Consider the following 54062-nt stretch of genomic DNA (forward strand, 5'->3'; position numbering starts at 1 on the left):
TGGCGATGTTCGGGCCGAGCTTTTTCACAGGACGACTGATGGTGCGCTACGGCAAGGAGCGCGTGACCGCCGTCGGCATGGTGCTGCTCGCCGCCTCCGGGGTGGTGGCCCTGGGCGGGCTCGGCCTGTCCCACTTCTGGGGCTCGCTGGCGCTGCTGGGCATCGGCTGGAACTTCAGCTTCATCGGCGCGACGGCGATGGTCACCGATTGCCACACCCCGGCCGAGCGCAGCAAGGCGCAGGGCATGAACGATTTCTTCGTCTTCGCCGCCACGGCGGCCGTGTCGTTCCTCGCGGGATCGATCCTGCACAGCTCGGGCTGGCAGGCGGTCAACTGGATGATCTTCCCGGCCCTGGCGCTGATCCTGGTGCCGCTGCTGTGGCAGGCCGCGCGAAAGCCGGCGCTGCCAGCTCCGGTCTGATCGGAGCGGTGCAAGAGGCGCTCCGCGCAGTGGGTCGCCTCGGCCGCTACAGCACCTGCTTCCACTGGCGCAGCCTCGACAGCGCGTCGTCGTAGGCGGTGGAGGTGAAGAACTGGATCTTGCGCCCGAGGGTCTTCATCGGGCTCAACGCGGGATCGAAAAGCGAGGCGTTCGAATGGTGCGCCACGCAGTCGAGCACCCGGTCCTGTCCCTCCGTGAGCATGGCTTCCAGCTCGCGAAGGTCTCTGCCCGCGAAACGGCGCTGGAAGCCGGCAGAAAGACGCTCGGCCCGCTGCGCCATCGCACTCGGCGAGTAAAAGGACGCCGAAGGTCCAGGCGTCCGATCATGCGCGAACTGCAGGATCATCGTGTTCCAGACGATGACGTCCACCAGGACCATCGCAGCGTTGGTATGCAGGCGCGGCTCCTGCCAGATCATGGCCGTGTGCCGGTAGTGGCTGGCGGGAATGGTGGCAGCTTCTACCCCGAGCTTTCGGTGGCTGGCGCGAACCTTGTCAAGGAGTTCCTGCTTCGTGGTTGGTAGTTTCATTCGGGATTTCTATTTCATCGAGACAAGGCTCGATAACCGGCGTGTCAGATATTCATCAAGTCACCAGCGCAATTACCTTGGATTGAGGAAAAGCGCTTGCCTCACCGCTGCGCTGGCGGCGCCGAGGGCTTGTGCATGATGAAGCGGGACATGTCGGTGATTTCCTGTTTGCGGATTTACGTTACTGCTGAAGCTGCTTCTGCATGGTGTTGTGGTTGTAGTAGTCGCTGGCATAGACAATCTTTCCGTTCGAAACACGGAAGAAGCTCGCGCCGAAATAACTGATGGTCGAACTGGAGGGCGACGTCCCGCCATTGCTGTTCTTGGTGGCGGTGAATTCCCACTCGATCGCCACACCATCGCCGGAGGCAACCGGCTGCGAACGGATTTTCATTTTTCGGTCGGGCAGGATTTTCATCAGAAACTGCGAGACTTCGGTAATGGCTTGAGGCCCAGTGCGGGACGCTTCATTGCTGGTATTGAAATAGACGACGTTGGAATCGAGCACTTTTTCCATCGCGTCGGTTCGCCCGCCATTCCAGGCGTCAAGGTATTGCCGGACCACCTTCACGTTCTCTGGCTCATCTGCCGCCTGCGACGTGACGCTATAGGCGAGTGAAGCCAGCCCGAGGAATATCGCTCCCAAAGCCTGCACCGGACGGCAGCGCAAGCCGTCTGAAGAACGAAGGGGCCTGAATGACAGGGCGTGCTGCATGTTGTTCATGGTCGAAATACTCCAAAAGGTGTTGAAAAAAATCCCGCTCGCACGGGCGTGGTGGAAAATCGCATGTCGCGCGCAACGAAGCACAGGCCGTCGGCAATTGCTCTTTTGTCAAATACATAGAATCATCCTATGTATAAGGCCTGAGTTGCTACAATCGAGGTCCGATGGGCTCCCGTCTCTACGTCATTTGAGAACCGCGATGAATAACCGCTTCACACTCCCACAGGCGCCGCGGCGTTCGCTCGTCGATTCGACGATTGAGCTGATCCGCGGCCAGATCGAGGGAGGCGCCTGGAAGGTCGGCGAGCGCATCCCCAGGGAGCAGGAACTGGCCGAGATGCTGGAGGTTGGCCGCAACACGGTGCGGGAAGCCATTCGCGTGCTCTCGCACGGCCAGGTCCTGGAAGTCCGCCAGGGTGATGGCACCTACGTGCGAACCAATATCGATCCGGCCGAGGTCATGCGCCGTGTCGGGCGTTCCGGCTTGCGAGAGCACTTCGCGTTGCGCTGCATGCTGGAAACCGAGGCGGCCAGGTTGGCCGCGGTGCATCGGTCCAAGGCGGACGTTGGGCTGCTGCGCCGACTGTTGAAGGCCCGCGGCGAGCAGGAGCAACACGCATCGAGCGCGGCCTTTGCCGAGGCCGATACGGCTTTCCACTGCGCGATCGCCGGGATGTGCGGCAACGGCGCGCTGGCTGAGCTGTACCGCTACTTCGCGAACTCGGTCCGCATGAACACGCTGACTGCGCTGAAGGACAAGGAACTGCCCGAGCCGGGTCTCGCGACCCATGAGGCGATCGTGGATGCTATCGAGCGCCAGGATGGAGAAGCAGCTGCGGCGGCTGTGCGGAACGTGGTCGCTCCGCTGATTGCGGCACTTGAGAAATCGGGTTGATCCGAGCGCGACTCCCGCGCTGGCAATGCCGCTTTCCATCGAGCAGCCGGTCGCCGGCCCCGTTGATCGGAACGCGGGTTGTTTCCCGGAGAGCACGCGGTAGCCGGTCCTCATGGATAGGCCCTTGGTGCGCTACAGCGACCGGACGGTGCTGTTCATATCGAATCTTCGACGCGACCACCCGCCAGGACATACCGGGCCAGCGCCTCGGCATCGGCGTGGGTGGCCCGGGTGGACTGCGGTGTACCGAAAGCCTGGACGAGCTTTGGCAGCATGGCCTCCAACTGGGCTCGCTTATCCGAATCCGGTTCGACGTGGATGAGCGCGAGCAATGTGCCGCCAAGCGTCTCCTTGTGAGTCTTCAGCCAGACGCCGCGCTGAGCGCGATCGTCGAGAGTCTCTTCTGGCCCTCCCGCGACGTAGATAAGCACGAAGGGCTTTCCGCAGGCGACGAGTTCATCCATTTCCGCGCACCAGGCGCTGCTGTATCCGTTGTAGATGCTTGCGCCGTCGAAGCGGACGATGGGGAAATCGCTGGTGTCGTGAACTTTCGGTTGCTGGGACATGATCCTGGACTCTCGCTATTAACGTCCTAACATCCTACCTTTGTTGAGAATTACTTGCAACTGAAATGGGCATGGGCACACCGCCGTGCAGCGCCAAGTGACGGGCGAAATAAGGGCTTGACCTTCCAACAATGGGAGGCCCTACAGTGAACCCATCAACCTCATTCAAGGAGTTTTTTCATGAAGGTCAACAAGTTCAGCCTCTTGTTCATTGCGGGCGCCGTCGTGGTCGCCGCCGGCCTGATGGCCGTCCAGAAGAAGGTGGTCGTCCCGTCGGGTGAAGCGATGCAGGCCAGTGCGGGCGGAGGTCACCAAGGGCACGCGATGCCCTCCAGCGCCTCAGCCAATGACAGTCCTTCCACGACCGCGTATCGCGCCGTGAACGACCAGATGCACGCCGGGATGGGAGCGCAGTTCACTGGCAACGCCGACGTCGATTTCATGCGTGGCATGATCCCGCACCACCAGGGCGCGATCGACATGGCCAAGGTGGCGCTGCAGTACGGCAAGGACCCGGAGGTTCACAAGCTGGCCCAGGAGGTCATCACCGTGCAGGAAGGCGAGATCGCCATGATGAACAAGTGGCTGGGCGACAACGGCCAGCAGGCGGCGGCCGGCAGCTCGGGCGATGCCTCGACGGCCGCCTACCGTGCCGGCAACGACCGCATGCATGCGGACATGATGATCGACTTCAGCGGCGACGCCGATGTGGACTTCATGCGCGGCATGATCCCGCACCACCAGGGTGCGATCGACATGGCCAAGGTGGCGCTGCAGTACGGCAAGAACCCGGAGGTCCGCAAGTTGGCTCAGGAGGTCATCTCCGCGCAGGAAGGCGAGATCGCCATGATGAAGAGTTGGCTTGTCGCTCGGGGCAAGTGAAGGCACGACCATGAACCAAGCCAACACCCCGCGCATCCTCATCTATAGCACTCCAACTTGCCCGGACTGCCGGGCACTAAAGGAGTGGTTGTCCCAGCAGGGCATCGCGTTTGAAGAGCGCGACCTGACCGACCCGAAGATTTCCGCGGAGGCCAAGTCACGAACCGGCGTGCGCGTGGCCCCGATCACGATCGTCGGCGACGAGGTCTTCTATGGCACCTTCGCGAGCCAGAAGCCGAGGCTGATGAAGGCGCTCGGTCTTCAGTGAGCCGCTGAAGGAAGACCGTGGTCACGGGCGGAGTCGCCGGTGCGGACCCCGGTCGGACCCTGTAAGCGCTGTTGTGGACGCGTCTGCACGCAAAGCTCAAGACCGTGAGGCATTCTTCGCCGACGACGCTCGGCGCTTTCGCCTGCGGTCGTTGACATCACGAGAGGAATTTTTATGCGATCGACATCATCAGCCACCTCCCTGCACGTCGCCATTTCCGAGGGCATCACAGTCGCCAACGACCTGCCGTTCGTGCTGTTCGGCGGCATCAACGTCATCGAGGATCTCGATACGACCCTGGCTGCGGCTGAGCACTTCGCGGAGGTGACGCGCAAGCTGGGGATACCCTTCGTTTTCAAGGCGTCGTTCGACAAGGCCAATCGCTCGTCGATCCATTCTTTCCGAGGTGTCGGCCTGGAGGAAGGGCTGCGGGTCCTCGATGCGGTCAAGTCGCGGTTCGGATGCCCAGTCTTGACCGACGTGCATGAGGTTGAGCAGGCCATGCAGGTCGCTGCCGTTGCCGACGTACTGCAAGTTCCGGCCTTCCTGGCCCGGCAGACCGATCTGGTGGCCGCCATTGCCCGCACCGGTCGGGTAGTGAATGTCAAGAAGCCGCAGTTCCTCAGCCCGGGCCAGATCAGGCATGTCGTCCACAAACTGCACGAGGCTGGCAACCCGCGCGTCCTGCTGTGCGAGCGTGGCACGCAGTTCGGCTACGACAATCTCGTCGTGGACATGTTGGGCTTCCGCGAAATGAGCGTTGCCAGCAGTGGCCTGCCACTGGTGTTCGACGTAACCCATAGCCTGCAGCGGCGAGAAGCGGATGCGTTGGCTTCGGGTGGGCGTCGCCAACAGTTGCCCGAACTCGCGCGGGCCGGCATGGCGGTCGGCATTGGCGGTTTGTTCCTCGAAGCACACGCCGACCCGGCGCATGCACGTTGTGACGGACCCAGCGCTCTGCCACTGGACACGCTCGAACCGCTGCTGCGGCAGGTCAAGGCGGTGGACCAACTCGTCAAGTCGTTCGAGCCTCTTCGGATCGACTGAAGCTTGCCACCCGTTCAAACAGAACGTGTGGCACTTCCCCTCTTAGTCGGCTATTTGAGCGACAGATAAGGATTGTTCGGTGGAACGGCATCGAATATGTGCGATGGGTCTTCGAGCAAATAGCCATGCACCTGGCGCGTTTTGCGCGGTCCCATGACCTCGCACGTCCTGATGTTCAGACCCGATGGCTGTTTCCTGTGGAGTCCGAGTTTTTCAAAGCGCTTCTGCACCCACTGCCAGTCCTGCAGGGCCGCGTCCTTCGCAAGCGGCCCAATGGTTGGATGCTCTTGTGCGTAGCGCTGGAAAACACCAGGGCTGATCAGGTAAACCGTGTCGGACACGGTATGTACCAGGGCCTTGGCGTCATTGATGATGAGCTTGCGGGTCTGGACGGCCTGTTTCAGCCAGGCCATGAAATGCTCGCCCGATGGCCGCCCGGTAAATGAGGCGAAATCGTGCGGCGCAGGCGCGGCGGTCGGCGCCGAAGGACCTGGGGCCGATGCGGGAGGGTCGAGCGGCACCGCTGCATCGTCGGCACCCTCTGGCGGGGCTTCGACGGACTGCTCCGGCTCAGGCGTTGTCTCGAACATCGCCAGCATGCTTTCCAGTGGGTCGGCCGGATTGCGCTGCGTGCTGGGAGGTATGGCGTGACTTCCGCCCGACTGATCTGGACGGCTGCTTGCTGCGGGCTCCTTCTCCGTTGCCACCGCTGCTCCAGGTAGCAATGCAGCGTCGGGTGCGGACGGGCGCGGCCCGTCCTCGGCCTCGCCGGCGTTGTCCACGGTCACGGTTCCCGCAAATGGGCTGGGTCGCTCCGAGGGCTCCCAGATCAGCGCCGGGGCCAGGCGCAGGAGCGTGAAGGCATGGGACCAGCCACTCTCACTGGTAATAGTTGCGCGCCAGATGGCCTTGCCGGAGGCGGTGGGCTGCAACATGGCATGATCCTGTAGCACGTTGAACACGGCCGTGTTGTTCGCGGGGATGCCATCGACCCCCTGGGACAGCAGGTGCGCGCGCAGCTTGTCCGAGACTGTCTTGCTCACCAGCCACAGCGCGTCCTCGGTGAGCCAGCCATCGGAGGCCTCCGGCTGGTTCAGTTTCAGCTCTTCCTTGAGCAGGTAGCGCAGCCCGTTGACCAGCTTGCGTTGGAGCGAGTGCTTGGGCGCGGCCATGGCGCGCGCGGGATCGCCGCCCAGCTCCTGGGCGACGGAGGCGCGGTCGGCCTGCACGACAAGCTCGCCCAGAACCCCGGCGTGCTCGTACTGCCCAGCCAAGACGTAGAGCAGCGGCGCCCACAAGGATGGATAGCCACTGAGCCAGTCCAGCAGATCGCGATTGAGCAATTGCTGGTACAGCAAGCCTGTCGCGGCGCTATGAAGCCGGTACTCGCGGTCGTCGCGGTAGCGGAAGCGGTACGGTTGGCGCAGCGGGCCGTGCCATGGGTGCCAGGTGCTGCCGTCGGCCAGCTCGACGTGCAGATCGACGGCCACCTTGCCGATGTCATGGAGCAGTGCGGCATAGGCGACGGCCGCAGTCCAGGCTTCGGCCTGCGCCGCCTGGTCTTCGGGGCTGGCCCCGATGGGCAGCAGATGGGACTGCCGCAGCTTTAGGCTGTAGGCGACGATTTCGAGGCCATGGTCGAGCATGCCGCCCGGGTAGGCATGGTGATGCGCTTCGGAAGCCGGGAAGGCCTGGACCAGCTCGGCGTAGCGCTCCAGCGGCGCGCGGTACAGGGAGGCGAACTGCTTGCGCGAAAGCGAGGTGCGCTGCCAGATGTGTTCCAGCAGCTTCTGCCGGCGCGGGGTGGCGAGCAACGATGCGGCCGACTCCGGCCGCATCAACCCTTTCGGGAGGTCGGTGGCGGGTGCTGGCGACGGCGCGGCAGCGACCGGGGGCCGTTTTCGCTGGAACAGGGAGAGCATGTCGGTGTCCTGATGGCGGGCCGGGCGGGAGGCCTTTTGGCCTTTTCAAGGTAGGGCCTTTCCCCTTGCACCCCGTTCCCTTGCCATTTCGGCCCTCTGGCCTTTCACCGTTTCGGTATAGCGGGGCACGGGATGCGATTCCAGCGTCAATGGGGAACTCGGTGGAATGGATTGGACGGCGAGCCGGTGCTGGTCGCGCTCTATGCTGAGTGGACGCCGCTTCCGCCGGGCAGGTTCTCGAAAGGCGACAAAGTTGACAAAAGCGACAATAGAGACTAGAGTGAATCCTGTCTCAAACCTGCCTGGGAGATCACCATGCCCAATGCCATTGAATTCATTGCCGATCGCCTGCCGCGCGTCACGGTGGAGGATGTGCGCCGCTTCGCGGATACCGTCGAAATCCGGGATGCGCCGGCTTTCGCGGCCGAGTTGCAGGCTTTCATTCACGAGCGCGTGGAGGCGGTGAAGCTGCCCGCCAACTTGGACGGAGAGACGGTGGGGCAGGCCCTGGCACGCAAGGCGGCCGCGCTGCGCACCGAAACGCGCTGGGCACCGACTGAAACCGACGTCCAGCGAGGCCGCGCCGTGTTGCTGGAAGCCTTCAACCAGCCGCATAACCTGCCGATCCCCGAGTACGCCAAGCTGGCGGACAAGTCGCGCCAGCAGATCTACAAGGACATCCTCGCCCGTCGGCTGTTGGCGCTGAACGTGGGGCCGCGCGGTCAGAAGCTGCCCGACTGGCAGCTCGACCCGGTAAAGCAGCAGTTGACCCAAACCGTGCTTCAGGAGGTCGAGGGCATCGACCCCTGGACGATCTACCGCGCGCTGTCCGAACCGCTCGAAGGCTTGGGCGGCCGCTCGCCGGTGGATGCGGTGACGCACAGCACGATCGATGACGTGGCCGATGCCGTGTTCAACGTACTGGGCGTTCAGGTGCATTGAAGCGAGATCGCCATGAGCCACGAGCTGCCTTCGTTCCTGATCGATGCCGGTGAACTGCTCCAGCATGTGAGCCGCGTCGTCTATCGGGGCAGCCCGCTGTACTATGGCCGCAGCAGCACCAATCGCTACGATGACCCGGCGCGGGCCTACGGCGTGCTCTACCTGGGGCGCGACCTGCCCACGGCGCTGATGGAGTCGGTGTTTCATAAGCACCAGTGGCTTGCGGACACGAAGCGCTCGATCGCGCTGAAAGAAGTCCAGGCCCGGATGGTGCGCGCAGTAGGCGTGATGGACGATGTGCTCTTGGCCGACCTCACGGCGCCGGGCGTCATGGCGGGCTACTTCGGCCTGAACCTGGAGCAGTTGGCCAGCCGCGACTACACGCACACGCAGCAAGTGTCCGCCCAGGTGCATGCAATTCTCGGAGACGACGGCCAAGCGCTGTTCGACGGGGTGCTCTATCCGTCGCGCAACAACTATCCCGCCAAGAGCATCGCCCTGTTCGAGCGTGCGGCAGCAAAGGTAGGCGTTGTCGATGACATCGACCTGGTGGACCATGTGGACTGGCCGCACTTCGTTGCCACGTATCGCGTCGACGTGGAGCCTGACCCCGGCCCGGTGGAACCGGATGACGAAGCGTCATGAAGCACTTTGAAGCCCGCAGCAGAATGAAATGGACCAAATTGGAATAGGCATCCCTCAGTAGCAGGAGACGACCATGAGCACCACGACCCGCATCAGCACTGCGGAACGCCTCGGCCGCGCCCTTGGCCGCGGGTGGCGCGCCTATGCGCGCAGCGAACGTCGGGCGTCGAACTGGTTGGTGTCCAAGGGTGTGCCGTTGGCTGCCGCCGCCGCGCTGCTGTGGGCCGGCAAACTGGCTGTCCTGGGGCTGCTGCTCTACGTTGCTTTCTGGCTGGCGTTGCTGCTGGTCGCGCTGGTGTTTGTGGCCCGGGGGCACGATACCGTCGAATGGGAGCCGCCCGAACCAGAGTGGCGGCACGGGCACGCCGGTTTTGGCCTCTATACCCACGATGAGTATCGGATAGATTCACATGATCCATCTGATGAGACCTAGCGAAGAAGCAAGGCACTACTTCCTCTTGCTGGGTGTCGATGCCCACTTCATAGCGCCGCCAAAGGCCATGTCGGCGGCTTTGCCGCCGGCCGCTTTGGCGCCTGCCGTACCAGCAGCAAGCCCTTGCAACATGCCCCCCACGGCGTAGCCCGCCCATCCCAAGGCGGTTACCCAGAACAAGGGCAGCACGATGAACATCGTCGCCATGACGAAATTCAACAGCATGTCTCCGAAGGCATTGTTGAGGCCCATGACCGGATCGAAATTCGTATGCGGCCGGTTCCATCCCCAGCCCCATCCGTAGAGCGCGTCCAGAATGGTGCTGTCGATCCAGCGCGCGAGTTGGAACCAGAAATCCACGAAGAACAGCGCAAACTGCACCACGCTGACCGTCACGAGTGTTTTCAGGTTGTAGGTGCTAACCATGAGCACCACCGGAATGCAGACAACCAGCGCCATCTTCAAGAGCGCCAGCACCATCGGAAGAGCCTGGCGCATTGCATCCATGGAGGGGAAGTAGCCCAGCGAGCCTACCGCCAGTCCTACGTCGGCCGCCGCCCGGGTGATGATGTTTGGGTCGGTCATTTCGATCTGGCCACCGTAGTCCGTATAGACGCTGCCTTGGTTCAGCTTCTGCTGTCGCGGTGACGCGATCGCGCGGATCACCGAATCGTCCACCTCGGCACGGCTCAGGAAGCCAGCCCAGCCCGCCAGGCGATTGAGCAGGCTCGGGTCCACCTGACCCAGCAAGCGTGCCCGCAGTCCATTGCTGCCATCGGCCCACCATTGCCTGCAGGTCGGATAGCCGCCGCCGCTGGCCACCTGCGCAAGCCCTGCGTCGCGCGTGCTGTCATAGGGCCAGTCCTCGCGCGGGGTGCTGGAACGGTATGTGTCGTAGTAGCCGTTCGTGTCCGTGAAGAAGCGTGAGCCGATCCAGGTTACGTCGTGCAGCTGCTGCTCATCGAGTTGAGGCCGCTGCATGAACAATTTCGCCCGCGCAGCCCCATAGCAATCCCGCGAGAAATCCGCTACTTCCTGAGCCAACACTGGGTCGTCAATGCGAGTCGCGTCGATCTCCATGCGCATCTGCCGCAGGTCCGTGCCGCACGGGATCGCTGCCACTGAAGCGCCCGTGACGGCGCGCGAGAGCGCGTGCATGAACGCCCACCACACCGGCACCTTCGCCGACTGGTTGTTGATGGTGCTGAAAGATTGCGACCAGCCGGTATTCGAGGGCTGCGGCACACTGACCTGGCATTGCGCCGAGCGCGAGCTGTCGTACTGGATGGTGTTGAGGTCCACGTCGATGAACGGGATGCCCGCGAACATCACCACCACGATGGCGACGAAGACCCGGTTCTCGATGCGGGCGGCGCTCAGCACGCCTTTATTGCCCTCGTCGGCGCCTTCTGCACGGGCCTTCAACCACTCCTGCACGATGATCGCCACGAAAGGCAGCGCGAAGACGCCGCTGGATACCAGCACGGCCCAGATGCCGTTGTTGACGATCCAGGACACCAGCGTAAGGTAATACTCCAGGTAGTCGGTCGTGAACAGAGTCATGGCCCGAATCTCCTCTCAGCCCTGCATCAACAGGCTGGCTTCCAGCGCCACGATGGCGACGACGCCTGCGATCTCGGTGCGCACCAGGCGGTGCCGCGCCTGGGCGTCGTCCTCACGTACCAGCAGCCGGCGGCGCATCCAGATCCACCCGTACACCGTCGCCCCGTATAGACACAGCCGCCACACGAATAAGTAACCCGCAGCGGCGGCGAGCCACCGCTCCCAGCCGGCAACGCTGCCGACCAGGTAGATGCCGGCGATGTTGGCCGCGACCGCGGCGGCAACGATCAGCACCGTCCACAGCAGCGCCTTCGCCGCGCGCCGGCTGAACAGCCAGCGCAAGGGGCGCCAAGTCATGCGCGCCGCGCTCATGGCCTGGCTCCTGGATTGCCCTTCTGCAACTGGTCGAGGCGGTCGGGTACCGGATCACCCTCGTAGATGCCGCGCGAGCCTGCCGCGCGCGTACCGTGCCGCTGGATGATGGCCATCGGTGAGTTGTTTGCCAGCTCGCGCCGAAGCTCCAGCTCCGTCTTCAGGTTGCGGATCTCCCGGTCGAGCGTGTCGCTCTCGTGGTTCACGGCCTTGACCGCGAGTTCGTTGGCTGCGACGTTGGGCTCCTTCTTGCCCGTGAGCAGCGTGCGCTGGAGCAGCAGCGCTTTTTCCAGCACCGACGACAGCGCCACCTCCGACGCGAGGCGCCGCGCCAGAAGGTCCTGGTCCGGCTCGTCGCGCAGCGCCTCGATCACGCCACGCGTGATTGGCAGCGACGTGCTGCCAGCCTCGCGCAGGTTCTCAAAGGTGGTAGTGCGCGTGCCGGAAACCAGCTCCTGAAGGACCTCCAGCTTCGCCTCGTACTCTTCCTGGATCAGCGGCGTCAGCCCGACGCCGGGCACCGTCTCGGTCTTGGTGCAGGAGTCGCAGGTGCGCTGCACCTGCTCTCCGAGGACCCGCGTGGCCCATTCGGTCGCCTGCTGCGGCGACGTCCAGGTCTGGCAGGACAGGCTCGCACAACTGGCGGACGCGATGGAGGATGTGTCCGTCACGCCACGACCGTTGACCAGGTTGTAGCCCGCGCGGGTGACGTCGCCGACCACCCGGATGGCGGACTGGCCTGCGCCACCAGCATTGCTGCCACCCACCCAGGGCACGCCGTCGTTGCCGCGGCGCGTCTCGGCCTGCTCGACGGCCGACACGGCATCGTTGCTGCCAACCGCGTCACGCAAGGCCATGCCTTCGGCCATCTGGCTCCAGCCAAGCTGGCCACCCGCTGTCTCGGCCATCTTCTCCGCCATGGCGCGGCACGTCAGCTTGGAGCGGTCGAAGTCCAGCCGCGCCTGCAGCACGCCGTTGGTCAGCAGGTTGTACAGGCCCGGATCGGCGCGCTGAATGATCAGCGCCGGCAGGGACGCTACCGCGCTGGTGGCGCTCTGGATTACGTTGCTCATGATCTGCTGAAAGCCGTTCGTGATGCCGTTGAGCTGATTGCGCAGCGTGGTCTGGATGCTCATGTCGCCGCAGATCAGGTTGCTGTTCCACCCCACACCGACCCCGATGGAGCGCATGCCGGCCGCGCGGCCCATGGACACCGCGCTGCCGCCGCCGATCGAGTACATGACGTCATCGCCAATGACGGGGCCGCTGTTCTGGTATCCGACCTGTGCCCACGCCAGGCCGCAGACCAGGGCGAGCGTGCCGGCCAGTGCCGTCGGGCGCAGCAGGCGGCACGCCTTGGTGGACAGGTTCTTCGGTTCAGGACGCTTCATCGTGGCACCTCAGAGGAAATCGACGCTGCCGAGGAACACCTGGCCCCGGCGTTCGCAGCACGCATACGGACGCCACAGCGCCCACGCGTAGTCGCCTTGCTGGGCTTGGGTCAGCGTGCCGCTGTGGGGGAACACCACGCAGGTGTTCGACAGGCGCGGCGTCAGTTCCTGCCACTTGCCGGTCGAGGCATCACCTTCCATCAGCGCGCCGGCCGGCCAGTAGCCATCACGCGCGTTGGCGAGCAGCGGCTGGTACACGTGCAACTGCCCGCGCCGCGTGACGACGTCACCGGCGCGCTGAGCCACGACCGCCCCGGATTTGTGGTCGTCGGTCTGGTGCAGGAAGCCGCCGCGCGGATAGACATTGCCCCAGAGGTTCATCGTGGTGCGCGCACCGACCTCGCGCCGGCCCGGGATCAGCGCCTCCGGGTAGGCCATCTCGGGCACGTTGTAGCGCCAGGCCAGCGTGTCCAAGGTGCTGAGCAGATACGGCATGAAGGCCGTTCCCGCGCCTTGGCAAAAATAGCCCGAGGACGAGGCGAACTGGTTGAACACCTCGCCGCCGGGATGGCCGATGACATCGGCGTTCTTGAATTTGGCGAGGTTGTTTTCGTGGTCTTCGTTGGTGGTGCCGTCGCCGCCTGCCTGGGCCGAGGCGTTCGGCATGCTCATCGCTCGCACTTCGACCCAGGGGTTCTCTCCGGTGTTGCTGTAGCTGGAGACGACCGCATCGGGGACGTAGTGCCGGACCTTGGTGGACGTGCGCACCGAGCAGCCGCCATAGGTGCAATACAGCCAGTAGCAGATGCCCACCACCCGGTACTCCAGGCAGTCCGGCGACATGACGGAGGACACGATGGTGACGGTGTTCAGGGCGTAGCTGCCCGTGGCGCTGACCAGCAGCAGCGAGGCCACGGCGACGCGCAGGCGGCGCAGCAGGTCGAATGGGCGATAGGTCACGGTTGCCTCCTCCGGTGCTGCTCGATGCAGGACACGGCCCGGGCCACGTCAGGCTCGCCATAGACCACATAGCGTTGGTCCACCACGACGGCCGGGATGGTCGTGACACCCAAACTCCATGCGTCGGTGATGCCCTGGTAGGCGGTGCCAATGCGGCGCTGAAGGTCGGTGCCGCCTTGGTTCAGGCGTTGCCGGACGATGGCTGCTGCGCGCTCGGGGTCGGCTGGCAGATCTGCGGAAAGCTCTGCTTCGAGCCCGGATGCCCGGTCCAGCTCGATCAGCCGCTCGCCGCCCATGGTCTTGACCGGGTGGGGGCTGTCGGTGACGACCACCACGTCGGCGGCGAACGCGGCCGGGCTGAATGCCGCGAACGACGCCGGCAGCACGATGGCCAGGCCAAGGGTTCGCCAGCCTGGTGCGAACCGGGTAAAAGCTCCTGGCATGTCTTGCACCCCGGAAGTTGATCAGGGCCATAGTCAAACGCCGAACCCCATGCGGCCCCAACAAACAATGCGCATCGCGGCCACCCCGCATACCTGCTTGTGTCGCCGCGCAGAAAAATGCGGAGGCCGAAGCCTCCGCGCTGATCAACGAAGCAGTACAACCCTTACAGCAGGCCGGACTCCGCAAAGGAGAACGGGGCACCCTGGCCGACGATGATGTGGTCCAGTACCCGCACATCGATGAGCGCCAGCGCGGCCTGCAGTTGCTGGGTCAGCATGCGATCCGCGCTCGACGGCTCGGAAATGCCCGAGGGGTGCTGGTGCGCGAAGACCACCGCGGCCGCATTCAACTGCAGAACACGCTGCACAACGACACGCGGATAGACCGAAGTCGCGTTGATCGTGCCCCTGAACAGCGGCTCGTAGGCCAGTACCTGGTGCATGCTGTCCAGGAACACAGCGACGAATATTTCGTTGGGCTCGGCCACCAGCTTCACGCGCAGGTAGTCGCGCACGGCCGTGGGGTCGAGGAGTTTCGGACCCGCTTTGAAAACCCGCTTCTCCAGCAGCGCAATGGCTTGCTGGATGATCCAGTCCTCGTGCTGGGCAGCGATGGCGGAAAGCGACTCCAGGCAGGAGTCATTGACGACGAAAGACATGGCGAACCTCCAAATGGTGAGATCGGAGGGCGCGCGCCCGGGGAGGGCAAGCCCTCCTGGGGAACGAACAAGGTGCATCCATCACCGCGGTGGCGGTGATCGTTCGCGGCCAGGATGCGAGGCGAACGGGTTGCGGTCAGCGCAGCGGACTGCGCCGTAGCCTTGAAGACCGGGGCTACCTGGGCATGTCGCCGACGACGTCGGCAGGCATTTCCGATGTGGGTATGGCGGCGGGATCGCCGGCCGCGAGCATGTCCATGGCCGACAGCAAGGCATCGCCCTCGATCGGGCCCTGCAGCAGGATCGCCTTGCCGGTTTCGCGATCGTGCAGCCGCAGCGATGGCGTGGCGATCACGCCGCTGTTCGTGGCTTCCGCCGTCTGGGCGCGGATCGGTGCATCGGGCCGCTCGCTCGCCAGACACTGCTCGATCGCTGGAGTGAGGTCGGGGTAGCGCAGCCCTTCAGGCAAGCCCTGGCCGTCGCTCCGCGTGTGGGCATAGACCCATTCGACGGCCTGCCAAAAGGCGGCATGGCTGCCGGCTTCGCCCGCGCATTCCGCCAGGCGCGCTTCGGCGGACGCGGCTGGCTCATGCGCGGCCAACGGCAGGTGGTGCCATTGCAAGGTCACGTCCGCATTGCCGGCCACCCAACGCTTGAGCACTGGAAAATAGGACCGGCAGAACGGGCATTCGAGGTCCGCGTAGAGCGTCAGCGTGAAACGCCCTTCCGGATTGCCCATCTGCCACGGAGGCCCAGCCACCTGCGTGTCGCTGACTGGCGCCGAAGTCTGAGGTGTGGACCCGCCTGGCGAACGTGACACGAGCCAGATCAGCAGCAGCGCAACCAGCACCGCGGCCAATGCCCAGGGCCAGCGGAACTGCCAGCGCCGACGACGGAACGCCTGGACCTGCATCGGAATGGATGGGCGTTTCTGTTCCATGGCGTTCTCCGGTGTACGGCAGATTCAGGGCAGGTCCAGGGCCGGCGACTCGATGCCGCGTGCCCGGTCGATCTTCTCGGCCACCTTGAAGGCGGCATCCAACTCGCTGACGCCGTGCTGCTGCATGAGCTGGTAGCGCTCGGCCTTCTCTTCGGGTTCGGTCTGCGCGAGCGCGAGATACAGGCTCGGCGGCACGGCGCGGAAGAGCACCTCCATGCTCTTGGAGAGGATGACGCCCTCGGTGAACTTGCCCGCTTCCTTGCGTGCCGAGAGCATCAGCGCTTTCTGCGCTTGGCTCAGTTCGCGGAACCGCGCGATCTTCTCCACTTCATCGGGGGGCATCGACAGGCAGATCCACCACTCGATCATGTTGAGCATCGGCTCCGCGGCGCGCGGTAGGTCGTCAATATTTTGTGTAGCTAGCCAGTACCAGGCCCCCAGCTTGCGCCACATTTTTGTAATTTTCACGGTATACGGCGCGAGCAGCGGGTTCTTGGTGATCACGTGGCCTTCGTCGGTCACGTTGATGATCGGGCGGCCGAGATACTGGTCACGCTCCGCGATGTTGTTCACCGTGCTGATGAGGCTGATGTACGCGATCGAGAGCTGCGCGTTGTAGCCCTCGCGGGCGTAGGTCGCCAGATCGACCAGCGTGATGTCGGCCTCGGGCCACGGCGTGCCGTCGCGGTCGAACATCTCGCCGTCCGTGCCTTGGCAGAACATGTCCATCGCGTCCGCCATCTCCAGCAGCCGCACGCGCCGCATCTCGGGCAACGTCGGGTCCTGGCCGCGGGTGCGCAGCGCATTGCGCACATCGCGCGTGAGCACAGTGCGCTTCTCTGCCACGCAATGTTCGGCCGCGTCGAGGATGCACTGGCGGATCAGCGAGCGGTCGGCCCGCGTCATCCGCGCTTCTTCCTTGTCTTCGCCGCCCGTGATCATCAGCCGTGCCGTGATCTCCAACTCGCCCAGCACGTCGCGCTGCTCGTCCGCCTCCATGGCCGAGGCATCCGGTGGCAGGTCTTCGTCCAGTGCATCGGCATCGAGCGTCTGCACGTCGCTGGGCGTTTCGATCAGCCGGCGTGCGTCGGCGAACGGCGCCAGGCTGATGCCCGAGCCGGGTGCCAGCTTGACCCGGTTCACGGTCAGCCCCAGGCGCCTGGCGAAGTCGCTGAACAAGCCGAAGCTGTTGCCGGCTTCCACGATGAAGAGGCGCGGCCGATAGATCGCGGTGACCTGGTTCAGCAGGTTGTTGAGCGTGGCGCTCTTGCCCGAGCCCGTGGGACCGAACAGGAACAGATGGGCATTCATCTGCCGATCCAACCTGTTCAAGGGGTCAAACGTAATCGGGCCGCCTCCGCGATTGAACATCGTGATGCCGGGGTGCCCCGTGCCCTGGGCGCGGCCCCACACCGGCGACAGGTTCGCCGCGTGCTGGGCGAACATCAGTTGCGTGTACCACCGGCGCCGGTCCTTGCCGGGGTTGTAGCAGCACGGCAGCCAGCGCAGGTAGCTGTTGAGCGGCGCCACCTCGTCGTCCTCGCGCACCGGCTGCAGGCCGGCGTTGAGCATCACGTTCGCGAGGTCCAGGCCGCGCCGATCCAGTTCCGCCTCGTCGCGCCCGCGTAGGTAGAACGCCAGAGTGCCCCGGTAGAGCTTGTGCGCGCTGCCGATCAGGGAGCGGGCTTCATGCACGTCCTTGAGCGTCTGCTCCGACGCCAGCGTCTCGCCCACAGCTTTCTTCGCCAGATGGTTGAGGTCCGATTCGAGGACGTCCTGCGGCGTGGCCACCATGGTGAGACACATCAAGGTGTCCTCGGGCATCTGATCGAATAGCGTGTTGATCGCGTCTCCCTTGCGGGTCTCGCCGGTCAGGTGCCCGGTGCCGGGCGGCATGCGCAGCCGGTCGGTGATCAGCACGCGGTGCGGCATGCCGTCGAAGTACCAGGCCCCTTGCGCCACGTCCGAGCGCGGCTGCCCAAAGAACAGCCGCTGGCTGAAATCCCGCCCGCTCGCCAACTCGATCTCGCCGGCCTCGCTTTCCTCGGTACTGTCCGGATAGCGCGCCAACGCGTAGAAGCGCTCCCGGTCCTCCACCCCAGGGCCGAGCAGCGTGGGGCGCGGGTTGAACCATCGCAGCAGCCAGTCGTGAACGTCCGCTGCAACCATGCGCCGGGCCTGGATGCCGGCGTTCGCCAGGCCGCCGCATAGGCGGTCGCAGACGATGCCCAGCATCTGCTCGGGTGTCTGGCCGCGGCGGTTTGCCTGTCCCTGTCCGCTCGCGCGGCGGTACACCACCATGCGCACACGCCGCGTCTGCCCGCGCCAGCGCAGCCGCGTAACCACCGTGTCCTCGAACAGGCCGCCGGGCTTGGCCACAGCGCGCAGGTGGTGGCCGAAGAAGCGCAAGTAGAACTCGGTGAACGCCGAGCCGCGCGCACGTGGCTGCACGTAATCGCGCAAGGTCTGCATGTACTGGTCGAAGCTCGGTTCGTCCTGGGCATAGAGCTGGAGCACCCACGGGTTCTCGTCCAGTTCATCGAAACTGTCCTGAAGCGCGTTTTCCAGGGCGTCGCGGGCATGCGCGAGCCAGCCGGGTTCCCGGCCTTCGGTGCCCAGCGGCACCAGTTCGTAGAACGCCGCCACCGATTGGCCATCCTCCAGGAGCATCGATTTCGACCCGGGCAAGAACTCCACCCAGGGCAGCAGTTCCACGAAGGACGGCGCAACGTCGTACAGCGCCTGCTCGTCGGCCACGGTCGCTGGCTTGCGGCCGTGGACTGCCGAACCGGGTTCGGGGATGCCGGCCTGGCGCAAGGCCTCGACGTGGCGCTGCCAGCTGTCCGGCTGCTCATCGCTAGCCGGGCTACTGGAGCCGGCGCCGGCCAGCTTCGGCCATGGGAGTTTCCACCGCATCAGTAGTCCTCCACGCGCTCGCCCGGCATCGCGTACTGGATGCGCTGGTAGAGCGGGAAGACGGTCGTGTAGCCGGGCACCGGCACGGGATCGGTGCCGGCCAGATGCGGGTACACGTACATCACGAGATCGGGATTGGGCAGGCGCTGGAACTGGCGGTGGACCTCATTGCGCGCGGTGCGCGTGTAGCGCATCTGCTCGACAGGTGCGGCCTGCACGTCGGCGTCGGTCAGGGGCCGACGCAGGCTCTGGCGCGCATCGAGCAGCTGGCGGCCGGCGTTCCGTCCGGCTGCGCCACCGCCGTCGCCGGCCTCCTGCTGCCAGATGTCCATCATCGTGCGGTCACCGTGGGTCAGCAGCTTTTCCTTGCTGGTGGCGCAGCCGCCGAGCACCGCGACGGCGAGGGCCAGCACCAGGCCCTTAATCGAGTTCGAGAGCATGGCTTTCTCCTGCGCGGTGATCGACCTTGCGGCCTTCGGGATCGAAGTCGATGGCGAGCGGTTTTTCGAGGTGGACGGCGACCTTGGCGCCGGGCTGCACATAGACGGCGGCGAACGCCTGGCCGTAGAGCTTGTTGACCCAGGCCGACATGTCCCGGACACCGCCCGCGAGAATCTGGCCGACCGCTTCCTGGCCGGTGATGCCCACGGTGCCGATGGAGCCGTCCGAGCCGACATAGGACATGCGGCCGCTGTCGCTCTCGATGAGCGAGGCCACGCCGGCACCGGCCGCGGTGATCAGGGCCTGCGAGCCGAGGTACTGCTGGGCGTTGCTGCGCCGCTCGCCGCTGACGCAGGGGATGCCGTGCGGGTCGCTGATCCAGCCCAAGCCGTCGCGTTGCTGGTTGTTCTGCTGGTTGCCCTCGCGGTCTTCGGGGATCGTGCGGATCGTGCCGTCGTTGAAGACGAACGTGATGCTGCGCACCTGGCCGCGCACGCACGAAAGCGTCCAGTCGCCCGATGCGGTGCCGCTGAACACGGCGCCGGCCACGTCGGGAATGTCGATGCCATTGGCGGTCAGGTTGTCCGGCCCGACCAGGACTTTGAACGGATAGGGATCGTTGACCGTGCCGTCGATCGGCACGCGGCCGATCAGCGCGGTCATGGCGACCGAACCCATGAGCGTGGAGTTGGTCGGCACGGTATAGACCGGCTTGGCACTCTTGACCCCAGAGGCGCGGGCGCCCGCGTTGGCCACGGTTTCCGCGGTGGTTTCGAGCGTGCTCTGCGCCGGGCCGAAGCTCGTGGGGAAGCTCATTCCGCCGCTCGCGCCACGACCGCCGTTGCGCCCCTCGGCGGGCTTTGCGTCGTCCGGCTCGACCCACCGCACGCCGCCCTCCATGCCGGCCTCGTCGCCGCCCTGCAGCCCCAGGCCCACGGGCAGGTCCGCATGGCCGCCGCCGCGCCCGCCGATGCTGTCCAGGCGCCGCTGCAGGTCGGCGAGCAGCCCTTCGGTCTGCTGGCGCGCGCTGGCCGCCTGCTCCTGGTCGCGGCGCAGGTTGGACCGCTCGGATTCGAGCGCCGAGTTGATGCGCTGGTCGATGGAGTTCTCGCGCTGGCGCAGTCGCTGGTTCTCTTCACGCTGCGACTTGTTGTCCGAGAGCGCGGTCTGAAGCTCGGTGCGCAACTGCTTCACTTGGGCAACGAGCGTCGCCACGGTGTCGCGCGGGGTGTCGCCTTCGATGCCCAGCGCCTTCATTTCCTCGGGCGTGAGCTGGGCGCCGTTGTCCGCCACGGGTGGCGCCGTGCCGCCTCCACCCGAGAACAGCCGGATACCGGCGAACAGCACCAGGATGGCGACAGGGATCATCAGCCACTTGAGCAGGCCGTTACTGCGCATGGCGGGCCTCCTTGGCGTTCTCGTCGCCGTCCGGCTGCGGCAGATGCACGGCAGGGTCGAAGCGGTGAATCGCCGGCAGCAGCGACTGCGCGAGGCCGCGGCCGCGCGTGACCAGGTACAGCACGGTCGTGTCCTCGGTCGTGCCGCGCGGGCCCAGCGCCTCGTGCTGGAAGGTGGCGGTGAGGAAATCGCCTTGCAGCACGCGCGGGTCGAGCGCGACCCAGTCGGCGCCGGTGTTGGTGAGGCGCACGGCAGTCACCCATTGGTCTTCCAGGCGCCACGACGCGAGCACGGCCGCGCGCACCGGCAGCGTTGGCATCAGTGTGTCCAGGTCGAGGTCGCGGGGAAGGTTGACCCGCATGACGCCCGGAAGCGGCTCGACGGTGCGCAGCGGTGCGTAGAGGTTCTGCGCGGCGAAGCGCGTCAGCACGACAGGGACCGGAGTTTCGCGCCGCGCGGTCCGCGCACCTGCCTGGCCCTGGGCGCGTGCCGGGGCCTCGGCACTGTCGGCCTGCTCGCCATAGCGTCCCGGTGCGCTGTCACCCTCGACGATGCGCACCGGCTCCAGCTCGGCTTCCCCGTCCTTGGGCGGTTCGGCTGCGATGTCCAGCAGGATCAGCGCGCCCGTGTCGGCGTCCTGCAGTTGCAACCGCGTGGGCTCGATCGGCTCGCTGGCACGCAGGTACACCGCGCCGCCCGCACTCTGCACGCGCAGGCGTTTGCCCACGCCTGCGGGCACGCCCACGCGCACGTTCCGGTCGATGAATACGATGCGTTCCTGACCGACCTTCAGCGGCACTGCCAGTGGCATGCGTTCCCAACGCAGGATCTCCACCGCCTGGGCGACGGGTGCCGCGGCCACGGCCAGTAGCCCCAGCAGCGCGAGTACAGGATGCTTCATGGGGTGTTTCCTCCTTGAGGCGCTTGCGGATTCAGGTCACTCGGCGCCGGGCGCGCCGGCTCCGGTGCACTGATGCGCTGGGGCGCGCCTTCGTAGCAGTCCAGCGCCAGGCCGAACGGGTTGCGGGCGGGATCGACGTCCACCCGCGTGACCTTGATCGGATAGCGCACCAGGGCGCGTTTGACCTGCTCGGCGCCGTAGTACTCGTCCGCCGTGATGTCCAGCGTCACCACCCAGTCGCGATCGGATACGGTGCGCACGCGCGCCGTGGGGTCGTCGCCATAGCCGCGGCCGGGAATCTCGTAGATGCCGCGCACGCGCTGACGCAGCTCGCCCGTGGAGCGGCGGTAGTCATAGTCCGCCCGCAGGAAGGCCTGGCAGGACGGGGTGAGGTACGGCGAGAGCGTATGGAGGTTGCGCGAGTAGTCTTCTTCGCCATTGGTCGGCCAGCGGTTCAGCGTCTGGAACACGTAGAACGTGAACGCATAGACCGATTCGGGCGGCACTTCCCACCACTTGCGGGTACTGCCAGAGCGCAGGTCGGGCGGGACGTGGATGGTCAGGTCGCGCGGCGCGCTCCACCAGCCGCCGCCCATGACCAGGGCGACAATGACCAGCGCGCCCGCGCCCAGGCGCAAGGTCTTGATGTGCGCCTGCAGGTGGGCGATCTCGTTCTTGAAGCGGCTCATCGCATGCTCCTGCGGGTGGACCAGAAGCCCGAGCGCGAGATCAGCACGTGGCCGCCCACCCAGCCGGCCATCAGCGGATGGCGCGTTGCGATGCGCCACTGCAACTGTCGATACAGCCAGGTGTCGGGGCGCCCACGCTTGAGGCGGCGCAGGATGCCGCCGCCGATGAACACGCCCAAGGCCACGCCCAGGACAACGAACGTCGGTGCGATGGCGATCGTGCGGAACACCCACGAAAGCGGCGCGCCGACCAGCAGGCCGGCCGCGCCGGACAGGCCGCAGCAGATCCACAGCTCGTCGGCGGTGAGGCCGCGCACGACCACGGGATGGCGGTTGAGCCGGTGCGGAAGGAACGTGACCGTCCCGTCCGCACGGACGTGCTGCTGCTCGGACATACCGGCCTCGCTTACAGGATGCCGGTGGCTTCGGTGAGCAGCCAGATGCCGATCACGAGCAGCACGGCGCCGATGGCGACCGTGAGGCCGAATTGGCCCCACGTCTTGCGGCCGGTGTGGATCTCCGCGTAGGTGCCGTAGGCGTGGTAGCAGACGCCGATGAACATCGACGCCACCACCAGCAGGGCCACGAGCATGATGATGTCGTAGCCGTAGTTGCGGATGGTCTCCATGATGCCGTTGCCGGTGCCGCGCGTCGGGTTCTCCAACTGCGGCAGACCTTGCGCGAACGACAGTGCGGGCAGCGCGGCGGCGCCCAGGGCCACGGCGGCGCGCTGGGCAAAACGGGAAGTGAGGTTGCGGTTGTGCATGGTCGGGCCTTTCATGTCAGGACAGGAGGAAGAAACTCAGGACGAGGTACATCGCGACGAAGCGGATGCAGACGCCGAGGAACTGGCGCTGGTTGAGGCGGCTCTCGGACCACCCCACATAGGCCGTTCGGATGGCCCAGACGCCCCACACGAGCAGGACCGCGAACACGACGCCGACCAGGACGGTCGCCATCGCGGAAGGCGCGATACCGCTGTTGGCTTGAAATGCCGAGACCTGGGCGCCGTTCATTGCTCGCCCTCCGCAGTCGTCTTCGGCGATGGCGAAGCGGCCCGCTCGGTGCGGTAGTCGCCGGCCAGTTCGGAGGGGTCGCGCGGCTGAGCGCGTGATGGCGTCAGGTGGAACTGGATGCCGGCGCGCACGCGCGCCAGGTCAGCCAGCAGCCGTGGGTAATCGAAGTGGTAGCGCTCGCCCGGCTGGATGGGGGCATGCGCGGCGCTGTCCGCGACGGTGCGTTCCAGCGCGTCGAGCTGGCGCAGCGCGGCGACCAACTCCTGGCGCTGCGCCGGGGACTCGGCCAATGCCATCGGGGACTGGCCCAGCACGAGGGCCGTCACGAAAAAAGTGGGCACGCCGCGATGCGCGGCGCGCAGCCAGATCGAAGCCACCATCGCGCCATTCCTGTGTGATCAGCAATGGGTTGATCGTGGAGATCAGGGCTGTTTCAGGCCGCAAACAATAGGAACTGGCGGACGACCGGATTGGGCATGCTGCGAGCGAACCTACAAAAGCACGGGTCGCGCTTCGATTATTGCGTTTTTCGAGTATTTCGAATATGATCGGCTCTGCAACCGTTTTCGCTTAGGAGCTACCCATGACCACCGCCACTGCCCAATCCAAGATGACCCTTCCCGCCGCGGGAGAGGTGAAGGCAGCCGTCCAGGGTCAACGTGCCTTGGCGGCTTACCTCGCAACCCAGTTCGAGACGCAGCACATCCAGATCTTTGATGACCACAAACAGGCTCATCAGGTGGAACTGCCTACCTCGGCTTTACGCCTGCTGGTCGACATCCTGGCCGAGTTGGCCGATGGCAATGCAGTAAAGGTGGTGCCCGTCCATGCAGAGCTGACGACCCAAGAGGCGGCGGACTTGCTCAACGTGTCCCGTCCCCATTTCGTCAAGCTGCTCGAAGATGGGGTGTTGGCATTTCATCGCACCGGCAAGCACCGCAGGGTGAGGTTCGCCGATCTGATGCAGTACAAGGAAGCGCGCGAGCGCGCCAGTGAGCAGGCGATGGCCGAACTCGCTCAGCAGTCGCAAGAGTTGGGAATGGGATACGAATGAGGCATTCCCCATTCACCGCCGTCTACGACGCGTGCGTTCTATATCCCGCGCCACTGCGGGATTTCCTGATGTGGCTCGGCCTGTCTGGCCGCTTCCGGGCGCGGTGGAGCCAAGCCATTCATGAGGAGTGGAAACGCAACCTGTTGATCAACCGCCCCGATCTCACCCGGGTTCAGGTCGACAGGACGTCGGATCTCATGGACCGGGCAATTCCGGACGGCTTGGTGGAGGGCTACGAAGCGCTCGTGGCAGGCCTGACATTGCCCGATCCGGACGACCGGCACGTCCTGGCTGCGGCGATTCGCTGCGGTGCGAGCGTGATTGTGACGTTCAACGAACGGGATTTCCCGAACGATCTGCTGGCTCCGTACGGCATCGAATCGCAGCACCCCGATGAGTTTGTGGACAACCTACTGGATCTGGACGCGGCCGCCGTGGTGTCGGCTGCGCAGCGCCAGCGTGCCCAACTCAAGCATCCGCCGATCGAGGTGGACCGCTATCTCGAAATCCTGCTGCGCCAGGGCCTTGTGCAAACGACCAAGGTGCTGGCGACCTATCGCACCATTCTCTGACCCGCCGAGAGCCACGGATGACCAAGAATCCTTCATCAGACGCCACTTTGCCGAAAGGCATCCATCGAAGCTGGAAGCTGCCGGACACGTCGCTGGGCGCCCTGTGGGATTCCATCGTCATGGACGAAGCTCTCAAGAAGCAGTTGCTGTCACAGGCGATCGTCAACTTCACGGTGCGCCCCAAGGTGGAGCGCACGGTACTCCCCCTGCACGGCGTGATCTTGTTGGTCGGCCCGCCGGGGACTGGGAAGACCTCCTTGGCACGGGGCTTGGCGCATCGTGTGGCCGAATCTTTTTCTTCTGCGAAGTTTCGATTGCTGGAAGTAGAGCCTCACACGCTGACGAGCTCTGCAATGGGAAAGACTCAACGCGCCGTGGCAGACCTGTTCTCGCAATCGATCGCAGAATCCGCAGCGGCGGGCCCGACGATCGTCCTTCTGGACGAGGTCGAAACGCTTGCGGCTGATCGAGCCAAGCTCAGCCTGGAAGCCAACCCGGTTGATGTGCACCGGGCCACCGACGCGGTGTTGGTGCAGTTGGACATGTTGGCCGAACGCAACCCGCATCTGCTGTTCGTGGCCACCAGCAACTTCCCACAGGCCGTCGACAGTGCCTTCCTATCTCGTTGCGACATGGTGATGGAGGTGCCACTGCCCGGCAAGGATGCCTGCAAGCAGATCCTGGTGGACTGCCTGAATGGCCTGGCAAAGACATTTCCGGGGATTGGCAAGCTTTCCTCGGCTCACCAGTTCGACGCGTGCGCTGGCGAGTGCGTCGGATTGGATGGTCGGGCCATTCGCAAGGTCGTAGCCAACGCCCTCGCGGCCGACCCGCAAGTGGCTATCGATCCGAACAAGCTTTCCGTAGAGCACCTGCGCAGTGCGATACGACAGGCAACGCAAATGCGCCTTCAAGGAGGGAAGCAAAAATGACCACCGTTGTCAGCCGGACGTTTCGCAGCTCGCCGCACCGCGATGCGTTGCAGACGTGGGATGCCATTGTCGAACTGCTCACTCAGGGCAAGGACGGCACGGCTCGCTCTGAACTCAGGGCCGTGGCGGGCGTGGCCGCCAGCTTGATCGCCGACCAGGCACCCAAGAGCGCGCCCATCGTTGCGACATGCGATGGACCACGGACCAGGATCTACTGCCTCTTCGACGAAGACGCGATCGATGGTGATGATGCCAACGAAGAAGTCTTGGGGTTCGAGCCGTTGAAGGGAGACTGGGGAGTCTCGCTGCCGTGTCCGAAGGAGCAGCTCGGCTGGGTGCAAACCGCGCTCAAAAAGCACAGTTCTCGCATCATTGCACGGGACTTGAGCCAAGGAATTGCCACGCAGGCGCAGGCCGATGCTGGACAAGCGCTGTCGCTCGACCTCGGAGGTTTCCTCAAGTCATGAGCACCGTCGCCACCTACTCGTACACGCACTCGGTTACCTATGTGACCGACAACATCCTCAAGAGCTTGAAAGACATCATCCTGCTCAGTGGGCTGGACCCCGAGCACTTCGCGGATCGCTGGGAGAGCAATACCCGAGCCATCAAGACGTGGCTCGGGACCGGTGATCTGCGCAAGGTGATTCTGGAGATCTACAACCCGGCAACCGACAAACTCGTGACCCGATGGGATATCGACATCGTGTATGGGTGGTCCGATGGCGACGGCAGCTTCTGGACAGATACCGAGCAGTTGAAGTACGCGATCAAGAAAGCTGGGCTGCTGCCATCGCAGGCCAAGTACAAGTTAATGCTCGATACAAAGCCAGGGCGGCCTGATGTGGAGGGGTGGAGCAAAGGAAGTTATCGCTCGACGGATGGAATGGTCAAGCAGAGCCTAGGCTCGACTGTCGAACACAGCGGCCTGGCGGGTCAGGCCGGATATTGGAGGCAACGCTGATGCTGTCGATCGATGAAGCTTTTCGCAAGTTCAAGTCGCGTCTGGAACTCAACGAACGCGAACAGAAGAATGCCTCGCAACGCCAGAACGAAGTGCGGGACTACCTGCAGACCAAGTTCGGCATTGCGCGCAGCTTCCTGACCGGGTCCTATGCTCGATACACGAAGACGAAGCCGCTCAAGGATATCGACATCTTCTTCGTGCTGAAGGACTCGGAGAAGCATTACCACGGCAAGGCCGCATCGGTAGTGCTGGATGATTTCCACTCTGCATTGGTGGAGAAATACGGTTCGGCGGCCGTGCGCAAACAGGCGCGCTCGATCAACGTGGATTTCGGTGTTCACATCGACGCGGAGGACAACACGGACTACCGGGTGGTCAGCGTGGATGCGGTGCCCGCATTCGACACCGGCGACCAGTATGAGATCCCCGATACGGCGTCCGGAAAGTGGATCAAGACGGACCCGGAGATCCATAAGGACAAGGCGACCGCAGCGCACCAAGCCTATGGCAATGAGTGGAAAGGTCTCGTGCGCATGGTGAAGTACTGGAACAACAATCCCAAGCACGGCGATCAGAAGCCGGTGAAGCCCTCGTTCCTGATCGAGGTAATGGCCCTTGAGTGTCTTTACGGCGGCTGGGGAGGATCGTTCGATCGCGAGATCCAGTCGTTCTTTGCCACGCTTGCCGATCGTGTTCATGACGAGTGGCCGGATCCCGCCGGACTTGGCCCGGCGATCAGCAACGATATGGATGCCGCGCGCAAGCAGCGCGCGCAGCAGCTGCTGTTCCAGGCGAGCCAGGACGCAAGCATCGCCATCGACCACGCGCGTCGTGGTCGCAATATCGAAGCGCTTCGCGCCTGGCGCGCACTGTTTGGCCCCAAGTTCCCACTGTCCTGATTCCATCGGCTTCCATACACGTCCCATCGAGGTACAGCATGTCCCAGTGGTCGCTTTCCCAGCTCCTGTCGTCCCTGCATGAAGACATCCAGCAGCGCTTGTCCGTAGTACGCAAGACCTTCGGTCACCCGGGTACGAAGGGGGATGCGAGCGAGAACGTCTGGATCGACATGCTGGATACCTATCTGCCCAAACGGTACCAGGCGGCGAAGGCGCATGTGGTGGACAGCCTGGGGAACTTCAGCCAGCAGATCGATGTGGTGGTGTTTGATCGGCAATATTCGCCTTTTATCTTCACCTACGAGAACGAGACGATCATTCCAGCCGAAAGCGTGTACGCCGTGTTCGAGGCCAAGCAGACGGCTGACGCGGGGCTTGTGGCCTATGCCCAGGAGAAGGTCGCCAGTGTGCGCAGGCTGCACCGCACGAGCCTGCCGATCCCGCACGCTGGCGGGACCTACCCAGCGAAGCCGTTGATTCCGATTCTGGGTGGCTTGCTCACCTTCGAGAGCGAATGGAGTCCTGCATTGGGCCCATCCATGGACAAGGCGCTGAACGCAAACCTCACCGAGGGGCGTCTGGACATCGGATGCGTTGCCGCCCACGGGCACTTTTTCTATGACCAAGCCAGCGGCGCGTACAGCTACACCAACGAAAACAAGCCGGCGACCGCGTTTCTTTTCAAGCTGATCGCGCAGCTTCAGTTCAGTGGAACGGTCCCCATGATCGATGTGGAGGCTTACGGTCAGTGGTTGACCAAGTGAGGGGTCGCTGTGGCAAGCATACGTTCGGAGTACCACCGGTTCCTGGCGCACTTGACGCAGCGGCACGTGCACGACGACGTGCGCCGGCTGGCGCACCTGGTGCTCGATCACCTGCAGCCACTGGCCGAGGTCGGTGCTGCACGCCGGGGGCGCTCCACGCGCTTGGCGCCGCTGGCCATCGCGCATCTGGCGCAGATGCCTGTCGCCTACGACGGGGACGCGCGCGGCCCCGAAAACGGGCCGGCGCTCGGGCGACTGCACCAGCTCGAAGTCGGGCCGTTTCGAGGATTCATGCGGCAGGAGACGTTCGACCTCAGCCATGACATCACCCTGGTCTACGGTGCCAACGGCACCGGCAAGAGCAGTTTCTGCGAGGCCTTGGAAGTGGCGATGCTCGGTTCGATCACCGAAGCGCAGGCCAAGCGCGTCGACCAGCGGGTCTATTGCAACAACGCGCGTCTGCGCCGCCACGTCGCGCCGGTCCTGTCGTCCAGGGCGGCGGACGAAGTGCAGGCCGTCCAGCCCGACGAGGCCGAGTACCGCTTCTGCTTCATCGAGAAGAACCGCCTCGACGACTTCGCCCGTATCGCCGCGCGGACTCCAGGTGATCAGCGTCAGCTCATTGCGACCCTGTTCGGCGTGGACCAGTTCAGCGAGTTCGTGCGCGGCTTCAACCCCTCGCTCGATCAGGATCTCATGCTTGCCGGCGTGCAGGCGGCGCAGCTGGCACAGCGTCGCCTGCAATTGGCGAACTCCGAGCAGACGATCGCCGCCTACCCGCAAAAGATTGCAGCGATCGAGGGCCTGGAACAAGCCTTGGCGCAGCGTGTGTCGCCTGGCGCGACGTACCAGGCCTGTGTGGACTGGCTGCTTGGTACACCGCAGCAGCAGGGGCGGCTGCCGTATGTCCAGGCTCAGCTGGACGCGAACCAGCCTGCCATTCACGAGGTGACCCAGGCCCGCCTGCAGGCGTTGCTGGCAGAGGCCTACCGCGTCCAGGGACTGTGGCAAGCGTCTTCCGCGCAACTCGCGGCCCGCGCCGGCGAGGTGTCGTACGCGAAGCTCTACGAGGCCGTGCAAGCGTTGGCGGACGGGGCGACCGCGTGTCCGGCATGTGGAACCGGACTGGCCGCCGTGGCGCAGGACCCGTTCGCCAGGGCGCGAATGGGCCTGGAGCAGCTCGCGCAGCTGGCCGCCCTGCAGCAGCAGGAGGCCGGGCATCGGACGCAGTTGAGCGAGGCGGTCCGAGCGCTGTGGGACGAAATGCGCCGCGTGGTGGCGGCGGCTGGGGTCGCTTGTCCTGCCGAATCGCAGGCCGCGGGCCTGCCGCTGCTGCCTCCCAAAGCTGCGGGCAACTGGCTCGGTGCCTGGGTCGACGGAGACCAGCGCGCCTGGCAAGCCCTCCTGCGGATCGCACAGATCATCGAGGGCTTCGATGCGCAGGCGCGTGAAGTGCATGCCCAGCGCGGCACGCTGGCCCAGGAACGGGACGGCCTGCAGCAGCATCAGCTGGAGATCGAACGGCTGCGGACCATGCGCGCGGCGGCCGATCAGGACCTGGCGGCGGCCCGCCAGACCGTAGCCCAGTTCGACGAGGCGAACCGCGAGCTGATCCAGGCGGCCGCGGACGAAGTCCCGGTGGTGGCGCACCATCAGCGGGTCAAGGCCGCCTACGACGGTTTCCTGCCCGAAATCCAAGCCTACCTGACCGCTCTGCCGGGTCTGCTGCTGCAGGGACTGGGAGAACGGGCCCGCCATCTGTACAACGCGTTCAACCGGGCCGATCCGCCCGGCGATCTGCTGCACGCGCTGTGGCTGCCGGTGGCCGAGAACGGCAAGATCGAGGTAGAGTTCGCCGGCGAGCCTGGCGTGCGCTACGACGCCCTGATCGTCTTCAGCGAAGGGCATATCAAATGTCTGGGTCTGGCGATTCTGCTCGCCAAGAACATCGCACAAGGCTGCCCTGTGGTCATCTTCGACGACGTCGTCAACGCGATCGACGACGACCATCGCGATGGCATCTGGCGAACCTTCTTCGAGGATGGTTTGCTCGACGGCAAGCAGGTCATCCTTACCTCGCACGCCGAGGAATTCCTGCACCGCATCCAGCAGGAGTTGGGCGCGCGGCGCGCCGCAACCATCAAGCGCTATAAGTTCCTCCCGCATCAGGGGGAGCACGAACTACGCGTCGATGGCGACCCGCCGACAAAGAACTATGTTCTCCTGGCCCAACAGGCGTTGGCGGCCGATGAGAAACGCGAGGCATTGCGTCAGGCCCGGCCGGCACTGGAGAGCCTGACGGACCGGCTCTGGACGTGGCTGGGCCGGCGGGCGGACGGCCGGATTGACATCAAGCTGGGAGGACCCCGCTCGCCTTGGGAACTGAACAATAAATGCACCAAGCTGCGGTCGGCCGTCGAGCGCATCGCGGCGCAACATGCGGGTGCGCCGGAAGCTGTAGCAGCTCTGGTCAGGCTGCTCAGTGTCAGTGGTACGAGTATTGAATGGGGCTATCTCAATAGTGGCGTGCACGACGCTCAGCGCGATCATGAGTTCGACCGGACGACGGTAAGAACGGTGGTAGAAGCGGTTACGGCGTTAGATGCTGCTCTTGATGTCCTCCAGAATCGATGAGCGACACACGTCTTGGCAGAGCTGTGCCGCCCCTGTCACGTCACAAGTACTTCTTGAAGCTGCCTGCGGTCAGGCTGACTGCCATGCCTAGCAACGCTGCGCTGGGCAACAAGATAACGAGTGGATGTAGCGATATGGGCAGGGCGAGATAAGTAACCCAGGGCAGCACGGCCAACGGCATCAGGCTCGCCTTCGCACGGTGGTAGATGAAGCCCGATTCCCGGCCCGCACCGAACCGGCGCACATCCCGCCGCACCAGGCCATCGATCAGCCCAACGAATGCCGCGGTGAAGATAAGCGGCAACGTGAGCAACAGGACCAGCAGGCGCACCAGGAAGGTGAGCGTCGTGAAGGCCGCAGCGATCAGGTAGCTTTCGGCCCAGACATAGACTTGGCTGATGTAGTAGCGGAAGTTGCGGCTCTGCCCGTGGCTGGGCGCGCGGACGCGCTCGGCGGTCTGGCTCATGCGCTCCAGCAACCCCGAGCGCACGAACACCCACTCGTACCCGGTATCCACCAACTCGTGCGCCGTGCGCCCGGGCTCCTGTACCACCACGCTGCGCGTGAAGTGGTTGGACAGGTGCCCGAGTTCGTACCGCAGCATCTGCTGGGAGTGGCGCCAGCCCTGGTCCTTCCAGAACAGGTGCATGCCGGCGCACTCCACCACGATCGAGAACAGCAGCGAGCCAATGAGCACCCCGAGCAGCCGGAACGGTAAGGTGATGGTGCCGACGATCAAGCCTTGGCGATGGTTCTGCTCCCGCTGCGCGGTCGAGGCGGCATCCTTCATGGCACGGCCTCGTTGCCCGCGCCATCGTCGGCGCCGGTGGCCACCGCGCCGGGCTCGGCCGCAGCGGCATCGTCCAGCAGGTCGTCGGGCAAGGCCGCATCCTGCAAGGCCGACGAGCTGGTGAACTCCCACCACTGCGTGGCCTCGCTGTAGCTCTGGCGCATGTACCCGGCCAGTTGCTGCAGGTCCGCCGGCATCACTTCATCCGGGTCCGGCGCCGGCAGCGGCATACGCACCTTCCAGAGCTGGCCGCCCTGCAGCAGCGCGAAGCACTGGCCCTTGGGCAGGCCGACGACGTGTGACGGCTCGATCATCGGCACGCTGGCCATGCTGATGCGGTCCTGGGTGTTCGACGTGAAATCCGTCGCGCCGCGGATGTCTGAGCTGTCCGTCGCGCCCGAGACGATGGTGGTTGTATAGACCTCGACCTTCGGCAACTGCCTCGTCAGCAGTTCCGCGGTGGCCGTCTCGCGCACGCGCAACATGAATAAATTGTTGAAATTCCCGATCACTTGGCCGGCCTTCGCGCGATTTCCGATGCGGGCCTCGATGTCCGAGAGCGTCTGCGTGTACGCCGTGACTTGCAGGCCGGCACCGCCGCCCTTGTTGATGAGCGGGATGAATTCATCGCCCATCAGTTCATTGAATTCGTCCGCGTGCACGTTGATCGGCACGCGAGCGCCAGCCACTGCGCCGGGCAGGCCATCGTCGATTCCGTGCTTGTAGATGTGTCCGGCCACCGAAACCAGGTCAGAGAACATCGAATTGCCGACCGCTGCGGCGACCTCGGCGTCAGACAACGCATCCAGACCCACATAGACGATGGCCCGCTTTCGGATGACCTGCATCCAGTCGAAGATCGGGCGCGGGTCGGCCAGGTCGGAGTAGTTCGGCGCCAGGAGCTGGGCGATCTTGCCGCTCGTGAGCTTTTCCAGCAGCGGCAGCAGCGATGCAACGATCTTGTCGAAGTAGGTCTTGTCGTAGCGCACCGCCGAGCGCAGGCCATCGAGCACAGGGTCGTAGTTGCGCGCCTGGGAGAGGTATTGCTCCAGCGCCACCACACGCTTCTCGCGCCCGATCATGTTCCTTGGGATGTTCTTCTCGTTGAGCTTGGCCTCGATCTGGACGATCACCTCCCAGGCCTTGGGCTCCGTCTTGGCAAAGTAGTGCTGGGCGTACTCAATGAACAGCGCGTCGATGTTGATGACGTGGCGCTGGATCAGCATGTAGTCCGGGCGCTGCCCCAGTTCCACCAGGGCGCGGGCGATGATGTTCACGAAGCGCCATGCGAACTCGCGGAACGCCGCGCTGTTGCCTTCGCCGGAGAGCTGCCCCGCGATGCGTGTCGCCACTTCCGAGATCCGACCGAAGCGGCCCACGGCGTTGTAGCGGGCGCTGATTTCCGGCCAGCCCAAGTGGAAGATGTAGAACTCGCCTTCGCGGCCAGCGCGCTGGGCTTCGACGTACATCCGTTTCAAGAGATCGGCATCCCCCTTGGGGTCGATGACGATGACGACCTCATGCTCGCCGGCAGCATTCCTGCGGCGGATGTCCTGCGTGACGAACAACTCGGCCAGGCGCGTCTTGCCCACCCGCGTGGTGCCCAGCACCAGCGAGTGCCCGACGCGCTCGCCCAGCGGCAGGCTGACGTCCACTTCGTCGGGCTCGATGCCGTGCAGCCTTGGCAGGCCGCCGACAGGCGGCAACGGGCGCACGGGGTTGAAAGGCGCGTCCCAGCCGGTGAGCTTCGGCAGGCGCGAGAGCGGCAATGGCGCGAACTCCAGCCGTTCCTCCAGGCGCCTGGTCAGCCGGTAGGCCGGCGTCGGCTCGACGTAGCGGCGGAACTCGGGCCGGTACGTCTGCATCAGCCGATGCGTGTGCTTCTGCTCCCAGAGAAAGCCGCGCCCCACGAATAGGCGCTGCTGGCTGACCGGCACGTCCTTGCTGGTCATCACGTAACGCGGCAGACGGCGGATGTTGCGCCGGTAGCGCAGGATGATGCGGGCATCGCGGTAGCGGATCGCGCCGTAGGCGCCGAACGCCAAGGCGCTGCCGATGCCCATGGCCGGGCTCAGCGCGAGCGACCATGGGGCCACCAGGCACAGAAACGCGGCGCCTGCACACGCCGCGACGGTGTATAGCTCCACCGCTGGGCGTAGCAGAACCTCGACCGGCTGTTTGCCCGACATGGCTTCATTGCTCGATGCCGGTGGCCGTGATCAGCGCCGGGTAGTGCCGCAGGCCCAGGCGATCGGCCAGGTCGTCGCCGGCCACGGGCGCGAGCGGCACGCCCGGCACCAGGGCGCGCAGCCGCGCCAGGCCCTGCGCGGTCTCGACGTTGACGACCAGGCCGACCGCGCCACGTTCGCGCAAAGCGGCGGCGCGGCGCTGCAACCAGGCCCGGGAAGCCTCGTCGTCGCCGATGACCACGAACGGCCGCAGGCCGGGCGCTTCGATCACCCGTCGCGCGACGGTGCCGGGCGTGAGCTTGGCGCTGCGCACCGGCAGCATCGCGGCTTCGTCCGCCCGTGTGGCAGGAACCTGGGGCGTCGGGATGGACGGCCGCGCCGGTGCGTTGGCGCGCGGCTGGAGATTCAGGGCTTCGTAGTACGGCAATGCCGACGTGCCGCCACGGTCCTCGACAACGATCAGTGGCTCGCCGGCACGCGAGGCCAGCGGCAGGCCTGACAGCAGCATGAGTAGGCCCGTGAACGCGAGATGGGCGGGATGGGGTTTCGTCATGGGGAGGTCTCCTGGCGCGCCGCGAGGACCGCGGCGGCTGGTCGCGTGCCCTGCACGCGGGCAAGGTGGCGCGACACGCTGCGCCGATAGCGGGCGGCGGGCTCGCCGCCTGCGGGGCGGTGGTAGCGGCCGATCGCCAGCAGCCAGTCCTCGCCGGGGGTGTGCTGCTCCTTCAGGATCTCGGCGGCAACGGCCAGGTTGCGATACGGATCCAGCAGGTCGCACGCGCCGGTAAAGCGGTGCTTGTGGTAGCCGAGGTTGATCTGGCCCAGGCCCGCATCAATGCGCGTGTGCGGCGTGGCGCGCATCGCCTGCTGCAGGCCAGCGCAGGCGTCGGCGCGCGTGGCGAAGCGGCGCGACTGGCCGGCGACGTTGAGGGACCACGGCCACGGCACCAGGCGCCCGTTGCGCCGGATGCCGCTCTCCTGCAAGGCCACGGCGTAGAGCACGGTCGAGGGGATGCCTGCGCGCTGGGCGGCAAGCTGGTAAGCCGGTGGCGGAACCTCCTGGGCCAGGGCGGCAACGGCATACAGGCCGGCAGTGAGCACCAGTGCGCGCAGGGGCATGGCTACGGCTGGCGCTGCCATTGGCCGTTCACTTCGCGCACGGCGGCGGGCAGATCGCCGGGCAGGCCCAGTGACAGCCAGCGGCCGCCGTCGTGGTTGAGCGTGATGCTGCCGGCGCGCACGCGCGCCGGGTCGATCTGCGCGCGCTTGGCCCAGTCGCGGATGCGCGCGTCATCCTGGCGGCTGCCCACCATGTACAGGTCGAACTCCGCGCCCGAGGATTGCAGGCGCTGCACGAGCTGTCCGCAGGCTGCGCAGCCGTCCTTGACGAACACCGCCATGCGGCCGCTGCCGCGCAAGGGACTGCTGGATGGGCCGGCGCCCGGCTTGTCGTCGGGCAGGTTCACGCGCTGCATCCCCGGATTCAGGCGCTGCCAGGCCTCGTCGTAGGCGCGCTGGTAGGCGAGCAGCTTCTCGACGCGGCGCGCTTCCACCTGCACCTGCAGTTCCGCATAGCGGCGCCGTTCTTCGTCCGTGCGAGCTTCGATGCCCAGGGCGGACAGCGGGTCCAGGTTGGGCGAGTAGATACCCAGCGGCCCATCCATCAGCTCGCGGTAGCGTGCCCATTCTTGTGGCTGCAAGCCCCATTCGGTTGCCACCCGGTCGTCCAGCACGCGGGCGGCCAGCGGGCGCTCCTGGCTCTGTGCGTTGCGCGCCGAGGTCGTTGCGGGCTGCTGCGCCCAGGCGGGCCATTGCGACGACGCCACCAGGACCGCGAAAAGGAGGATCGACGGCTTCATGGGGTGCTCCGGTCAGGGAATCGCCACGCGGCGGGTCTGGTTGCCGGCCTGGAACACTGCGGTGTTGCCCTCGATCGCCTGCAGGCGCCACGGGCCGACCGCATCCCCGGGCAGCAGCACCTGAAGTTGGGCGGGCGTGAAGTCCCCGATGCTCGGCGCGACGGACACGCTGCGCTGGCCGGCGCGCAGTTCGGCGCCGACGACGCGGAATGGCAGCGGCGGCAGCTCGGTCTTGGAGGCGGCGGACGTGCGCGATGCGCGCCGCTGGGCGGGTGCGGTGGCACGCGCGGCGGCTTGGCGCGCCTTGATCTGCTCGACCTCCGCGCGCAGCGCCTGGAGGTCGTCGGCCGCTGCGTAGCCACTGAGAGATTTCTCGACCTGGGCCGCGCGTGCTTCCAGAATCTGGCGGGTGTCTTTGAGGTCAGCGTCCGTCGCGACGGCCGGGCGCTGCTGGATGGCCTCGATCGTCTCGGCCAAGCCAGTTGCCTGCGCTTCCAGGCGTTGCAGGCGGGAATCCAGCCGCTCCTGGTCGGCCTGGTCGCTGAGGGCCTGGTAGCCCAGGGCCGCCAAGACGCTGAGGAAGATCAACCAGAGCCACATCAGGCTCTGCACCACCACGGCGGCGGTCGATCGCTGGGCAGGTTGCGGGGCGTTCATGGCTGGCCTCCCGAAACCATGGGTGCCAGCGGGAACGTCTGCACCGCCTCGGTGGCGGGTGGCTCGGATGGGGACTCGGCGACCGCGCGATCGCCGGGCCGCTCGAAGCAGATTTGCCGTGCGCGGTCATCCGCGTGCAGTTCCCAGGCCGGGCCAGCCAGCGTGAGCAGCGCATCGCGCAAGGTCATGGGGCCGAGGTGCAGGTGTACCGCCGGCAACGGCAGCGCGTACAGCTCGATCACGGCATGCGCGGTCTGGCACAGGCCATAGCCGCTGCGTTTGAGCACGTGCCGAAGCCCATCCCCGACCGTGGCGCGGGCATCCTCGGGCATGGACACGTCGATGGTCTGCAACAACAGGTCGCGCTGCGCCGCCATGGGTGCCAGTTCGACCAGTGTGTAGCGGGCGTAGCGCACGACCGGGATGTACTCGGAAGCCTCGGGTTCAGGCGCGGCCAAGACTTCCGCGATGGTGTCGGGCGCGACCGGCGCAGTCGTCGTCGCGCAGCCACCGGCCAGCACCGACCACAGCAGGCCGAGAAATCCCGCCAGAAGGCGGCGTTCGGGATAGTGAAACCACGGTGGAGAGGGGCACATAGCTCGGCGTCCTGAAACATCCAGCCCTCACCATCGCCGCTCAGGCCGCGAGCGGCAGCAAACAATGCGAACCAGGCAGCGTCCGATTTACCGGGAGCGGCAAAAAAAACGGCCCCGAAGGGCCGTAAGTGGAACGTGTCATGCGGCGACAAGCTGCCGGGCCAGTGCGACCTCGACGGAATCACCGTCCTGGTTCAGGACATCGAGCCCGGATTCGGGCACGTCGCCCGAGGTGGACTGCGAGACCATGATCTTCTTGGCCATCAGCTCCAGGCAGGTCATCTGCGAGGAACCGGCGTAGCCGAGGTAGATCACACGCACGGGCTGCTTCTGCCCGATGCGCCAGGAGCGGCGTGCCGCCTGCTGGAGCGAGTACACGTTGTAGCCCGACTGCATGAACACGATCGTCGGGAACTCCAACAGGTCCAGCCCCGTCTTGACCAACTCGGGGTTGGTGATGAGCACGTCGATGCCACGGTCCAGTTGCTCGGCGATCCAGTCTTCGCGGCGGCTGGCATCCACGCTCGCGCGCAGCACCGCCACCTTGAAGCCTTCCTGCTCCAGCAACACCTTCAGGCGCGACGTGGTGTCGCGCGTGCCGGTATAGACCGTGTAGGCCAGGACCTTGCGGCCCTGCGCCTTCTCCTCTTTGCAGATGTCGATCAGCTCACGCTCCTTGGGGCTGATCTCGAACTCGTTGAACTGAGCCGGGACAAACGCCAAGGTGTTGCGCGTGCGCGGATGCACCACGGTCTCCGACCGGAAGCAGCAATCCGGCCAGGCCAGCAGCACGTTGAGGACCACACCCAGCAAGGTCGTATCGCGTCGCGCCAGAGCCTGTTTCAGCTCGGCGGTCAGCCGACCCGCCAGATCGCGGTAGGCCGCGGCTTGCGCCGTGTCCATCGCGACTTCACGGAACTCCTCGTCATACGGCGGCAGGACGTTGCCGCCGATGTCCTTGAGCTTGAGGAAGATCGTGAATGGCAGGATGCAGCGCAAGACGCCCTTGGGGCCGAAGCCCGGGGCCTTGACCGTGCGCACCGATACCTTGGTGCCCTTGGCCGTCTTGTGCGCCGTGCCGGTGCTCTCGGAGTAGATGTCCTTCAACACCCCGTGATCGCGCATGAACGCCATCGCAGCCGAGGTCATGCTGCCGCTCGTGGTCGGGCGGTAGCCGTCTTCGATCATCCGCCCCGGAAGGGCTCGGAACAGCAGGTGAAAAAGATCATCACCGTAGCCGCCCATCAGCGTGCCAGTCAGCAGCAAGGTCTTGCGAGCCTTCGCCGCCAGCACGCCCATGGCCTGGCCCTGGGCACTGCCCCCGTTCTTGTACTCATGCGCTTCATCAGCGATGAGCAGGTCGAACGTACCTTGCGGCAAGTACCTCTTGATGAACTCCGAGGGTTGATAACCGCCCTCGCCAAAGCCGAACTCCATGTTGGCCATCGCACGTTCCATGCGCGTGGCTTGACGGTCGGAAAACACCAGCTCGCCGTTGCCATCCATGAGGTTGATGAACTCGTGGATGTTGTCGCCCAGCATCGAGGCCAGGAAGCCGTCACCGAACTTCTGCATCAGCTTCTGCGCAGTGACTTCCCCGATGGTCGGGATGCGCTTCAGGGCTTTGAGGACGGCCGAGGACTGGTCGCTGCCGGACAGGCTGCGCGGGCGGATCAGCGTCCACAGGGGCGCAGCGCAATGGCTGCACTTCCTGCGGTACTCCTCGGCTTCGAGCGCGACCGGGTTGACCGGCTCGCCGTCGAGGTCGGTGATGACCGTGCCGCAGTCCGGGCAGGCCGCCACGTCGCCGTGGCGGGTGCGCCGCTGGGTGAAGACGGGCTTCCAGTGGAAACCCATCCGCATCCTGACGCGCCCCAGGACGAAGAACTCCTGGCCCGTGGGCTGCACGCCCAACTGCTCACGCAGCTTGAGGAGCTTGACGAGCGTATCCGGCCCATTGAGCACCCATACCTTGGCGCCGGCCACCGTCTCCTGGATCTCCCGCCGCCACTTGTAAACCAAGTGCGGTGGCGACAGGACCAGAGTGCGGCGGTAGCCTTCGGCGTTGAGCACGGCGGCCGCGGCGATGCCAACGGTCGTCTTACCACAGCCCATCTCGCCATTGACGATCGCGGCGCGTTCGCCACGGTCGATCAGCAGCTCGGCGGCGGCGTGGACGACTTCGGCCTGGGCCGGGAACAGCTTGCGTTTGAGGCTGGCGACGATGAGCTGCCGGTGCGCCTGCGGTTGGCCGGTATAGACAGGCGGGTTGGCGCTGTTGAGGGCGTCGAGCAGTTCGTCGCCGAACTCGCCGACGAAATCCTGAAGGCTCAGGGTCAGAGGGGATGATTCCGCGTCGAGCAGTTCGCCCTGTACGGGCGCGGCGTCAGCGGCAGTGGTTTCGAGATCGAAGGACATTGTGATGCTCCAATGAAAAATGGGGCATGCACCACCCCCAGCGGGGCAATGGCATGCCCCGTGGTGGGAAGGAAATCGGCGCGCGGCCGAAGGTGGTTGAAGATGCTAGCCTGAGTGGCCTGCGGGTGAACCGTGCTCAGTCTTCGGACGGCAGCACGATGGCAGTGACGCTGCGCCCCGCATCGGTGATGATGCGAATGGCGAGTCCCGGGTGGATCACATAGTGCGATTCCAGCGACGCGCCCGATTGAAGTGCAACGCCGTTGGCGTGCCATTGGCAGACGTTGACGTCACCCCAGTCGCCACGGGTGTGGCGCCTGAAGTACGGAATCGGGTCCAGGCGACCCGCGCGGACAAGGCGATCAATGCCTCGGCTGAAGATGAGCGCCCCGATGGGGAACGCCAGCCTCTGGCAGTAGGTTTCGATGCGATGCGATGCCATGGGCTCCTCCTTGAAAGGCTATTGAGCCACGACACCCCTGGCGGAGTGAAGTGGCTCCGTCAAGTGGATGGGATGACGAGGCGGCGCCTTCAGATCAGGTCGCGCTCTTCGGGAAGCTGGACCACCGTGGTCTGGTGGTCTTCGCTGGTCTTCACGAGCAACACCAGTTCCGGCGTGATCCGGTACTGGGAGATCATCAGGTTGTCCTGTTGGATTGCGACGTCGTTGGCTTGGCGGGTGGCCTCATCGATCTCGCCCCAGTCCCCGCGCACATGGCGCTGGACATAGGCCAAGGGGTCGATCAGGCCTCGCCGAGCCAGCCAATGCACCTTCTCGCTCAACTTCAACGTACTCGGTGCGAACAAGGGTTGCTTGCGCGGCGCAGGCCGCTTGAACGGATTGGGGAACATGGTGTTTCTCCTTCGATGTGGTACAGCAGGACGGCAGCGCGTCCGGTGGATCAGCGAATGGTCAGCACCTCGCCCCTTGTCGGGGAGCCAGGCGTCATGTCCCACGCGCGGATAACGGGCACAAACTTGTCGGTGAGGATGCGTGTCTCGGCGATGGAGCCGTCTTCGCGTTCGGTGAATTCCCGCTGGAGCGTCTTGTCCTTGTGGGTGTCACCTTTGACGACGAGCACGCGCCCCGTCTGGGAGCGCACGACGCCGGAGATCGCGCCCGCGGCCAGAGCCAGGGCGAGATGCCAGTGGGACAAGGCCCGCGCCGGTGGACGCAGCGACTGCTGCGCGGTCCCCAAGTGCGTGTCCAGCGACGGCCAAAGGCCTTGCAGCCGGCCAACCTCGTCGGCGAACTGTTCGGGCTCCATCGTCACGCGGAAGAAATGCTCCGGCTCGGCCGGACTGGCGGGGACGATGTACGGCAGGAACGGCCATTCGCTCGGCAGTTCCTCGGCTTCGACTTCGCCAAGCCCAACCTGCAGCAGCAGATTGCGCACGGCCTTGACGCCATCGGGTGCCAGCTCCCGCTGACGGACCCGGCGGCCGAAGATCACCACCTGCTTGAACTGCGTTTCCACCGCTCGGTAGATACGCAGATCGGTGTAGTGGCGCGTCAACCAGCCGACCAGCTCCGCGTCGAGCACGTAGCCGGGGACGATGAAGACCAGCACGCCGCTGTATTGCAACAGCGACAGCGAACGCTGATAGAACAGCTTTTCGAGGCGGGCACGGCCCTGGCCCTGATAGCCGATGTTGCCGTTGACGTCCTTGGACAGGTCGCCATACGGTGGATTCAGCCACAGTAGTCCGAAGGACTGCTTGGAGATCATCGTGTCCATCAGGTCCGCGTGCAGGCAGTGATCGACCAGGCCGCGGGCATGGCGCGCCCGCTCGGCGTCGAATTCGACGGCGAACGCCTTGGCCTGTTCGCGCCCGAGGGCATGAGAGGCTTCGGCGATTGCCACGCCTTCACCGGCGCAGGGATCGAGGATGCACATCGGCCCGTCGCTGGGCATCAGTGCGTTGAGGGCTCTTTCGAGCGTGGGTTCGTCGGTCGGGTAGTACCCATTTTTGGCGAAATTGCGGGCGAGCCGCGGGAACATGAGAGCCATGGAAGTCTCCTGGTTGGCGGGGATGAATGACGGAAGCACGCCAAGGCGTGCCTCCGAGGGTGGGTCAAGCCGCCACCGCTTCCGGCGTCCAAATCTTGGCCGGATAGGGATAGGCGGTGAGCGCGTCACTGCGGATCAGGGAGCCCAGCGCCAAGCTCAGCGCCGGCACGTCGATGGCGAGCCGATGGCCTTCCAGCGGCCCGAGGGCGGACGGAAGGCGGGCCAGCATCTCGCGGCTTTGCAGCAGTTCCAGCACGGTCTCGCGCCAGTGGTCGAGCAGCGGCAACGGGCAGGTGTCCCGCACCAGCATCCACAGGCGGTCAAGCCGGTGGGCGCTGTCACGTGGCAGCAGTGCCAATGCGCTGGCGTTGGCCTTGTCGGGCTTGACGCAGCGCCGGTCGAACAGCCACACGTTGGACAGCGAACCGAACAGCGTTCGCCGGTAGGCGCGCGTGATGCGCTTTTCCAGGCGATCGACGTTGCCGATGAATACCGGGACGCTGCCGCCCTGGTCGGTGATGACGTGGAACTGGTCCAGTCCCTGCTCGTCGCGCCCGAGGGTCAGGCGTGCAAGGAACTGCTGGACGGCGGTGTCGCGCGCCCAGATGGACAGGAAGATCAGGTTGCCCTGGTCATCGCCGACGCAAGCGTCGGCCATAACGTCCGGGCATTCGTCGATGTGGAACAGCGTGGTGGATGAAGTGTGTGCGTGCATGGTGGTGTCCTCGATGAAATGAGGGGCAGCACCGCCCGCAGGGGCAGCGAATGCCCCGTTAGGGATGAAGGAATGCGGATAAGGTGTTCGATCCGCTTGGGCGTTCAGAACGTCTGTTCGGTGAACGAGCCGTCGGCCTGATGCTTGACTACACGGTTGCCAACGTTGCCCTCGCAGTCCTGTTGGACTTCGGTGAACATGCTTTCGGGCACGTCGATGTGGAAATGGCGCAGGACCACTCGGTAGTAGTCCAGGTAGTGGTTGAACGGGTCGCTCTCGTGCAGGTTGCTGTACAAGAAGTCGTCGCTCTCGACCTTCGCGGTATCGTCGATCAGCTCGGCCGGCTTTTCGATGAATAGGAAGAAGTAATTTGCCGGCCGGTCCCAGCCCAGTACGACGGTGATGGGAAAGCCCTTGTGAACGGTGTCGAAGTAGTGCCGACTCATGGTGATGTCCTCGGTGAATCGGAAACAGCACCGCCCCTGAGGCAGGTGCTGCCCCAAGGGGTGGAGAAAAGCCGCGCAAGCGGCGATGACGTGTGCCGGACCTCAATAGTCCGAATCGCAACCGGACGGGCAATAACCCAGTTCGATTCCGTGCGAGCAGTAGCCGTTTTCGGCGTTCCAGTCCTGGGTTTCCTGCCTTTCGGCCGGTGTGGCGTAGCCCCATTCCTGTGCGATCTGCAGCGCCTGTGCGCGTTGCTCTTCCGGCAATCGACTGGCTTGCGCGTCGATCTCCGAACTGAAAAGCGTGACCCAGTGGTCCCAGGACAGGCCACAACCACGCTGGGCGTGCTCGGCGGCTGTCTTGCAAACAGCTCGCCACGCGGGTTCACCCAGCGAAGAACGGGGTGTATCGCAATCGATGGTGGACATGATGGAGACCTCCAGAAGAAAGCCGGGGGCCTCCCCGCATAGGGAAAGAGCCCCGGCGGGTGGATGAAGAACACCGCGCATGCGGTGTCTGCGATCACGCAGGTTGCAGTTCGGCCTGGCGGCTCCACTCCTGCGTTTTGAAGTCCAGCGCGTAGCCCAGATCGCCCAGGCGGGCGATCTGCGCGCGCAGGGCGCGGCGGTCGATGGTCGAATCCAATTTCACGGAATCGCCCAGCGGCCAGAGCAAGCCGAACAAAGCAACGTCGCCCTCTTCGGTGCTGCCAGGGGCAGCCGCCGCAGCGGGCGTCGGTGCATCCACACCGAAGGGCGTGGTATCGACCAGCGGGTCCGCCGAGGCCTGCACGGGTGCGGGCTTGGCGGGTCTGGAGGCCTTGGCGGGCTTGGCCGGCGTTTCCGCAGGCTGCGTCCCCAGCTCTTCATCGAGTGGATCGACTTCCTGGGTGGCGAAGCTGCGGGCCTCATCACGACTCAGTTTGTCGATGCCGTTGAGCGTCATGCCGTCGAGGTTTGCGCGCACTTCAAACCGCGCGCCGCCCGCGACCGGATAGGACTTCGCGAAGATGTAGCGAATGACGAAATCCCCGTCGTACTTTCCTTCGGGGTACTGCTCCAACTCCGCGTCTTTAACCGCGAACTCGCCGATGGGGGTAGAAAGGCGCCCAACCGTGAACGGGCCGTTCTTGCCCCGGATGGTCCGCAACGTGAGCTGGCCCGGGACGACGATGGGTAGGGCTGATCTCGTAGGTGCCGATGTGGCTGCCATGATGGTTCTCCTTGGACGAATAGGAAAAAGGCAAGGCCCCGTGAGGGGCCGTGCCGGATCAGAACGAAGCAGCCAATGCCGGCTCCTGCTCCTCGACTGCACATTCGGGCTCGCGCTCGGCGGGCTCGGCAGATTGGTAGGAAACGGCGTCGGCGGCAGTGTCGATGGCGTTGGCGGCTTCGGACGCGGGTGCGTCCTCCGCTGGCGCTGCCTCGGCATGCGCCTGGCTCGTCGGATAGACCTGGGTGCCGTCGATCTTGATCAGACCGATGTGGACCAGCGTCGATTCCAGGCTTGCGGCCGGTTCCCCAGCGTGCTCGCCCTTGGTGCGGATGTACGGATCGATCTTCATGTCGTTCAGACGAAAGGCGATCAGCACCTTGCGATCCCCTTCGATGGCCTGCACGCATCGGCGAACCAGATGCTCGGCTTCAGGGGTGGAGACGATGGTGTCGATGTACCGATAGTCCGGCTCATCGACGGGGCCGGCCAGTGCGGCGATCGAGCACGACAGGAAGGGGTCGCCATCCTTCGGGGTGACGTCCTTCGGACGGTTGAGGTAGCCGATGCCGTGGGTGACCAGTTCATGCTTCTCGATCGAGGCCAGTTCGGCCCGGTCGATCAGCTCGGCCTTGAGCAGTCGCGCCTTGAGGGACGCGGCGGCCTGGCCTTTCTGCTCACCCTTGTCGCGGATGTACGCATCGCCCCACAGATCGCCGAGGCGGAAACGCACCAGCGGGCGCTGCTTGGGATCGTCAACGCCGATGTAGCGCTGAACGAGCTTCTTGGCCTCGGCACCCGAGACCTTGACGTCGAAGTAGCGGTAGCTGGGGTCCTTAGCGGAGCCGACCAACGCGGCGATGGTGCATGCCAGGAAGGGCTGCGCACGGCGGCCGCCCCTGACGGGCACCTCACGGACACGCTGGAGGTAGCCGATGCCCGAGGTGTGGAGGTCGAAATACGATTTCTCGTTGGAAGTGGTGTTCATGGTGAATCTCCATAGGGAAAAGCGGAGACACACCGAGCCCACGCATGCGGGGAAAGGTGCGTAACCCCGCGGTGGGTTGATAAGGCGAAAGCATCCGCCACCAGGGACTGGTGGCCGCTCGCGGATGGATGCGGTGCGAGCTGGCTCGGTCACGCAGTGGAAACTGCGCCGCAACCTCGAAGACCGATGGTTGCCTGGCATGTCGCTGACAGCGTCAGCAGGCATGGGGTCAGCATGGCCGGGCCTCGCGCGCGCGACAGCAATCAATTGGCATCCGCGCGTTTCCCTTTGTCCACGCAGCCCGGCTCAGCGCAAAAGAAAGCCCCCGGTGTGGGGGGCTGCGAGAGTCGAGTGGCGGTTGCCGCGCTATGCGGGAGGCACCACCTCCAGCGACAGATGTGTGGCGGTGGCCGACAGCATCAGGTCGTCTTCGGTGTGCAGGATGCGCGTGAATACGCCGTCCTTCGGGTCGAAGTACTCCCCGAAGTCGTCGCCGCCCAGTTCGGCGCGCGCCAGTTCCCACCAGTCGTCGAACGGGTCGGTATCCGGGTTGCAGCCGACGGCATAGGCCAGCAGCTTCACACGCCCATCCGGGCGGCGCTCTCCCTGCTCGGCGAGGAAGTACACGCCCTGGTCCTTGACCAGGATGACGCGGCATTGGCTGGCGATGGCCTCGGTCAGCACGGGGCGCAGGTCGGAGCCTTTGAATCGCAGTGACATGGTTGAAATCTCCTATGTGGAATAGAGAAAAGGCCCTCCATCCGCATGGATGGAGGGCCTGTGGGCACATGGCCCATGGGCGAAACTTCGTGGCGGGACCCACGGGTCAGCCGTAGAACCGGCAGGATTCAGTTTCCGGCGTCATGCCGGCACCGCCTGGCGCTGCCGGGTAGCCTTGGCGTCGATCACGCTCACATCGATCAGGCGCCAACGTCCGTCGTCGATGAGTCGCTCCAGCACTTCGCCGAGCATGTCGAAATACACCTCGTCATGCCGATCGACCAATTCGCCGTCGCGATGCAGCTCCACCACGTAGGTGTCGCCGCCTCGGTCGTACAGCACCGTCACCCGGCCCTCGAACTTCGCGGTCGAGACCGTGAAGCTGATCGCCGGAGGCGTCTCGATGATCTTGGACGGCGTCGGATCGACCCAGGTGAAATCCCGGGCACCCGCATCGACCAGCATGTGGGTGATGCGCCGGAAGCCATCGGGCGCCGGCATTTCCTCCAACTGCTGGATGAGCTGACCCAGCTCCATGCACTGCGGCTCGGGAATGGGCAGCTTGGCCGGCGCGGAGCCGAGGATGTGCGTCTTGACGGTGTAGGGAATGCCGTCGGACGTCATCTCGGTGCGCTCTTCCGGCGTGTCCGCCCGCAGCCCATCGAAACGGCGCCGTGCGTAGGGTTGGACATGCACCTTGGCGCCTTCGTCGGGGACGGTGGTCACCAGCTTGGAATCGAGCACAGCGAACTCGCTCGGCTTGAGCTTGACGACGATGGCATCGTCGGTGATGGCGACTACCTTCCCGTCGAAGGGCTGGGGGTCGACGGCGAAGCCCAATGTCGAAGATTGCGGCTGATCGTCGAACACGCGGTACTTGAACGACCGCACGTTGCGGGGCACGTGGCCTGCGACTAGCGAAGGCATCATGGATTTGATGAGGGAACGGTCCATGGGAATCTCCTTGAGGAAGAAACAAGGGATTCCCCGCCCGCAAGGGAGAGGTCCCTTGTGGGTGGTGTGGATGGACGCGGTACGTCCGTGGAAAACATCGACCAGCACGGCTTCCCGTGCTTGCAGCCTTGAAGGTCTTGGCTGCCTGGGCATGTGTCGGCAACGCCGACGAACATGGGGCAAGAATGGCCCGGGAGTAAGCGGCCCGCTTGCAGGAAACGGCACCCCATCGCACCCGCTTTCCAGCGCTGCGGGCGAGAAAAAGCCCCTCGAAAGGGGCTTGGGGGTCAGGCTTCGTACACGAAGTAGTGTTCTCGCTGACGCGGGAAGAACACGTGCTTCCACGTGTCGCCGCTTGTGTTGCCACCGTCGAATACGACCATTTCGTAGTCGTCAATGTCGGTGTCCACCAGATCGGCGCTGTCGATATGGCGCATGTGCAGCGTACCGCTCATGCGCTCGAACACCAGGATCTGGCCGATGGCGTCGTCCTGGCTCATGGCGTTGACGCAGGCTCCAAGCTGATTCTCGAAGTCGGGCGTGGGCAAGATGAGATCGGGGAACATGAGATTGCTCCTATGGAATTGAACCAGCCCGGCTCCTGGTGGGAGGCGGGCTGGCATATGGGGGATAAAGGGGAAGGCTTGCGCGTCGCGTGTCTGCTAGGTCTCGGCCAGTGGCAAGCCCAGTAGCGCGGGTGCGTCGGCATCGAGGATGAGGATGCGCACATCTGCCTGGCCGGCCAGTTCAAGGATGTTCGCCAGGTCGTCAGGCATGCCCTTGTCGCGGTGCTCCTGTCGAAGCTGCTCAGCACTGATGCCCTCGGCATATTCCAGGTTCTTGTCTGTCCAGGGCGTGGAGATCAGCTTGACGCCAATCGCCGGGCTGTACGGAACCCGAAAGGCGATGAACAGAAAAGCCTCCGGCGTGGCGAGGTCTGCCAGGTTGGCGAGGTACTGGCCGGTTTCCTGGCAGATGTGCGCGCTGCTGACTTCCCAGCACCGGCTGTAATAGCCGGTCTCGAAACTCAACCGCTGCACCACGTCTCGCGCGGCTTCGGCCGAATAGGTATCACCGACATGGACCGGGCGGCCGTCGAGGTCGTCGCCATGGATGGCATAGACCACGGCGCCCACCACGCCTTCGCCGTTGATGCCTTCAACAGCATCACATTCAGCAATCAGCTCGTCGCTGATGGCGTCAGTGCCGCTTTTGATCAACGCGAAGTCGCTGGTGACGATGCAAGGCGATGAGATCAGGTCGTTGTCGGAAAGATGCGCTTGGCTCGTGTGGATGGATCGCCAGACATGCGGGCTTCCGTCCCCGTAGCAGATGCACAGCGTTCGGACGACTCTCAGATTCCAGTAGCCGCGTACAAAGGGATTGGGATTCTGGGTCATGGAATTTCTCCAGATTGAATAATGGAGCCAATTCCCGCCACCGGGAATTGAACCCCGGTGGGTTGAAAGTGGAAAAAGCGTCAGGCGGCACTGATCGAGGGCTTTGGGCCAATCGGCGCAGGCTGACGGAAGAAAAATCGAGGGACATGGCCGCGTGGACGCATGTCCCTCATGGGCAGTGAACAAAAAGACGGTGGTATGCCGCAGACCGGCTCACCAACCGCTGTAGTTCACCAACAGATCGGCGATGACCTTGCGGCGTTGCAGATCGAGACCATCGAAGTCCGACAGTCCTTGGAAGTGGCAGCGCTTGAGCATGGCACCGCCCTCGCGCGCGTTGTAGAAGCTGAACATGGCGGACAGGAACATGCGTTCCCCGCTGCTCAGGACGCCGAGTGCGTCGTTGGCACGCAGCATGTCGGGACGCAGATCCCACTTGCTCTTTGCCTGGTTCAGGCCTTCGCGCGTGCCGTCGCCAAACCATTGCGGGCCTGCGATCTCGACGCCGCGCTTCCAGACCTCGAAGAAGGCTTGGGGCGCGGCGGCGAAATGCTGCTCTTCCCGCATGATCTGATCGACGACTTCCTGGGGCAAAAGCTGGTTCATGACGTGGTTCCTCCAGTTGGATCAGGGTGTGGCGAGCTGGGACCAGCCGCCTCTTTCGAGGGCACGTTGAGCCGCGGCATAGCTGCGGAAGTACTGGCAGGATTCCCGCGAAACGGGACCTTCTGTATCGCGCGTGCCGATGTAGTGGCCGGCGGCGCTATGCAGGATTTCGAGCGGCAGGAACTTGCCGCAATGGATCAAGGCCAACTGGCCGAAAGAGGCTTGCTGGGACATGGACGGGCTCCTTGGAAAAAGCGGGGCCTCGTCCCTCACGGGATGGCAGCTCCCGCACGCGGTTGAGAAAAAAGCATCGGCGTCACGGGTGACGCGCGTCCGCAGACTCGATGCGATGGCGGACTGGCGGGTAGCGCGGAAAGAATCCGCGGCAGCCTGGAAACTCTGGCTGCTGGCATGGTGCTGACGAATCAGCGACACATGCGGGCAGCTTCATGCGCGAGGCGAGCCGCGTCAGCCGGAAATCGGCATTTGCAACAGCCCCGATTGGCGAACGCGGAAAAAAGAAAGCCCCGCAATAAGTGCGGGGCTGTCAGGAGGATGAGGCGAAACTGGGTCAGCGAGGCCTGTCGCCCAGTACATGCTGCTTCCACAGGGCGAATGCCTCGTCCGGTCCCAGCTCTGCGAGGATGACGATGGGCTGGCCCCGACGGGCACGCAGCGATGCGAAATACGCTGGCCGGTCGGCGATGGCGTTGAGCTTGATGCCCTTTAGGAACAGCAACTGGCGGGGGCGAACTTTGGTGGTAACGCAGGCATGATTGCGCTTGTTTGGGGCAAAAGGGCCAGCGAAGCGGGCGGACACGGCCAGAAAACCGCGACGAACTACTTGTACTTGCCAGGCGAGGCGAACGGGTGACATCAGCATATCGCTATGCGGTAAAGAAGACCGTCCTAAAGCTTGCAGGATCCCGGCATAGCTTCATCATCACCTCTCCGTGACGGCTCATTGGAACGAAAAAGGCCAGCATCGCCGTGATGGACTTTCATAATTGCCAGGTCAACTGGCTTGCGTGCTGTTTATTCACAGCAAGGCATTGCGACGTCGTTGCAGCAATCGCCGCCATCGCAACAGGGCGTTGCAGCAAAAGCGGCGGTGGGCGCTAGCATGAGGGCCAAGCCGCGGCCGCTCATGCTGGGGGCCGTTCTCTTCAGATTGGTGTCCTGCACCGTGTGCATTGCGAATTTCCGGATCGTCCCAATGTCACTGGGACTCCTTTGTGGCGGCCGGGTTCTCCACGCTCATGAACGACTGGGCCACCAGCGCGATCGCCCCGCCCACGATGGTCATGTCAGCGATGTTGAAGGCGGGCCAGTGCCAGCCGTGCAGGTGAAAGTCGATGTAGTCGATAACGTGCCCGCGCGTGGCGCGGTCGAACGCGTTGCCCAATGCGCCGCCCAGAATGAGGCTGTACGAAAGGCCTTCCGTTTTGCGCAGCGGCCGGGAGAGCAGCCATGCGAGCCATGCCGATATTGCGAACGCGATCGCCAGAAAAAACCACCGCTGCCAGCCGCCCGCGCCAGCAAGGAAGCTGAACGCCGCGCCGGGATTGAGAGCGTGAACTAGGTTGAAGAATGACGCCACCTCGTGCGACCAACCCAAGGGAGTTGTCGCGTCAATGTAGCTCTTAGCTGCCTGATCGCCGGCGAATATAACGATCGCGAGTGAGTACCACTGCGTCTTGCGAAGAGATGGTTCATCCATTGTTCATGCCGCCTTGAACTTCAGGAGGCGCAGCCCATTGACGACAACCAAAAGACTTGCCCCCATGTCAGCGAACACAGCCATCCACATGGTGGCATGCCCTGTGAACGTCAACGCAAGGAACACCGCCTTGATGCCAAGGGCCAGAACGATGTTCTGCGTGAGGATCGCCGCAGTGCTACGCGACAGCCGGATGAAGGCGGGGATCTTGCGCAGGTCGTCGTCCATCAGGGCGACGTCGGCTGTTTCGATCGCGGTGTCGGTGCCGGCCGCGCCCATGGCGAAGCCGATGTCGGCACGGGCGAGCGCGGGCGAATCGTTGATGCCGTCGCCCACCATGCCCACCTGGCCCTCGCCGCCGACCAGGCTTTCGATGGTCTTGAGCTTGTCTTCGGGCAGTTGGTCACCACGGGCTTCAGAGATTCCGACCTGGGCAGCGATGGCCGCGGCCGTGTGCTGGTTGTCCCCCGTCAGCATCAGCGTGCGCACACCCAGCGCCTGCAGGTCGGCCACCGCCTCACGGCTGGTTTCCTTCACGGTGTCGGCCACTGCAAAAATGCCGAGCACGGTCGCATCGTCCATCAGCAGGATCGCTGTCTTGCCTTGGCGCTCCAGGGTCTCCAGCCGAGCCTGGAGCGTCGCTTCGCTCAGGCCCAGCTCCTGGGCGAGCCTGTGGTTGCCCATGTGCAACATGCGCCCGGCGACGCGGCCGCGCACGCCGCGGCCAGGCAGCGCCGCGAAGTCGTCGACCTCGTGCAGCGCGATGCCGTCACGGTTCGCCTTGCGGGCGATGGCCTGAGACACAGGATGGTCCGAGCGTGCCGCGAGGCTTGCGGCCCAGGCGGCAACTTCCTGCGCCTCGCCGATCAGCGGCACGAAGTCGGTCTGCTCGGGCTTGCCATGTGTGAGTGTGCCGGTCTTGTCCAGGGCCAACGCCTTGAGCTTGCGCCCGCCCTCCAGGTAGACGCCACCCTTGATCAGGATGCCGCGTCGGGCGGCAGCGGCCAAGCCGCTGACGATGGTGACCGGCGTGGAGATGACCAGAGCGCAGGGGCAGGCGATCACCAGCAGTACCAGGGCCTTGTAGACCCAGTCAAACCATGCGCCGCCGAAGGCGAGCGGCGGCACGACGGCAACCAGCACGGACACCGCGAACACCGCCGGCGTGTAGACGCGGGCGAACTGGTCGACGAAGCGCTGCGTGGGCGCACGGCTGCCCTGCGCGGACTCCACGGCATGGATGATGCGCGCGAGCGTCGAGTCGCTGGCGCCTGCGGTCACCTTGTATTCGAAAGAGCCGGTCTCATTGATGGTTCCGGCGAAGACCTGGTCACCTTCGGCCTTCTCGACGGGCAGGCTCTCGCCGGTGATGGGCGCCTGGTTGATGGCCGATCGACCCGAGGTGATCAGGCCGTCCAGTGCGATGCGCTCGCCAGGACGCACGCGGACCACCGCGCCCTTTGCGACCTCCTTGGCCGGCAGCTCTGTCCATGAGCCATCGGCCTGCCGCACGGTCGCGGTCTCGGGCGCCAAGTCCATCAGCCCCCGAATGGCGTTGCGGGCGCGGTCCAGCGACTTCGCCTCGATCACTTCCGCCAACGCGAACAGGAACATGACCATGGCGGCCTCCGGCCAGTGGCCGATCGCCATGCCGCCGGTGACCGCGATGGCCATCAGGGCGTTCATGTTCAGGTTGAGGTTCTTCAGCGCGATCCAGCCCTTCTTGTAGGTGCTGAGGCCGCCGGTGAAGATCGAAACCAGTGCCAGCACGATCACGGCCCAATGATTGCCGTCGTTGACCCAGTACACGCCTTCGGCGGCCACCGCCGCAACGCCCGAAACCGCCATCGGCCACCAATTGGTCTTGTGCGCGGCCACCGGGGCATCGCGCGGCTCATCAGTCCTCTGGACCTCGGCTTCCATGCCCAGCGATTCGATGGCTTCGACTGCCGGCTTGATCGCGTCGGGTGTGTGCCGAACCGTGAGCGTGCGCTGCATCAGGTTGAAATCCATTCCCTGCACGCCCGGCATGCCTTGCAGCTTGCCGCGGATCAGACTTTCCTCGGTCGGACAGTCCATCTTCGCGATGCGAAGTACCGTGGTGGCTGTCTGCATGTCCTGCCGCGCAGCCTGCATTCCAATGGAAGCAAGCGCCTTCTCGATCGGCGCTGAGGTCGCCAGCGTGTGCTGGACTCCCAGCACACGCTGCATCAGATTGAAGTCGAGCGCGGTCACACCCGGCAGCTTGCCCAGCCGGTCGCGGATCAGCGCTTCTTCCGTCGGGCAATCCATGTTCTCGATCCGGTACGTCACCCGCTCGCCGATCGGCGGCGCGGAAACGGCAGCGGTTGGTTGCTGCTGCAGGGCCGAGGATGGGATCACAGCCGCGGCTTCGATCGGCCCCGTGTGGCCGAAGGTCTGCTCCTTGGCGCGCATGCCGATCGAGGCCAGGACCTGCTCCATCTGCGCGCGTGCCTGAGCGAGGTGTTTCACCGACAGGGTGCGCTCAGCGAGGTCGAAGTCGAGGTCCTGAATTCCCTCGACTGCCCCGAGGTGCGAGCGGATGAGTTTCTCCTCGCTCGGGCAGTCCATGTTCTCGATGCGGTAGGTGGTCGACACGGCGGCGTCTCGGACAGCCTGAGCCTTCATGCCCACCGAATTCAGCGCTTGCTCCAAGGCATCGGCCGAGACTTCGCGGTGCGAAATGGTCAACAAACGCTGCGGAAGATCGAACAGGAGCCGCTCGACACCGGGCATGCCCTCCAGCGTTCGCCGCACCAGTGCTTCCTCATTGCGGCAATCCATGTTGCTCACGTGGAAAACGGTGGTTTCAGTGCTGGCCTGCTCACTGGCGCACGCCGTCTGTTGGCCATTGCCGCCGGAGCAGGCGCATGGGCTGGAAGGTTCTTTGTTCATAGATCGCTCTTCATTGACAAGGTTTTCCCCGGATGCCATCATTAGAAAACCTCTAGTAGATATAGAGTCAAGTTTTTTATAGGAAGCAACCATGATGCGGATCGGTGAACTGGGCAAGAAGGCAGATTGCTTGGTGCAGACCGTGCGCTTTTACGAGTCAGAAGGCTTGCTGCCCGAGCCTGCACGTAGCGAGGGCAACTTCAGGCTCTATGACGAAGTCCATTTGCAGCGCTTGCTGTTCATCCGCCGCTGCCGGGCGAAGGACATGACGCTGGATGAGATCCGTCAACTGCTGAACTTACGGGATCGGCCAGAGTTGGGCTGCGGCGAGGTGAACGCGCTGGTCGACGCTCATATCGCGCAAGTGCGGACCAAGATGAAGGAATTGCGCGCCTTGGAGCGCGAGTTAATGGATCTGCGACGCTCCTGCGATAGCGCCCGAACCTCGCGCGAGTGCGGCATTCTCAACAGCTTGGCCGAGCCCGCCTGAAGCTCGAGCGTGTCATCGGTGCTGGAAGTGATCGGGTCCAGTTCTGAGAGCCACGTGCCGCGCTCCATCATGCGAAAGCGCGCGATTCTGACGTTTTGAGACGGCGTGCGACCGAGGGCGTGGCCCACAGGAGCCAGCGCGAGCCGGACGACCTGCGCGCCGCAATCTCCGCCACCTTACGGGTTCTCCAGGCCAGACCGAGCATCGCGGCGTGGCTGCGCAGGTGCAGGTGCAGGCCAAGGTAGCAGTGCGCCACGACGCGGCCCGACTCATGGGCACGCCACGCAACTCGCGATCGCTTCGCAAGAAGCCGCAAGGCCCGACTCGCGCAAGAATGCGACGTGGGCAAGATCGTATAGCCAGCAGCGCAAGCGTTTGCCGCTGCTGGCCGGCTCCGGAAGGGATAGACAAGCTGCGGGCCGTAGTCCATTGGAAAGTCCATCTTTCTTGAGTGTCACTCTTTGGCGCCCAGCGTGTGCTTTTGCGACCGGAAAGCGCTGAACAAGTGGCCCCCGGGCATCCAGAAATCGCCGTAGTTGACTTGGGCGTCTTCGTGCTCACGCTTG

At 64.8% G+C, this 54062-nt stretch carries 64 protein-coding genes (1 of these 64 running past the window's edge); 17 read left to right on the top strand and 47 right to left on the bottom strand.

Translation table 11 applies throughout. From position 1 onward, the window contains the following. The coding region (locus B3E94_RS16920) for an MFS transporter (RefSeq protein WP_034018388.1) at positions 1-422 on the top strand (422 nt) is incomplete at its 5' end. 46 nt (positions 423-468) lie between these two features. Here B3E94_RS16920 and B3E94_RS16925 read toward each other — a convergent pair. Then, positions 469-972: a ClbS/DfsB family four-helix bundle protein gene (locus B3E94_RS16925; protein ID WP_003821138.1), complete on the bottom strand. Its 504-nt coding sequence runs from the start codon at positions 970-972 to the stop codon at positions 469-471. A gap of 181 nt (positions 973-1153) precedes the next feature. Beyond that, a complete protein-coding gene (locus B3E94_RS16930) occupies positions 1154-1696 on the bottom strand; it encodes a nuclear transport factor 2 family protein (protein ID WP_015912832.1) in 543 nt (180 codons plus the stop codon). 199 nt (positions 1697-1895) lie between these two features. Here B3E94_RS16930 and B3E94_RS16935 point away from each other — a divergent pair, with 199 nt between their 5' ends. Further along, positions 1896-2591, top strand: coding sequence for a FadR/GntR family transcriptional regulator (locus B3E94_RS16935; protein ID WP_003821135.1), 696 nt, complete (start codon positions 1896-1898; stop codon positions 2589-2591). 155 nt (positions 2592-2746) lie between these two features. Here the strand turns inward: B3E94_RS16935 and B3E94_RS16940 are convergent, their stop codons facing one another. After that, positions 2747-3157, bottom strand: a complete 411-nt coding sequence (locus tag B3E94_RS16940) for a hypothetical protein (protein WP_012614065.1) — start codon at positions 3155-3157, stop codon at positions 2747-2749. Between the two features lie 180 nt (positions 3158-3337). Between B3E94_RS16940 and copM the strand changes: the two genes are divergently transcribed. From copM to kdsA, 3 genes are all read left to right on the top strand, one after another. Then, on the top strand, positions 3338-4039 hold the full coding sequence (gene copM, locus B3E94_RS16945; protein ID WP_003821133.1) for a CopM family metallochaperone: 702 nt from the start codon (positions 3338-3340) through the stop codon (positions 4037-4039). A 10-nt stretch (positions 4040-4049) separates the two neighbouring features. Continuing rightward, positions 4050-4307 (top strand): glutaredoxin family protein, encoded by a 258-nt coding sequence (locus B3E94_RS16950; RefSeq protein ID WP_003821132.1) that lies wholly within the window; start codon positions 4050-4052, stop codon positions 4305-4307. Positions 4308-4481: 174 nt separating this feature from the next. After that, on the top strand, positions 4482-5354 hold the full coding sequence (gene kdsA / locus B3E94_RS16955) for a 3-deoxy-8-phosphooctulonate synthase (RefSeq protein WP_003821131.1): 873 nt from the start codon (positions 4482-4484) through the stop codon (positions 5352-5354). A gap of 50 nt (positions 5355-5404) precedes the next feature. Here kdsA and mobH read toward each other — a convergent pair whose 3' ends face one another. Beyond that, entirely contained in the window at positions 5405-7276 is a 1872-nt protein-coding gene (gene mobH / locus B3E94_RS16960; protein ID WP_003821130.1) for a MobH family relaxase, read from the bottom strand. Positions 7277-7591: 315 nt separating this feature from the next. Between mobH and B3E94_RS16965 the strand changes: the two genes are divergently transcribed. The 3 genes from B3E94_RS16965 (at position 7592) to B3E94_RS16975 (ending at position 9296) form a co-directional block, all read left to right on the top strand. Next, positions 7592-8218 carry a hypothetical protein gene (locus B3E94_RS16965; RefSeq protein WP_003149774.1) on the top strand — a complete coding sequence of 209 codons (627 nt, stop codon included), beginning with the start codon at positions 7592-7594 and terminating at the stop codon, positions 8216-8218. Positions 8219-8230: 12 nt separating this feature from the next. Then, positions 8231-8863 (top strand): RES family NAD+ phosphorylase, encoded by a 633-nt coding sequence (locus B3E94_RS16970; protein ID WP_003149772.1) that lies wholly within the window; start codon positions 8231-8233, stop codon positions 8861-8863. A gap of 73 nt (positions 8864-8936) precedes the next feature. Then, positions 8937-9296, top strand: coding sequence for a DUF3742 family protein (locus B3E94_RS16975; protein WP_003149770.1), 360 nt, complete (start codon positions 8937-8939; stop codon positions 9294-9296). A 15-nt stretch (positions 9297-9311) separates the two neighbouring features. Here B3E94_RS16975 and B3E94_RS16980 read toward each other — a convergent pair whose 3' ends face one another. The 16 genes from B3E94_RS16980 to B3E94_RS17055 form a co-directional block, all read right to left on the bottom strand. Next, positions 9312-10859, bottom strand: coding sequence for a conjugal transfer protein TraG N-terminal domain-containing protein (locus B3E94_RS16980; RefSeq protein WP_004350620.1), 1548 nt, complete (start codon positions 10857-10859; stop codon positions 9312-9314). A 15-nt stretch (positions 10860-10874) separates the two neighbouring features. Continuing rightward, positions 10875-11231, bottom strand: a complete 357-nt coding sequence (locus B3E94_RS16985; protein ID WP_003149767.1) for a hypothetical protein — start codon at positions 11229-11231, stop codon at positions 10875-10877. Beyond that, positions 11228-12622 carry an integrating conjugative element protein gene (locus B3E94_RS16990; RefSeq protein WP_003149765.1) on the bottom strand — a complete coding sequence of 465 codons (1395 nt, stop codon included), beginning with the start codon at positions 12620-12622 and terminating at the stop codon, positions 11228-11230. The genes B3E94_RS16985 and B3E94_RS16990 overlap by 4 nt, the downstream gene beginning before the upstream one ends. 9 nt (positions 12623-12631) lie before the next feature. After that, positions 12632-13582 (bottom strand): TIGR03756 family integrating conjugative element protein, encoded by a 951-nt coding sequence (locus B3E94_RS16995; protein WP_004350617.1) that lies wholly within the window; start codon positions 13580-13582, stop codon positions 12632-12634. After that, entirely contained in the window at positions 13579-14025 is a 447-nt protein-coding gene (locus B3E94_RS17000; protein ID WP_116430871.1) for a TIGR03757 family integrating conjugative element protein, read from the bottom strand. The genes B3E94_RS16995 and B3E94_RS17000 overlap by 4 nt, the downstream gene beginning before the upstream one ends. A 164-nt stretch (positions 14026-14189) precedes the next feature. Then, complete coding sequence (radC, locus tag B3E94_RS17005; protein ID WP_003149760.1) at positions 14190-14684, bottom strand: RadC family protein; 495 nt, start codon at positions 14682-14684, stop codon at positions 14190-14192. Positions 14685-14859: 175 nt separating this feature from the next. Then, a complete protein-coding gene (locus tag B3E94_RS17010) occupies positions 14860-15624 on the bottom strand; it encodes a DsbA family protein (protein WP_003149757.1) in 765 nt (254 codons plus the stop codon). 24 nt (positions 15625-15648) lie between these two features. Then, entirely contained in the window at positions 15649-18540 is a 2892-nt protein-coding gene (locus B3E94_RS17015; RefSeq protein ID WP_011516996.1) for a conjugative transfer ATPase, read from the bottom strand. Next, positions 18540-18980 (bottom strand): TIGR03751 family conjugal transfer lipoprotein, encoded by a 441-nt coding sequence (locus B3E94_RS17020; protein ID WP_003149753.1) that lies wholly within the window; start codon positions 18978-18980, stop codon positions 18540-18542. The genes B3E94_RS17015 and B3E94_RS17020 overlap by 1 nt, the downstream gene beginning before the upstream one ends. After that, complete coding sequence (locus tag B3E94_RS17025) at positions 18961-20379, bottom strand: TIGR03752 family integrating conjugative element protein (RefSeq protein WP_116430870.1); 1419 nt, start codon at positions 20377-20379, stop codon at positions 18961-18963. The genes B3E94_RS17020 and B3E94_RS17025 overlap by 20 nt, the downstream gene beginning before the upstream one ends. Beyond that, the gene (locus B3E94_RS17030; protein ID WP_003105643.1) at positions 20369-21280 is read right to left on the bottom strand and encodes a TIGR03749 family integrating conjugative element protein; all 912 of its coding nucleotides are present in this window, start codon (positions 21278-21280) and stop codon (positions 20369-20371) included. The genes B3E94_RS17025 and B3E94_RS17030 overlap by 11 nt, the downstream gene beginning before the upstream one ends. Further along, positions 21277-21969, bottom strand: coding sequence for a PFL_4703 family integrating conjugative element protein (locus tag B3E94_RS17035; protein WP_003105641.1), 693 nt, complete (start codon positions 21967-21969; stop codon positions 21277-21279). The genes B3E94_RS17030 and B3E94_RS17035 overlap by 4 nt, the downstream gene beginning before the upstream one ends. Further along, positions 21966-22364 carry a TIGR03750 family conjugal transfer protein gene (locus tag B3E94_RS17040; protein WP_003105639.1) on the bottom strand — a complete coding sequence of 133 codons (399 nt, stop codon included), beginning with the start codon at positions 22362-22364 and terminating at the stop codon, positions 21966-21968. The genes B3E94_RS17035 and B3E94_RS17040 overlap by 4 nt, the downstream gene beginning before the upstream one ends. Positions 22365-22375: 11 nt before the next feature. Continuing rightward, positions 22376-22735 (bottom strand): TIGR03745 family integrating conjugative element membrane protein, encoded by a 360-nt coding sequence (locus tag B3E94_RS17045; RefSeq protein WP_003090173.1) that lies wholly within the window; start codon positions 22733-22735, stop codon positions 22376-22378. 16 nt (positions 22736-22751) lie between these two features. Next, the gene (locus B3E94_RS17050; RefSeq protein WP_003050225.1) at positions 22752-22985 is read right to left on the bottom strand and encodes a TIGR03758 family integrating conjugative element protein; all 234 of its coding nucleotides are present in this window, start codon (positions 22983-22985) and stop codon (positions 22752-22754) included. Beyond that, the gene (locus B3E94_RS17055; protein ID WP_003120001.1) at positions 22982-23365 is read right to left on the bottom strand and encodes an RAQPRD family integrative conjugative element protein; all 384 of its coding nucleotides are present in this window, start codon (positions 23363-23365) and stop codon (positions 22982-22984) included. Before B3E94_RS17055 ends, B3E94_RS17050 begins: the two co-directional genes overlap by 4 nt. A 203-nt stretch (positions 23366-23568) precedes the next feature. On the opposite strand from B3E94_RS17055, the gene B3E94_RS17060 reads away from it, so the two are divergent. The 8 genes from B3E94_RS17060 to B3E94_RS17095 are packed head-to-tail and all read left to right on the top strand — an operon-like array spanning position 23569 to position 30807. Next, positions 23569-24039: a helix-turn-helix domain-containing protein gene (locus B3E94_RS17060; protein ID WP_003050245.1), complete on the top strand. Its 471-nt coding sequence runs from the start codon at positions 23569-23571 to the stop codon at positions 24037-24039. After that, positions 24036-24611 carry a PIN domain-containing protein gene (locus B3E94_RS17065; RefSeq protein WP_003109777.1) on the top strand — a complete coding sequence of 192 codons (576 nt, stop codon included), beginning with the start codon at positions 24036-24038 and terminating at the stop codon, positions 24609-24611. The genes B3E94_RS17060 and B3E94_RS17065 overlap by 4 nt, the downstream gene beginning before the upstream one ends. Positions 24612-24628: 17 nt before the next feature. After that, the gene (locus B3E94_RS17070) at positions 24629-25543 is read left to right on the top strand and encodes an AAA family ATPase (protein WP_003105629.1); all 915 of its coding nucleotides are present in this window, start codon (positions 24629-24631) and stop codon (positions 25541-25543) included. Next, a complete protein-coding gene (gene cap8 / locus B3E94_RS17075; protein WP_003105626.1) occupies positions 25540-26010 on the top strand; it encodes a type III CBASS phage resistance system CD-NTase-associated protein Cap8 in 471 nt (156 codons plus the stop codon). Before B3E94_RS17070 ends, cap8 begins: the two co-directional genes overlap by 4 nt. Beyond that, a complete protein-coding gene (cap7, locus tag B3E94_RS17080) occupies positions 26007-26507 on the top strand; it encodes a type III CBASS phage resistance system CD-NTase-associated protein Cap7 (protein WP_003090159.1) in 501 nt (166 codons plus the stop codon). Before cap8 ends, cap7 begins: the two co-directional genes overlap by 4 nt. Continuing rightward, a complete protein-coding gene (locus B3E94_RS17085; protein ID WP_003105624.1) occupies positions 26507-27409 on the top strand; it encodes a CBASS oligonucleotide cyclase in 903 nt (300 codons plus the stop codon). Before cap7 ends, B3E94_RS17085 begins: the two co-directional genes overlap by 1 nt. A 38-nt stretch (positions 27410-27447) precedes the next feature. After that, positions 27448-28173: a CBASS effector endonuclease NucC gene (gene nucC, locus B3E94_RS17090; RefSeq protein WP_003050273.1), complete on the top strand. Its 726-nt coding sequence runs from the start codon at positions 27448-27450 to the stop codon at positions 28171-28173. A 9-nt stretch (positions 28174-28182) separates the two neighbouring features. After that, complete coding sequence (locus B3E94_RS17095) at positions 28183-30807, top strand: AAA family ATPase (protein ID WP_282497533.1); 2625 nt, start codon at positions 28183-28185, stop codon at positions 30805-30807. Positions 30808-30847: 40 nt separating this feature from the next. Here B3E94_RS17095 and B3E94_RS17100 read toward each other — a convergent pair whose 3' ends face one another. The 25 genes from B3E94_RS17100 to B3E94_RS17220 form a co-directional block, all read right to left on the bottom strand. Continuing rightward, the gene (locus B3E94_RS17100) at positions 30848-31597 is read right to left on the bottom strand and encodes a TIGR03747 family integrating conjugative element membrane protein (RefSeq protein WP_282497534.1); all 750 of its coding nucleotides are present in this window, start codon (positions 31595-31597) and stop codon (positions 30848-30850) included. Further along, a complete protein-coding gene (gene traD, locus B3E94_RS17105) occupies positions 31594-33786 on the bottom strand; it encodes a type IV conjugative transfer system coupling protein TraD (RefSeq protein ID WP_003116813.1) in 2193 nt (730 codons plus the stop codon). Before traD ends, B3E94_RS17100 begins: the two co-directional genes overlap by 4 nt. Positions 33787-33790: 4 nt before the next feature. Then, entirely contained in the window at positions 33791-34339 is a 549-nt protein-coding gene (locus tag B3E94_RS17110) for an integrating conjugative element protein (RefSeq protein WP_003109779.1), read from the bottom strand. Continuing rightward, positions 34336-34926, bottom strand: a complete 591-nt coding sequence (locus tag B3E94_RS17115) for a transglycosylase SLT domain-containing protein (protein WP_003109780.1) — start codon at positions 34924-34926, stop codon at positions 34336-34338. Before B3E94_RS17115 ends, B3E94_RS17110 begins: the two co-directional genes overlap by 4 nt. Continuing rightward, the gene (locus B3E94_RS17120) at positions 34908-35645 is read right to left on the bottom strand and encodes a TIGR03759 family integrating conjugative element protein (protein WP_003098886.1); all 738 of its coding nucleotides are present in this window, start codon (positions 35643-35645) and stop codon (positions 34908-34910) included. The genes B3E94_RS17115 and B3E94_RS17120 overlap by 19 nt, the downstream gene beginning before the upstream one ends. A gap of 12 nt (positions 35646-35657) precedes the next feature. Continuing rightward, positions 35658-36302, bottom strand: a complete 645-nt coding sequence (locus tag B3E94_RS17125; protein ID WP_003098888.1) for a hypothetical protein — start codon at positions 36300-36302, stop codon at positions 35658-35660. Further along, complete coding sequence (locus B3E94_RS17130; protein WP_003098890.1) at positions 36299-36898, bottom strand: PilL N-terminal domain-containing protein; 600 nt, start codon at positions 36896-36898, stop codon at positions 36299-36301. Before B3E94_RS17130 ends, B3E94_RS17125 begins: the two co-directional genes overlap by 4 nt. Positions 36899-37036: 138 nt before the next feature. Continuing rightward, entirely contained in the window at positions 37037-39316 is a 2280-nt protein-coding gene (locus B3E94_RS17135) for a helicase-related protein (RefSeq protein WP_003098893.1), read from the bottom strand. Positions 39317-39452: 136 nt separating this feature from the next. Further along, entirely contained in the window at positions 39453-39758 is a 306-nt protein-coding gene (locus tag B3E94_RS17140; protein WP_003098895.1) for a hypothetical protein, read from the bottom strand. An 89-nt stretch (positions 39759-39847) separates the two neighbouring features. Further along, complete coding sequence (locus B3E94_RS17145) at positions 39848-40168, bottom strand: hypothetical protein (RefSeq protein ID WP_003098896.1); 321 nt, start codon at positions 40166-40168, stop codon at positions 39848-39850. 50 nt (positions 40169-40218) lie between these two features. Continuing rightward, positions 40219-41352: a DUF6094 domain-containing protein gene (locus B3E94_RS17150; RefSeq protein ID WP_254916320.1), complete on the bottom strand. Its 1134-nt coding sequence runs from the start codon at positions 41350-41352 to the stop codon at positions 40219-40221. A 40-nt stretch (positions 41353-41392) separates the two neighbouring features. Continuing rightward, positions 41393-42043: a hypothetical protein gene (locus B3E94_RS17155; RefSeq protein ID WP_008266552.1), complete on the bottom strand. Its 651-nt coding sequence runs from the start codon at positions 42041-42043 to the stop codon at positions 41393-41395. 104 nt (positions 42044-42147) lie between these two features. Beyond that, on the bottom strand, positions 42148-42489 hold the full coding sequence (locus tag B3E94_RS17160) for a hypothetical protein (RefSeq protein WP_006226014.1): 342 nt from the start codon (positions 42487-42489) through the stop codon (positions 42148-42150). Positions 42490-42591: 102 nt separating this feature from the next. After that, positions 42592-42918: a hypothetical protein gene (locus B3E94_RS17165; RefSeq protein WP_006226013.1), complete on the bottom strand. Its 327-nt coding sequence runs from the start codon at positions 42916-42918 to the stop codon at positions 42592-42594. A 94-nt stretch (positions 42919-43012) separates the two neighbouring features. Beyond that, positions 43013-43702: a DUF3275 family protein gene (locus tag B3E94_RS17170; protein ID WP_006226012.1), complete on the bottom strand. Its 690-nt coding sequence runs from the start codon at positions 43700-43702 to the stop codon at positions 43013-43015. 58 nt (positions 43703-43760) lie between these two features. After that, the gene (locus tag B3E94_RS17175) at positions 43761-44690 is read right to left on the bottom strand and encodes a DUF3577 domain-containing protein (RefSeq protein WP_282497535.1); all 930 of its coding nucleotides are present in this window, start codon (positions 44688-44690) and stop codon (positions 43761-43763) included. 366 nt (positions 44691-45056) lie between these two features. Beyond that, positions 45057-45410: a DUF3085 domain-containing protein gene (locus tag B3E94_RS17180; RefSeq protein WP_006226010.1), complete on the bottom strand. Its 354-nt coding sequence runs from the start codon at positions 45408-45410 to the stop codon at positions 45057-45059. A 141-nt stretch (positions 45411-45551) separates the two neighbouring features. Then, positions 45552-46364, bottom strand: coding sequence for a hypothetical protein (locus tag B3E94_RS17185; RefSeq protein WP_006226009.1), 813 nt, complete (start codon positions 46362-46364; stop codon positions 45552-45554). A 287-nt stretch (positions 46365-46651) separates the two neighbouring features. Beyond that, positions 46652-46930, bottom strand: a complete 279-nt coding sequence (locus B3E94_RS17190; protein ID WP_003108989.1) for a hypothetical protein — start codon at positions 46928-46930, stop codon at positions 46652-46654. Between the two features lie 96 nt (positions 46931-47026). Beyond that, a complete protein-coding gene (locus B3E94_RS17195; protein WP_003098947.1) occupies positions 47027-47764 on the bottom strand; it encodes a hypothetical protein in 738 nt (245 codons plus the stop codon). 213 nt (positions 47765-47977) lie between these two features. Beyond that, on the bottom strand, positions 47978-48370 hold the full coding sequence (locus tag B3E94_RS17200) for a hypothetical protein (RefSeq protein WP_003098949.1): 393 nt from the start codon (positions 48368-48370) through the stop codon (positions 47978-47980). A gap of 21 nt (positions 48371-48391) precedes the next feature. Beyond that, positions 48392-48604 (bottom strand): hypothetical protein, encoded by a 213-nt coding sequence (locus B3E94_RS17205; protein ID WP_003116833.1) that lies wholly within the window; start codon positions 48602-48604, stop codon positions 48392-48394. Between the two features lie 337 nt (positions 48605-48941). Beyond that, the gene (locus tag B3E94_RS17210; protein ID WP_003108988.1) at positions 48942-49253 is read right to left on the bottom strand and encodes a hypothetical protein; all 312 of its coding nucleotides are present in this window, start codon (positions 49251-49253) and stop codon (positions 48942-48944) included. A gap of 336 nt (positions 49254-49589) precedes the next feature. Next, positions 49590-50090 (bottom strand): signal peptidase II, encoded by a 501-nt coding sequence (lspA, locus tag B3E94_RS17215; RefSeq protein WP_034137618.1) that lies wholly within the window; start codon positions 50088-50090, stop codon positions 49590-49592. Between the two features lie 3 nt (positions 50091-50093). Beyond that, the gene (locus tag B3E94_RS17220; protein WP_003098961.1) at positions 50094-53006 is read right to left on the bottom strand and encodes a heavy metal translocating P-type ATPase; all 2913 of its coding nucleotides are present in this window, start codon (positions 53004-53006) and stop codon (positions 50094-50096) included. 91 nt (positions 53007-53097) lie between these two features. On the opposite strand from B3E94_RS17220, the gene cadR reads away from it, so the two are divergent. Further along, a complete protein-coding gene (gene cadR, locus B3E94_RS17225; RefSeq protein WP_003098965.1) occupies positions 53098-53496 on the top strand; it encodes a Cd(II)/Pb(II)-responsive transcriptional regulator in 399 nt (132 codons plus the stop codon). 67 nt (positions 53497-53563) lie between these two features. Here cadR and B3E94_RS25640 read toward each other — a convergent pair whose 3' ends face one another. Further along, a complete protein-coding gene (locus tag B3E94_RS25640; protein ID WP_011516992.1) occupies positions 53564-53938 on the bottom strand; it encodes a DUF3703 domain-containing protein in 375 nt (124 codons plus the stop codon). Positions 53939-53950: 12 nt separating this feature from the next. Beyond that, on the bottom strand, positions 53951-54062 hold the 3' portion of the coding sequence (locus B3E94_RS17230; RefSeq protein WP_023657334.1) for a hypothetical protein. It continues 92 nt past the right edge of the window; 112 of the gene's 204 nt are visible here — the last part of the coding sequence; its start codon lies off the right edge, out of view — the gene reads right to left on this strand; the stop codon is at positions 53951-53953.

The sequence above is a fragment of the Pseudomonas sp. UBA6315 genome, assembly GCF_002438125.1.
Classification (GTDB): Bacteria; Pseudomonadota; Gammaproteobacteria; order Pseudomonadales; family Pseudomonadaceae; genus Aquipseudomonas; species Aquipseudomonas faucium.

Excerpts from the sequence above, each read along its gene's own strand:
- B3E94_RS16925 (WP_003821138.1), bottom strand. The coding sequence starts at position 972 with ATGAAACTACCAACCACGAAGCAGGAACTCCTTGACAAGGTTCGCGCC.
- B3E94_RS16930 (WP_015912832.1), bottom strand. The coding sequence starts at position 1,696 with ATGAACAACATGCAGCACGCCCTGTCATTCAGGCCCCTTCGTTCTTCA.
- B3E94_RS16935 (WP_003821135.1), top strand. The coding sequence starts at position 1,896 with ATGAATAACCGCTTCACACTCCCACAGGCGCCGCGGCGTTCGCTCGTC.
- B3E94_RS16940 (WP_012614065.1), bottom strand. The coding sequence starts at position 3,157 with ATGTCCCAGCAACCGAAAGTTCACGACACCAGCGATTTCCCCATCGTC.
- copM (WP_003821133.1), top strand. The coding sequence starts at position 3,338 with ATGAAGGTCAACAAGTTCAGCCTCTTGTTCATTGCGGGCGCCGTCGTG.
- B3E94_RS16950 (WP_003821132.1), top strand. The coding sequence starts at position 4,050 with ATGAACCAAGCCAACACCCCGCGCATCCTCATCTATAGCACTCCAACT.
- kdsA (WP_003821131.1), top strand. The coding sequence starts at position 4,482 with ATGCGATCGACATCATCAGCCACCTCCCTGCACGTCGCCATTTCCGAG.
- mobH (WP_003821130.1), bottom strand. The coding sequence starts at position 7,276 with ATGCTCTCCCTGTTCCAGCGAAAACGGCCCCCGGTCGCTGCCGCGCCG.
- B3E94_RS16965 (WP_003149774.1), top strand. The coding sequence starts at position 7,592 with ATGCCCAATGCCATTGAATTCATTGCCGATCGCCTGCCGCGCGTCACG.
- B3E94_RS16970 (WP_003149772.1), top strand. The coding sequence starts at position 8,231 with ATGAGCCACGAGCTGCCTTCGTTCCTGATCGATGCCGGTGAACTGCTC.
- B3E94_RS16975 (WP_003149770.1), top strand. The coding sequence starts at position 8,937 with ATGAGCACCACGACCCGCATCAGCACTGCGGAACGCCTCGGCCGCGCC.
- B3E94_RS16980 (WP_004350620.1), bottom strand. The coding sequence starts at position 10,859 with ATGACTCTGTTCACGACCGACTACCTGGAGTATTACCTTACGCTGGTG.
- B3E94_RS16985 (WP_003149767.1), bottom strand. The coding sequence starts at position 11,231 with ATGAGCGCGGCGCGCATGACTTGGCGCCCCTTGCGCTGGCTGTTCAGC.
- B3E94_RS16990 (WP_003149765.1), bottom strand. The coding sequence starts at position 12,622 with ATGAAGCGTCCTGAACCGAAGAACCTGTCCACCAAGGCGTGCCGCCTG.
- B3E94_RS17000 (WP_116430871.1), bottom strand. The coding sequence starts at position 14,025 with ATGCCAGGAGCTTTTACCCGGTTCGCACCAGGCTGGCGAACCCTTGGC.
- radC (WP_003149760.1), bottom strand. The coding sequence starts at position 14,684 with ATGTCTTTCGTCGTCAATGACTCCTGCCTGGAGTCGCTTTCCGCCATC.
- B3E94_RS17010 (WP_003149757.1), bottom strand. The coding sequence starts at position 15,624 with ATGGAACAGAAACGCCCATCCATTCCGATGCAGGTCCAGGCGTTCCGT.
- B3E94_RS17015 (WP_011516996.1), bottom strand. The coding sequence starts at position 18,540 with ATGCGGTGGAAACTCCCATGGCCGAAGCTGGCCGGCGCCGGCTCCAGT.
- B3E94_RS17020 (WP_003149753.1), bottom strand. The coding sequence starts at position 18,980 with ATGCTCTCGAACTCGATTAAGGGCCTGGTGCTGGCCCTCGCCGTCGCG.
- B3E94_RS17025 (WP_116430870.1), bottom strand. The coding sequence starts at position 20,379 with ATGCGCAGTAACGGCCTGCTCAAGTGGCTGATGATCCCTGTCGCCATC.
- B3E94_RS17030 (WP_003105643.1), bottom strand. The coding sequence starts at position 21,280 with ATGAAGCATCCTGTACTCGCGCTGCTGGGGCTACTGGCCGTGGCCGCG.
- B3E94_RS17035 (WP_003105641.1), bottom strand. The coding sequence starts at position 21,969 with ATGAGCCGCTTCAAGAACGAGATCGCCCACCTGCAGGCGCACATCAAG.
- B3E94_RS17040 (WP_003105639.1), bottom strand. The coding sequence starts at position 22,364 with ATGTCCGAGCAGCAGCACGTCCGTGCGGACGGGACGGTCACGTTCCTT.
- B3E94_RS17045 (WP_003090173.1), bottom strand. The coding sequence starts at position 22,735 with ATGCACAACCGCAACCTCACTTCCCGTTTTGCCCAGCGCGCCGCCGTG.
- B3E94_RS17050 (WP_003050225.1), bottom strand. The coding sequence starts at position 22,985 with ATGAACGGCGCCCAGGTCTCGGCATTTCAAGCCAACAGCGGTATCGCG.
- B3E94_RS17055 (WP_003120001.1), bottom strand. The coding sequence starts at position 23,365 with ATGGTGGCTTCGATCTGGCTGCGCGCCGCGCATCGCGGCGTGCCCACT.
- B3E94_RS17060 (WP_003050245.1), top strand. The coding sequence starts at position 23,569 with ATGACCACCGCCACTGCCCAATCCAAGATGACCCTTCCCGCCGCGGGA.
- B3E94_RS17065 (WP_003109777.1), top strand. The coding sequence starts at position 24,036 with ATGAGGCATTCCCCATTCACCGCCGTCTACGACGCGTGCGTTCTATAT.
- B3E94_RS17070 (WP_003105629.1), top strand. The coding sequence starts at position 24,629 with ATGACCAAGAATCCTTCATCAGACGCCACTTTGCCGAAAGGCATCCAT.
- cap8 (WP_003105626.1), top strand. The coding sequence starts at position 25,540 with ATGACCACCGTTGTCAGCCGGACGTTTCGCAGCTCGCCGCACCGCGAT.
- cap7 (WP_003090159.1), top strand. The coding sequence starts at position 26,007 with ATGAGCACCGTCGCCACCTACTCGTACACGCACTCGGTTACCTATGTG.
- B3E94_RS17085 (WP_003105624.1), top strand. The coding sequence starts at position 26,507 with ATGCTGTCGATCGATGAAGCTTTTCGCAAGTTCAAGTCGCGTCTGGAA.
- nucC (WP_003050273.1), top strand. The coding sequence starts at position 27,448 with ATGTCCCAGTGGTCGCTTTCCCAGCTCCTGTCGTCCCTGCATGAAGAC.
- B3E94_RS17100 (WP_282497534.1), bottom strand. The coding sequence starts at position 31,597 with ATGAAGGATGCCGCCTCGACCGCGCAGCGGGAGCAGAACCATCGCCAA.
- traD (WP_003116813.1), bottom strand. The coding sequence starts at position 33,786 with ATGTCGGGCAAACAGCCGGTCGAGGTTCTGCTACGCCCAGCGGTGGAG.
- B3E94_RS17110 (WP_003109779.1), bottom strand. The coding sequence starts at position 34,339 with ATGACGAAACCCCATCCCGCCCATCTCGCGTTCACGGGCCTACTCATG.
- B3E94_RS17115 (WP_003109780.1), bottom strand. The coding sequence starts at position 34,926 with ATGGCAGCGCCAGCCGTAGCCATGCCCCTGCGCGCACTGGTGCTCACT.
- B3E94_RS17120 (WP_003098886.1), bottom strand. The coding sequence starts at position 35,645 with ATGAAGCCGTCGATCCTCCTTTTCGCGGTCCTGGTGGCGTCGTCGCAA.
- B3E94_RS17125 (WP_003098888.1), bottom strand. The coding sequence starts at position 36,302 with ATGAACGCCCCGCAACCTGCCCAGCGATCGACCGCCGCCGTGGTGGTG.
- B3E94_RS17130 (WP_003098890.1), bottom strand. The coding sequence starts at position 36,898 with ATGTGCCCCTCTCCACCGTGGTTTCACTATCCCGAACGCCGCCTTCTG.
- B3E94_RS17135 (WP_003098893.1), bottom strand. The coding sequence starts at position 39,316 with ATGTCCTTCGATCTCGAAACCACTGCCGCTGACGCCGCGCCCGTACAG.
- B3E94_RS17140 (WP_003098895.1), bottom strand. The coding sequence starts at position 39,758 with ATGGCATCGCATCGCATCGAAACCTACTGCCAGAGGCTGGCGTTCCCC.
- B3E94_RS17145 (WP_003098896.1), bottom strand. The coding sequence starts at position 40,168 with ATGTTCCCCAATCCGTTCAAGCGGCCTGCGCCGCGCAAGCAACCCTTG.
- B3E94_RS17155 (WP_008266552.1), bottom strand. The coding sequence starts at position 42,043 with ATGCACGCACACACTTCATCCACCACGCTGTTCCACATCGACGAATGC.
- B3E94_RS17160 (WP_006226014.1), bottom strand. The coding sequence starts at position 42,489 with ATGAGTCGGCACTACTTCGACACCGTTCACAAGGGCTTTCCCATCACC.
- B3E94_RS17165 (WP_006226013.1), bottom strand. The coding sequence starts at position 42,918 with ATGTCCACCATCGATTGCGATACACCCCGTTCTTCGCTGGGTGAACCC.
- B3E94_RS17170 (WP_006226012.1), bottom strand. The coding sequence starts at position 43,702 with ATGGCAGCCACATCGGCACCTACGAGATCAGCCCTACCCATCGTCGTC.
- B3E94_RS17175 (WP_282497535.1), bottom strand. The coding sequence starts at position 44,690 with ATGAACACCACTTCCAACGAGAAATCGTATTTCGACCTCCACACCTCG.
- B3E94_RS17180 (WP_006226010.1), bottom strand. The coding sequence starts at position 45,410 with ATGTCACTGCGATTCAAAGGCTCCGACCTGCGCCCCGTGCTGACCGAG.
- B3E94_RS17185 (WP_006226009.1), bottom strand. The coding sequence starts at position 46,364 with ATGGACCGTTCCCTCATCAAATCCATGATGCCTTCGCTAGTCGCAGGC.
- B3E94_RS17190 (WP_003108989.1), bottom strand. The coding sequence starts at position 46,930 with ATGTTCCCCGATCTCATCTTGCCCACGCCCGACTTCGAGAATCAGCTT.
- B3E94_RS17195 (WP_003098947.1), bottom strand. The coding sequence starts at position 47,764 with ATGACCCAGAATCCCAATCCCTTTGTACGCGGCTACTGGAATCTGAGA.
- B3E94_RS17200 (WP_003098949.1), bottom strand. The coding sequence starts at position 48,370 with ATGAACCAGCTTTTGCCCCAGGAAGTCGTCGATCAGATCATGCGGGAA.
- B3E94_RS17205 (WP_003116833.1), bottom strand. The coding sequence starts at position 48,604 with ATGTCCCAGCAAGCCTCTTTCGGCCAGTTGGCCTTGATCCATTGCGGC.
- B3E94_RS17210 (WP_003108988.1), bottom strand. The coding sequence starts at position 49,253 with ATGCTGATGTCACCCGTTCGCCTCGCCTGGCAAGTACAAGTAGTTCGT.
- lspA (WP_034137618.1), bottom strand. The coding sequence starts at position 50,090 with ATGGATGAACCATCTCTTCGCAAGACGCAGTGGTACTCACTCGCGATC.
- B3E94_RS17220 (WP_003098961.1), bottom strand. The coding sequence starts at position 53,006 with ATGAACAAAGAACCTTCCAGCCCATGCGCCTGCTCCGGCGGCAATGGC.
- cadR (WP_003098965.1), top strand. The coding sequence starts at position 53,098 with ATGATGCGGATCGGTGAACTGGGCAAGAAGGCAGATTGCTTGGTGCAG.
- B3E94_RS25640 (WP_011516992.1), bottom strand. The coding sequence starts at position 53,938 with ATGGACTTTCCAATGGACTACGGCCCGCAGCTTGTCTATCCCTTCCGG.